A 56,300-nucleotide genomic window follows, 5' to 3' on the forward strand; every position below is an offset into this window, starting at 1 on the left:
TCCGGCTCGATGGTGGTCGACATCGGCGGCGGCACCACCGAGGTGGGCGTGATCTCGCTGGGCGGCATGGTCTACAAGGGCAGCGTGCGTGTGGGTGGCGACCGCTTCGACGAAGCCATCATTGCCTACATCCGCCGCAACTACGGCATGTTGATCGGCGAGCCCACGGCCGAGGCCATCAAGAAGCAGATCGGCTCGGCCTTCCCCGGCTCGGAAGTCAAGGAAATGGAAGTCAAAGGGCGCAACCTCTCCGAGGGCGTGCCGCGCAGCTTCACCATCTCCAGCAACGAAATCCTCGAAGCGCTCACCGACCCGCTGAACAACATCGTGACCGCGGTCAAGATGGCGCTGGAACACACGCCGCCCGAACTGGGCGCCGACATCGCCGAGCGCGGCATGATGCTCACCGGCGGCGGCGCGCTGCTGCGCGATCTGGACCGCCTGCTGGCCGAAGAAACCGGCCTGCCGGTGCTGGTGGCCGAAGAGCCGCTGACCTGCGTGGTGCGCGGTTGCGGCATGGCCCTGGAGCGCATGGAGCGCCTGGGCACCATCTTCACCAGCGAATAAGGCAGGCGCCGCACCCCGGCGCACGTTCACCCACACACCACCAGACCCACCCCGAGCGTCATGCCACTGGGCACCCTGGACCGCACCCCGCCCCCCTTCTTCAAGCAGGGGCCGTCGGCCCTGTCCAAGCTGGTGGTGTTCAGCGCGTTGGCGCTCTTTCTCATGGTGGCCGACCTGCGCTTTGAAGTGGCGCGCCCGGTGCGTGCGTCCATCGCCGCGGCGCTCTACCCGGTGCAGTGGCTGGTGTTGCAGCCGGTGCAGGCCCTGGCGGGCGTGGGCGGGTATTTCACCTCGCTGCACAACGCGCAGCAAAGCGAAGGCGACGCGCTCAAGCGGCTGGCCACCCAGGCCGATCGCACCTTGCAACTGGAACAGATGGCGCTGGAAAACCAACGTCTGCGCGCTCTGCTGGCCATGCGCGAGCGCACCGGCACACAGGCCCTGGGCGCGCAGGTGCTGTACGACGCTGCCGATCCGTACTCGCGCAAGATCGTGATCGACCGGGGCCAGACGCAAGGCGTGCAGGCCGGCTCGCCCGTGATCGACGAGAGCGGCGTGCTCGGCCAGGTCACGCGCGTGTACCCGCTGGTGTCCGAGGTGAGCCTGCTGATCGACCGCGACATGGCCATTCCCGTGCTCAACACCCGCACCGGCGTTCGCAGCGTGGCCTATGGTCAGCCGTCCATCAAGGGCGACGGCATGGAGCTGCGCTACACATTGGCCAGCGCCGACATCGCCCAGGGCGACCTGCTCACCACCAGCGGTGTGGATGGCGTGTACCCGCCCGGCCTTCCCGTGGGGCGTGTGACGCTGGTGGAGCGTCAGGCCGAATCGTCCTTTTCGCGCATCGAAGCCGAACCGCTGGCCCAGGTGCAGGGCGCGCTGCATGTGCTGGTGCTCACGCCGACCGGCACCACGCTGCCGCCCTCCCCGATGTCCGGGCCCGCCCGTGCGGCCAGCCCGACCGACCGCCCGGGTGTCCGGAGCAACGCGCCATGATCATGCGTCCCGGCCAGCAGCTCCTGCTGCCCGCCAACCCGGCCTTCATCTGGTTCAGCCTGATCGCTGCACTGATGTTCAACATGCTCATGAACATGGGGTTGTGGGGCCGCGCGGCCTGGGTGCCCGACCTGCTGGCGGTGGCGCTGGTGTTCTGGAGCGTGCACCAGCCGCTGCGCATTGGCGTGGGCGTGGCGTTTGCCTTCGGGCTGGCCATGGACGTGCATCAGGGCTCTCTGCTGGGCCAGCACGCGCTGGCCTACACGGCGCTCGGTTTTCTGGCCATCTCCATGCACCGCCGCCTGCTCTGGTTCGGCGTGCCCAACCAGGCGGTGCAGGTGCTGCCGTTGTTTGTCGCCGCGCACGTGCTGGAGCTGCTGGCTCGCATGGCCGCGGGCGGCAGTTTCCCGGGCCTGCTGTATTTCCTGGCGCCCGTCATGGAGGCGGCGCTGTGGCCGGTGGTGAGCGTCTTGCTGCTCGCCCCTCAACGGCGCGCCCCCAACCCCGACGACAACCGACCCTTGTAGCCATGACCGAACTGCGAAACGTCGAAGCCGATCTGGCTCAGTTCCGCACCCGCTTGCTGGTGATCGGGTTGGTGGTTGTGTTCGCGTTCGGCCTGATCGCGGCGCGCATGGTGTACCTGCAAGTGGTGCGTCACGACGATCTGCTGGCGCAGGCCGAGAGCAACCGCACCGCGGTGCTGCCGGTGGTGCCCAACCGGGGCCAGATCGTGGACCGCTACGGTCGCGTCCTGGCCACCAACTACTCGGCCTACACGCTGGAGATCACGCCCTCGCGCGTGCTCGACATGGAAACGACCATCGCCCAGCTCGGCGAGTTGGTGGAAATCACCCCGCGCGACCAGCGCCGGTTTCGCAAACTGCTGGAAGAGTCGCACAGCTTCGACTCGCTGCCCATCCGCACCCGCCTGACCGACGAGGAGGTCGCGCGGTTCACCGTGCAGCGCTACCGCTTTCCCGGCGTGGACGTGCGCGCGCGGCTGCTGCGCCAGTACCCCAATGGCGAGATCGCCAGCCACGTCATCGGCTACATCGGACGCATCAACCAGCGCGAGAAGGAAGCGATCGCCGACTGGGACGAGGAAGAACAGGCCAACTACCGCGGCACCGAGTACATCGGCAAGCTCGGCGCAGAACAGAGCTATGAACAGACGCTGCACGGCACCACCGGCTTCGAGCGGGTGGAAACCTCGGCGGGCGGCCGGGCGGTGCGCTCGCTGGCCAACACGCCCGCCACGCCCGGCGACACGGTGGTGCTGTCGATCGACATCCAGCTGCAGAAACTGGTCGAGGACATGTTCGGGGAACGGCGTGGCGCGCTGGTGGCCATCGATCCGCGCAGCGGCGAGGTGCTGGCTTTTGTGAGCAAGCCCACCTTCGACCCCAACCTGTTCGTCGAGGGCATCGACGTGGAGAACTGGCGCGCACTCAACGAGTCGCTGGACAAGCCGCTGTTGAATCGAGCCCTGCGCGGGACCTACCCGCCGGGCTCCACCTACAAGCCCTTCATGGCCCTGGGCGCGTTGGAGACGGGCACGCGCAGCGCGAACTTCGTCATGAACGATCCGGGCTTCTGGATGTTCGGCAGCCACCGCTTCCGCAGCCACGGTGACGGTGGTCTGGGCGCGGTGGACATGAAGCGCAGCATCGTGAAGTCGAGCAACACCTATTACTACTCGCTGGCCAACGAGATGGGTGTCGACGCCATGCACGACTTCATGAAACCGCTGGGTTTCGGGCAGATCACCGGCATCGATCTGCGTGGCGAGGTGCGCGGCGTGCTGCCCAGCCAGGCCTGGAAGCGCAAGACCTACAAGCGCCCGGACCAACAGCGGTGGTATCCCGGGGAAACGATTTCGCTGGGCATCGGCCAGGGCTACAACAGCTTCACCATGCTGCAACTCGCCCACGCCATGGCCACGCTGGCCAACGGCGGCGTGAAGTACGCGCCCCACCTCACCATGGCGACCGAGAACGTGATCACCCGCGAGCGCAGCCCGTTGCCCACGCCACCGGCGGTGAGCCTGGGCTACAAGCCCGAGCACGTGCGCACCGTGCTGGAAGCCATGCATGCCGTGACCACGGAGGGCACGTCCACGCGCGTGTTTGCCGGCGCCGGTTACGCCAGCGGGGGCAAGACAGGCACGGCGCAAGCCGTGACCATCGGCCAGCGCGACCGCTACGACGTGCGCAAGCTGGAAGAATTTCAACGCGACCATGCGCTGTATGTGGCCTTCGCTCCGGTCGACCAGCCGCGCGTGGCAATTGCGGTGGTGGTGGAGAACGCGGGCTTTGGCGCGGCGCACGCTGCGCCCATCGCGCGGCGTGTGTTCGACTACCTGCTGCTGGACCAGTATCCGAACCCGCAAGACCTGGCGGCGGTGAGCGTGGGCCAGGCCAGCGCGCCCATGGGCACCCCGCTCAAGGCCAGCGCACTTCCTTGGCCGCCGATGGCGGCCACCCCCGCGCCGCTTCGCGTCACCCCCTGAAAGGGGGGCAACGCCTGCGGCCTGGCAAAGCCGGTTCCGCGGTGTTCTGGATCAACGGCCCTTCATCCGGCGAGCGTGTCTGCGTCCAGAGATGCCGTGGAACCGGCTTTGCCGGGCCACAGGCATCGTCCCCCCTGCGGGGGGAAGCCGCGCAGGGGCGCAGGGGGGACTACCTTATCCAGGCGTCGTAGGTCGTCTTCAGGATCAACGCCGACACCACCACGATGAACGCGATGCGCACGAAGCCGCTGCCGTGTTTGAGCGCCAGGCGCGTGCCGAGCAAGCTGCCCACCACGTTGGCGGTGGCCATGGCCAGCACGAAGTGCCACCAGACGTGGCCCTTCCAGGCAAACAGCATCAGCGCGGCCAGGTTGGTGGCGGTGTTGACGAGCTTGGCGCTGGCACTGGCGTGCAGGAAGTCGTAGCCCAGCCAGCGCACGAACAGGAACACGAAAAAGCTCCCGGTGCCGGGACCGAAAAAGCCGTCGTAGAAACCGATCGTCAAGCCCAGCACGCAGGCGGCGGCCGCCTCTTGCCGGCCGGTGAAGCGTGGCGCGTGGTGGCGCCCCAGATCCTTGCGTGCCAGCGTGTAGCCCAGCACGAGCACCAACACCAGGGGCAGCGCGCGGCGCAGGAAGTCGGGCGAGATCACGGTCACCGTCCAGGCGCCGGCCATGGACCCCACAAAGCCCACGGCAGCGGCCGGCAGCAGGGCATGCCACGGCATGTTGACGCGCCGGGCGTACTGCCACGTGGCCGCCGCGGTGCCCCACACCGAGGCCCCCTTGTTCACGCCGAACAGCGTGGCCGGGTGGGTGGTGGGAAACATGGCGAACAGCGCTGGCACCAGGATCAGGCCACCGCCACCCACGATCGAATCCACGAAGCCGGCGAACAACGAGGCCAGCGAGACAAGCAGCAATTCCATGCAGTGATTGTCGCTGCGGTGGTGCGGGCTCCCGGCGCACGCGCCGGACACCCGACTGTCACGTCGCCGAGCTACGCTGCAAGCACCACCAACCGGCATCGACCTGAAGGAAGAGGAGTCCGGCATGCGCATTGCCCTGATCGCGGACTCCCATCTGTCGGCCCGTTCGCCGGAATGCGTGGCGAACTGGCGCGTTGCAGCGCGGGCCGTCGAGCGCCTCGCCCCCGACCTGACGGTGCACCTGGGCGACATCACACTGGACGGTCAGACCCACGCCGAAGAACTGGGATTCGCGGCGCGCCTCGTGCAGCAGTGGCCGACGACGATGCGCTGCGTGCCAGGCAACCACGACCTGGGCGACGGCTCGGGGGAAACGCCGTTGGACGACCGTCTGCTGGGCGCCTACGCAGACGCATTCGGCGCGGACCGATGGGCCCTGCGCGCCGGTGACTGGCTGCTGATGGGCATCAATGCGCAACTGCTGGGCAGCGGGTCTGAACAGGAGCGGGCCCAGTGGCACTGGATGGAGGCTCAGGTGAGTGATGCGTCCCGCGAGCACGCGCACACCGCGCTGTTCCTGCACCGCCCGGTGTGGCGGCCACCATCGGACGAACCGGCCCGCCCAGGACGCTACGTGGCCGGCGTGGCGGCCCGGCGCCTGCTGGAGGGTGCACTGCAGTCAACACTGCGGCTGGTGGTCTCGGGCCATACCCATCAATACCTGGATGTCACGGTCCGGGGCGTGCGCCACGTGTGGATGCCGTCGAGCGCCTTCGTGCTGCCCGACACCATGCAGACCCGCGCGGGCGAAAAACTGGTCGGCATCGGCGTGCTCGAGTTGGGCGGTGAGGCAGCGCAATTCGACCTCTGGTGTCCGGACGGCATGGCGCGGCACGACCTCAGCACACTGCCCTTTTTCCAGACCATGACCGACGGACAAAAAAAAACCGACCCTCGCGGGTCGGTTTGAGCAATCGGGCATCTCTGGGGACGCTGAAACACGTTTTTGTGATTGGACTGGGCTTGTCTCCTCGGTCCCCCGCGGTCACCAGCGCAGTGCGCTTGAGCGAGTGCATGCACTTTAGCGGCCCGCACCAGCGGTGTGCATCCGGGGTTTCCCTTGGCCGGGAGAACCCTTGGCACAGTTGATGCACTGGCCCCGGAGTCGTTGGAAACAGGTAACAAAATGCACCATAACCGTGTAGCTGCCCTTCTTCGCCCACCCCGCCACCAGAGAAACATTCTTTCACCGCCTGCGCTGCTCGCCCTGCTGGGGCCGCTGACATCCGCGGCTCAGACGGCGCCCGCTGCCACACAACCAGCGGCCCTCACCGCCCCCGGGCTGGTGGCGGCCAGCACGATCCAGGGCGCGGACACCGCCTGGCTCATGGTGAGCACCGCGCTGGTCCTGCTCATGACGCTGCCAGGCATCGCACTGTTCTACGGCGGCATGGTGCGTCGCTTCAACGTGATCAACACCATGGCCAGCGTGGTGGGCATCGCCGCGGTGGTGAGCCTGCTGTGGTTTGGCGTGGCGTATTCGCTGGCGTTCACGCCCGGGGGTGCCATGGGTGGCTTCATCGGTGGCGTGGAGCGCATGGGCTTCTCGGGCATGGCGTTCCTGGGCTCCACCGGACAGGTGGCGGTGAGCCACATCGCCCAACACCTGCCCGAGTCGGTGTTTGCCATGTTCCAGCTCACCTTTGCCATCATCACCTGCGCGCTGGTGGTGGGTGCGCTGGTGGAGCGCATGCACTTCGGTGCCTTGCTCACCTTCACCGGCCTGTGGCTGCTGCTGGTGTATGCGCCCATCGCCCACTGGGTGTGGGAGCCGGGTGGCTGGCTGGCGCAACTCGGCGCGCTGGACTTTGCTGGCGGATCGGTGGTGCACATCAACGCCGGCGCCGCCGCGCTGGTCTGCGCCTACGCCCTCGGCCCACGCGAGGGCTACGGCCGCGAGCCCTTCATTCCGTTCAACCTGGGCCTCACCATGGCCGGCACCGGCCTCTTGTGGGTGGGCTGGTTCGGCTTCAACGCCGGCTCCGCGCTGGCGGCCGACGGCCGCGCCGGCCTGGCCATGCTGGTCACGCACATCGCCGCGGCCGCGGGTGCGCTCTCGTGGATGGGAGCGGAGTGGCTGGCGCGCAAACGCGCGTCGCTGCTCGGCCTGTGCTCGGGCGTGGTGGCGGGCCTGGTGGCCATCACGCCGGCGGCGGGCTTTGTGTCGCCACGCAGCGCACTCGTCATCGGCCTGGTGGCGGGCGTGGCCTGCTACTGGGGCGCCACCGCGCTCAAGCGCAAGCTGCGCGCAGACGACTCGCTCGACGTGTTCGGCGTGCACGGTGTGGGCGGCCTGGTGGGCGCATTGCTCACCGGCTTGCTGGCCGACCCGGCCATCTCCGGCGTGGAGGCGAGCTTCATGGCGCAGGTGATCGCGTGCGTGGCCGTGCTGGCCTACAGCCTGGTCATGACGGCCGTGGTGCTGTGGATCACCTCACGCTTCACCACGCTGCGCGTGCGCGAGTTCGAGGAACGTGCCGGCCTCGATGTGTCGCTGCACAACGAAAGCTTGAGTTGACCCCCTGCGCGCCATGCGCCGTGATGAAGGAGCAGGCCATGAACACCACTGACGTCTTCGCGGTCGCAGCACACCTGCATGTGCTGCTGCGGCGCAAGACCGGCCGTGTGACCGACACCGAATGGCTGGCCAGCAACGCGGACTACGCGCGCGAGATCGTGCGGTTCACGCGAGAGAAGGCCACATCCGAAGAGCATGCCGATCTGCGGGCCCTGGCCGACAAGCTTGAAGCGGCCATCCCGCTGATCGCGTCCCCTGCGCGCAAGCCCCTGTTGCAAGCGGCCGCCGACACCTTGAAAGCGGGACAGGTCAGCGCGGCCGCGGCTCAACGAGCGGCCACGCCACGGTCAGGCGGCTTCGCCAACTCGGTGCCAGGGCAAAGCAACAGCGGATTCATCGAGTCGGCATTGCTGTCGGCGTTTGGGGCGCCACGCAAGGAAGGTGAAGATCCGGAATCACGCTACGTTGGCGGAATTCGTTAGCTTCCAAATACACCGATCGACGGAGGCAGCCTCAGCCAGAGACACCGAAGGTCCGGCTCCGCCGGCCTGAAGTGTCGTCCCCCTTCGGGGGGAAGCCGCGTCAGCGGCGCAGGGGGGCTTCCTGGACTAGCCAGCGCGCGGCCTTCTCCGCGATCATGAGCGTGGGGCTGTTGGTGTTGCCGCTGGTGATGGTGGGCATCACGCCCGCGTCCACCACGCGAAGCCCCGACACGCCGCGCACGCGCAGGTGGCTGTCCACCACCGCCATGGCATCGTCGGCGCGGCCCATCTTCGTGGTGCCGACCGGGTGGAAGATGGTGCTGGCAATGTCGCCGGCCAGGCGGGCCAGCTCTTCGTCGCTCTGGAACTGCACGCCGGGCTTGTGCTCTTGCGGCTGGTATTTCGCGAGGGCTGGCTGGGCCACGATGCGGCGGGTCACGCGCAGGCTGTCGGCGGCCACCTGGCGGTCTTCGGGGGTGCTCAAGTAGCGCGGCGCGATCGCCGGGGCGGCGTCGGCCTTCGCCGAGGTGATGCGCACATGGCCACGGCTGGTGGGGTTGAGGTTGCACACGCTGGCCGTGAAGGCCGGGAAGCTGTGCAACGGCTCGCCAAAGGCGTCCAGGCTGAGCGGCTGCACGTGGTATTCGATGTTGGGCCAGGGCTGGGCCGGGTCGCTGCGGGTGAAGGCGCCGAGCTGGCTGGGCGCCATGCTCATGGGACCGCTGCGCTTGAGCGCGTACTCCAGCCCGATCTTCGCCTTGCCCCACAGGCTGCTGGCCAGCACGTTGAGCGTGGGAGCACCCTGCACCTTGAACACCGCGCGGATCTGCAGGTGGTCCTGCAGGTTCTCGCCCACGCCGGGCAGCTCGTGCTGCACCGCAATGCCGTGCTGCTGCAGCAAGGCGGCCGGGCCGATGCCGGAGCGCTGCAGGATGGCTGGCGAGCCGATGCTGCCCGCGCTGAGCACCACTTCTATCGAGGCCGACACGCGCACCGTCTGCCCGCCGCGCAACAGCTCCACGCCGGTGCAGCGCAACTGGCCGTCGGGGTCGCGCTGCAGCACCAGTTTGTCGGTGGCGGTTTCGGTCCACACGGTGAGGTTGGGGCGGCCTTGCGCCGGACGCAGGAACGCTTTCGATGCGTTCCAGCGCCAGCCGCTTTTCTGGTTCACCTCGAAGTAGCCCACGCCTTCGTTGTTGCCGGTGTTGAAGTCGGCGCTGGCGGGCACGCCGGCCTGCTGCGCGGCCTGCGCGAACGCGTCGAGCACGTCCCAGCGCAGGCGCTGCTTCTCGATGCGCCACTCACCGCCATGCCCGTGCAACTGCGCATAGGCCGGGTCCTGCGCTGCGTCGAGGCGGTGGTGGTCTTCGTGCGCCATGAAGTCGGGCAGGCAGTTGTCCCAGCGCCAGTCGTCGTCGCCGGTGAGCTGCGCCCACTGGTCGTAGTCGCGGCTCTGGCCACGCATGTAGATCATGCCGTTGATGCTGGAGCAGCCGCCCAGCCCCTTGCCGCGCGGGTAGCGCAAGCGGCGGCCGTTGAGGCCCGGGTCGGCCTCGGTCTGGTAGAGCCAGTCGGTGCGCGGATTGCCGATGCAGTAGAGGTAACCCACGGGGATGTGGATCCAGTGGTAGTCGTCCTTGCGGCCGGCCTCGACCAGCAGCACGCGTTTCGAGGCGTCGGCACTGAGCCGGTTGGCCAGCAGGCAGCCGGCGGTGCCGGCGCCGATGACGATGAGGTCGAAGGTGGTGTTGTTCATGGAGGCGTCTCCTCGCCAAAGTGGTCGTCTCTCAGTCCGTAGTCGCCACGTTCGAATGCCGCGAGCACCGCCTCGGCCTGTGCACGGCGGTGCTCGGGCACCTGAACACGAACGGGGATGGCGCCGGCCAGCAGCGTGTAGGCCTGCACCAGGTGCGCATCGGCCACGGCCGCCGGCACACCCGCGGCTTGCAGCACGCCGCGCAGCAGATACGCCTCGGTCGGGCTGAACACGGTGATCAGCGTCTGCCAGTCACCGAGCGCCGGGTTGTATGGGCTGTTCCCTTCGTCGTTCATGAGGGAAGCTTCCGGCGCTCAATGCCCCTGACCCAGGGCTGCCGTGGATCCGGCTCCGCCGGTCCACAGGCCGCGTCCCTGCGGGGGGAAGCGCCGAAGGCGCGCAGGGGGGGCATCTCTACTTTGCGGTGGGCATCACGAACTCGGCACCTTTGCCGATCGATTCGGGCCAGCGCTGCATGATCGATTTTTGCTTCGTATAGAAGCGCACACCTTCTTCGCCATACGCGTGCATGTCGCCGAACAGGCTCTTCTTCCAGCCGCCGAAGCCGTGCCAGGCCATGGGCACGGGGATGGGCACGTTGATGCCGACCATGCCCACCTGGATGCGCCGCGCGAATTCACGCGCCACGTGGCCGTCGCGGGTGAAGCAGCTCACGCCGTTGCCGAACTCGTGGTCGTTGATGATCTGCACCGCCTTCGCGAAGTCGGGCACGCGCACGCAGCTCAGCACCGGACCGAAGATCTCTTCCTTGTAGATCTTCATGTCGGTCGTCACGTGATCGAACAGCGTGCCGCCCATCCAGAAACCATTGCCACAGCCGTCACCGGTCTGCGCCGCGTCGAAGCCGCGGCCGTCCACCAACATCTGCGCGCCTTCCTTCGCACCGGCCTCGATGTAGCCGGTGATGCGCTGGTGCGCGGCGGCCGTGACGATGGGGCCCATCTCGGCGGCCAGGTTGGTGCCGTTGAGCACCTTCAGCGCCTTCGTGCGTTCGATCAGCTTGGGCATGATCCTGTCGGCCACATCACCCACCAGCACCGCCACGCTGATCGCCATGCAGCGCTCGCCGGCCGAGCCGTAGGCCGCGCCGATCAACGCATCCACCGCCTGGTCCAGATCGGCGTCGGGCATCACCACCATGTGGTTCTTCGCGCCGCCCAGGGCCTGCACGCGTTTGCCGTGGTGGGCACCGGTCTCGTAGATGTAGTTGGCGATCGGCGTGGAGCCCACGAAGCTGATGGCCTTCACGTCGGGGTGCACCAGCAGCGCGTCCACCGCTTCCTTGTCGCCCTGCACCACGTTGAACACGCCGTCGGGCAGGCCGGCCTTCTTCAGCAGATCGGCCATGAAGAGCGAGGCCGAAGGGTCGATCGGGCTGGGCTTCAGGATGAAGGTGTTGCCCGCGGCGATCGCCACCGGGAACATCCACATGGGCACCATCACGGGGAAGTTGAACGGCGTGATGCCGGCCACCACGCCCAGCGGCTGGCGCAGCGTCCAGTTGTCCATGCCGGTGGAGACCTGGTCGGTGAAGTCGCCCTTGAGCAGCTGCGGGATGCCGCAGGCGAATTCGATGATGTCGATGCCGCGCGCCACCTCGCCCTGCGCGTCGGTGAACACCTTGCCGTGCTCGGCGGTGATCAGGTGGGCCAGTTCGTCCTTGTGCTGGTTGACGAGCTCGAGGAACTTGAACATCACGCGCGCCCGCCGGATCGGCGGCGTGTCGGCCCAGGCCGGGAACGCGGCCTGGGCGGCGGCCACGGCCGCGTCCACATCGGCGCGGTTGGCCAGCGCAACCTTGCCGCTCACCGCGCCGGTGGCGGGGTTGAAGACGTCCTGCTTGCGCAACGAAGCGCCGGGCGCGACCGCGCCCTGGATGAAGTGGTCGATCGGGATGGGAGCGTTCAACATGGGGTGACCTGTTCAGCAAGTGGAATCGGGCCAGTTTAGGCCGACCCGTCCTTCACGCATAGTGCGCTGGCTTGAACGGATTGTTCATTATGGTGAACAATAGGCCGATGAATTCCGAAAAAGTGGAAACCCTCTGGGTGCACCTGCACTGGCTCACCGTGCTCGCGCAGCAGGGCAGCTACACCGCCGCCGCGCAACGGCTGGGCGTGAGCAAGGCCGCGATGAGCCAGCGCATCACCGAACTCGAACGCGCCGCCGGCGTGCCGCTGGTGCAGCGCACCACACGCAGCGTGCGCCTCACCGAAGCCGGCCAGCAATTGGTGGATGGCATGCGCGAACCGTTCGAGCGCATCGCGCAAAGCTTCTCCAGCGTGCGCGATCTCGCAGAACTGCCGGCCGGGCGCGTGCGCGTGACCGCACCGGTGGCTTTCGCGCGCCAGCAACTGGTGCCGCGCATCGCGGAGTTCCTGCGCGCCCATCCCCAGGTGCGGCTCGAACTCGAACTCTCGGACCGCCTGAGTTCGCTCGCCACCGAAGGTTTCGACCTGGCCATCCGCCACACCGCCACCCCGCCCGACACGCACGTGGCCTGGGCGTTGTGCGCCACCCGCTCGGTGCTGGTGGCCAGCCGTGCCTACCTGCGCCGCCGTGGCACCCCCACCGCGCCGCACGACCTGGCACAACATGACTGCCTGCACTACCCGCGCGGACAGGACACGCCCGCCTGGCACTTCCAGCCGGCCGACAGCCGCCGCAAGGGCGGCACGCAGCGCACCACCGTGCCCGTGTCCGGGCCCTTCAGCGCCAACAACAGCGAGGCCTTGCGCGACGCTGCCATCGCCGGTCTGGGCATTGCACTGGTGCCCGACTTCAGCGCCCAGTCCGCGCTGCAGGCGGGCAAGCTGGTCGAGGTGCTCGACGGCTGGGAGTCGGTGGGCGGCTTCAGCCCGCAGATCTACGCCATCAGGCCCTATGCCAGCCACGTGCCGCGCGCGGTCACGGTCTTTGTGGCCTGGCTGCGTGGGGCGCTGGCAGAGGGGTTCCCGACCCGCACGTGAAGCCCGGTCTTGCGCCTGAGCAGGCTCAGTCGATGCGGATCTTGTTGCGCGTGATCAGATCGCGGTAGGTGGCGGTGTCCTGCGCGATGCGCGCGCTCAGGCTTCTGGGGCTGGGATCGTCCACCCGCCAGCCTTGCTGGAACAGTGTCTGGCGCATCTCGCGCTCGTTGAGGATCTTGCCCAGCGCGCCGCTCAGCAGCGCCTGGTGGGCCACCGGCATGCTGGCCGGGGCCATCACGGCGTTCCACACCTCGATGTTGACGCCCTGGGCGCCGATGTCTTGCATGGACGGCAGCGTGGGGGCCAGCGGGCTGCGCCGGGCCGAGGTGACGGCCACGGCCTCGAGCTTGCCGGCCTGCACCAGCGGGTTCACCGTGGAGGCCGGCAGCAAGCTCATCTGGATGTGCCCGCCCAGGATCGCGTTGATGATCGGCGGCCCACCGTTGAAGGGCACGTGCAGCGGATTGATGCCCACCGCCTGCTTGAGCAGCTCCATGCCCAGGTGCCCGCCCGACCCCGGCCCGATGGAGCCATAGGACAGCTTGTCGCCGTCGGCGCGCATCTGCTTCAGCATCTCCACGATGGGCCGCTCGGCGCCCGACTTGTTCGTGACCCAGACCAGGGGCGCGGTGCCGATCAATGCGATCGGTGCGAACGCGGTGGCCGGGTCGTAGGGCAGCTTCGTGTACAGGTACTTCGAACTGGTCAGCGGCCCGTTGCCGATGACGCCGATGGTGTGGCCGTCATCGGCCCGCGCCAGCAGATCGGCGCCGATGTTGCCGCTGGCGCCAGGCCGGTTCTCGACCACCACCGGTTGCCCCAGCGCGCGGGACAGGGGCTCGGCGATCAGCCGGGCCTGCATGTCGGGCGATGAACCGCTGGGGTAGCCCACCACCAGGCGGATGGCTCTGGTGGGCCAGGGCGCGGTGGCCTGCGCCGAGGCGCTCAGAGGCGAGACCGCAAGGCCGAGTGCGAGCAGGCCGGCGCGGGCAAGAAAGGTGCGCTTGGGGTGGGTGTTCATGGCGTCTTGTCTCCTGGGTTGAATGCATGGAACAGGTCGCCGCGCGCCGGTTGGCGGCTGGAGAGCGGCGCCTGCAGCGCGCTCTGGCGAACCTGGGTGAGTTGCTCGAAATACGCCGGCCCGTCCAGCGGCCGGAAGTCGGGGCCGAGCGAGCGCAACAGGGCCTCGGTGCCGTGGCGCAGGGCGGACAGGTCCCCATGCTGCAACAACACGACCAGGCTGGCCGCGCCGGACACGCCGCCGCGAGGCTGGTTGGCGAGGGGATGGTCGTCGCTGGGTCGGCACAGCCCCCAGTGGGCGCAGACCAGGTCGGCCCCGTCCACCTGCCGCTGCAGCAGGGCCTGCAGGCGCGCGGCCGCCTCGGGCGTGCCCGCCTCCAGGTGCAGCGTGGCCAGGCGGCTGGCCGACGAGACGCCGACCGTTGCGCCGAGCTCGCACGGCAGGCGCAGGAAGCCGCTGAGCTGGCTGCGCATGCGGGCCGACCACGGCGTCGGATGGTCCACCAGCGCGCGGTATTCGGGTGTGGCCAGGGCGTCGAGCGAGCGCAACCAGTAACAGGTGAAGTAGCGCAAGGGGCCGTCCACCGATCGGTAGCGGATGCCCTGCACGAAGCCGGGCGAGCCGACACGCTCGGGCACGTGTTCGAAGGTGTGCCAGACCTCGTACTCGGGCACCGCGCCCGCATCGGCGACGCCGTTCCACAGCGCGAGAAAGGCCGCTGCCGGCCCGGCGCTCATGGCGCCACGCTTTCTTCGGCCCATTCGGCGTCGGGCTGCACCATGACCTTGGTGGCGGTCCGGTTGCGCGCCAGGGCAAAGCCCTCGCCCGCGCGCGAGAGCGGCACGCGGTGCGTGATCATGTGGCGCAGCAGCGCCTGGTGCCGGCCCATGAAGGCCACGACGTCCGGCCAGGCGCTTTCAGGCGACCGGTACGAGCCGCGCAAGGTCTGGTGCCGGCGCACCAGGGCGGTGAGGTCGATGGCCACCGGGGCCGCGTGGATGCCGGTGATCACCAGCACACCATGGCTCTTCAAAACCTTCAGGGCGGGGGCCACGACGGCCGACGCGCCCGTGGCCTCGATGACGACATCAAAATGCCCGGCGTCCAGGTAGGGGGCCAACCCCTTTTCCAGGCCGATGTCGGCCACGTCGACGAGGTCGTCGAAACCCAGGCGGCGCAGCACGGCCATGCGCGGCGCATCGCCGTGCCCGGCCACCACGACCTGCGCCGCACCCGCCTCGCGGGCGAACAGTGCGATGCCCTGGCCGATGTTGCCCGGGCCCAGCACCAGCACACGGTCGCCGGCCTTCACGCCTCCGGTGCGCACCGCCTCCAGGCTCACCGACAGCGGCTCGGCCAGCGCGGCCACCAGCGGGTCCATGCCCGCAGGCACGGGCACGCAGTTGCGCGCCGGCACCACCACCCAGTCGGCGAAAGCGCCGTGGCGCATGACGCCGATGCCCTGGCGCGTGGTGCAGGCATCGAAGTCCCGGGCCCGGCAGGCGGCGCAGCGGCCGCAGACCACCGAGGGCCGCACGGTGACCAGCTGACCGGGAGCCAGGCCCGTGACGCCCTCGCCCCACGAAGCCACCTCACCGCTGAACTCGTGGCCGATGGTGACCGGCAGGGCGCTGGTCATGAAGTGGTAACTCGGCGTCCATTCGTCGATGTGCAGGTCGGTGCCACACACGCCGGTGGCCTTGACGCGGATGAGCACCTCGCCGGGGCCGGGTGCGGCTGGCTTGCTCTCGTGCAGTTCGAGGCCAGGGCCGGGGGCGGGTTTTCGCAGGGATTTCATGGGCGCCGTTCAAGCTGTGATGGCCCGCAGTCTCGGCTCCCCGGAGCCATACGTCAAATACTCATTTCATATGAAAAGCATACGCATGAAGTATGCTTTCGAGACACCGCCGGAGACACCCCATGGAACTCAGACACCTGCGCTATTTCGTGGCCGTGGCCGATCTCGGCAGCGTGAGCCGCGCGGCGAGCAAGCTGTTCATGGCGCAGCCCCCCTTGTCCGCCCAGATCCGGCAACTGGAGGAGGAAGTCGGCGCCAGCCTGCTGGTGCGCCTGCCGCGCGGCGTGCGCCTCACGCCGGCGGGCGAGTCCTTCCTGGTGGATGCACGGGCGATCCTGGCGCGGGCGCAGCAGGCATCGTCGCGCGCCCGCGAGCTGCAGTCGGGCCAGCGCAGCATCCTGCGCGTGGGCCTCATGCCCTCGGCCACGCAGACCGTGTTGCCGGGTCTGCTGAAACGCCTGCGGCGCGAAGGGCTGGAGGTGAGCGTGGAGGCGCACGAGATGATCCCCTCGGCGCGCCAGTTGCAGGCCCTGCGCAACGCCGAGATCGACCTGGGCTTCATCCGGCCGGGCACGAGCAGCCCGCCGCCCGAAACCGTGGCGGGCATCGACGACCCCTATTGCCTGGCCTTGGCCGCGGACCACCCCCTGGCCAGCGCCGCCGGGTCGTTGGCACTCAAGTCGGCGGCACACGAACCCTTCGTGAGCTTCTCGCGCTACGCCGAGAGCGACTACTTCGACCAGACCGCCGCGCTGTGCGAGGAGGCCGGCTTCGCGCCCGACCTGCGGCACACGGCCGGGCAGTTCGTCAGCGTGCTGGCCATGGTGGGCAGCGGCCTGGGCGTGGCCATCGTGCCGGCGTCCTGCATCCTGATGGCGCCACCGCAGGTGGTGATGCGCCGGCTCAAGGGCACCAGCCGCAAAAGCCGGCTGGTGATGGTGCGCGGCGAGCACCAGATGCAGGACGACTGGGGCAGCCAGGTGGTGCGCGCCGCCGTGCTGGAACTGCAGGCGCTGGAGGCCCGGGTGAAAAAGAAGATGGCCTGAGCCCTGCAAGCGCGGCACAGAGCCCGCTGCGGGGTCAGGTCATCGTTCAGCGTGCCGCACCGCCCGCTGGCGAGGCGGTCTCCACCCGGCCGCGAATCTCCACCTCCACCCGCCGGTTGTCCTGCAGGCAGGAGATCAACGCGGCGCGCGGCAGGCTGTCGGCGCAGCTCTTGATGGGCTCGCGGCTGCCCCGGCCTTCCACGGTGAACAGCGTGGCGTCGATGCCGCGCGCCACGAGGTGGTCGCGAACGGCGGTGGCGCGTTGCAGCGAGAGGCGTTGGTTGTAGTCGGCGTCGCCCAGGCGGTCGGTGTGGCCAACCAGCACGATGCGCTCGATGCCCTTGAGCCCCTTTGCGCGCGCGGCCAGCGTATCGAGCCGCGCACGGCCGGCGGCGCCCACGTCGTTCATGCCCGAACGGTCGAACTGGAACACCGCATCGGTGGCCAGCACCAGGCGTTCGATCACGCGCTCGACCACCACCGGGGCCGGTGCGGCAGCGACCACGCCCGGCGCGCCACAGGCAGCCTGCTCGGCTTCCATGCGCTGCGCCATGGACTCGGCCATGCCGATGTAGGGGTTGGCGTGGCGCCAGCCGCCTTCGGCGTACTCGTGCCCCATCCACACCAGTTGCACGTCCAGGCACGCGGCCTGCGCGGCGACACACGAAGCGCCCGGCCCGGTGCGGCCGCGCTCGGCGCGCGCCCACAGGTCCTCGCGCAGGCGCACAGCGCCGCCTATCAAGGGCGTGCTCACCGCCGGGGTGTCGCCCTTTTCCAGCGCGTCGACCAGCTTCACCGACTCGGCCAGGGCCTCGCCGATGACGGGACCGCGGTCGTTCTCGTGGTAGTTCTGGCGCGCCATGTCGAGCCAGCACTGGGCCTTGGCCCAGGGGTAGCTGTTCACCGGCACGCGGCCGTCCTTCTGCAGAACGGCCAGCCGGTCGCGCACCGACTGCAGCGCGCGGTGATCGGCGCGCTGCGCCTCGTCGGTGTGGCGCGTGGCTTCGGCAAACGGCGGCGTGGCGCCGGGCGCGCGGTCGGTGGCGCGCGGATCGGTCACGGCGCAGCCGCTGAGTGTGGCCAGCGCCACCAGGGAAAGCAGGAAATGTTTGGAGGTCATGGCAGGGCCTTACGGACTAACAACGGTGATCAGGGGCGGGCGGCGGATGCGAGCGGGTTCAGCGCGCGGTTGGTGCCAGGGTCGCTTCCGCGGAACAGGGTCTCGTCGAACTTGAAGCGCAGCCGCAGGTACACGCCCTTGCGGGTGTAGGCCGCGCCGGTCAGCTCGTCGTCGCGGAAGCCGCGCAGGTTGACGCCGAACGACAGCCACAGGTTGGACTTGATGAGGTAACCCGCTTCGACGCCGAAGGAATCCTGGCGCGTATGGCCTTGCGGGCTCCACATCAGGTGGTGTTGCAGGCCCAGGTCCCAGCGCTCGGACAGGTCCCAGGTGATGCGGCCACCGGCCAGGTAGGCCACGTAGTTCGAGCGCACGCCGCCGAGGAAACGCTCGGAGACATGCTTGCCCGCGAGGCGCCCGGTGAGCCACCAGGGACGGCTCGGGTGGTGGTCGGCGTGCAGCGAGACCGCGTGCGACGTGCGGCGGTAGTCGATGCCGGGGTTGTCGTCTTTCTCGGCGCGCAGCTCGTACAGGCCGAGCGCATTGACGCGGTTGAGGTCGGTCTGGCGGTAGGCCGCGCCGATCTGGAACCGGTCCTGCCACTGGTCGTACGCGCCCGCGTGGCGTGCGCTCTGCAGCGACAGCGTGTTGCGCACCAGGAACGACCAGTCGCGGTCGATCTTGGCGGTGGTGCCCAGGGTCGAGAGCCAGGCGTCGTGGTTGCGGTCGCGGCGCCATTCGAGGCGGCCGGTGGCCCGCCAGGTCGGGTCGTACGACAGCGCGATGCCGCCGGTGAGCGCGGTGGCCGAGGTGGCTTCGCCCGCGATGGCCTTCTGGTGTTCGACGCTGGCGCTGTAGCGCACGCCCTCGGCGACGCGGAAGGTCTGGCGCAGGCCGATGGCGTTGACCGCGTCCTCGCCCGAGATCGCGTCGCGCAGGCGGTATTCGTTGAACACCTCACCGTCGCGGATGGTCTCGCTGGAGAGGCCGGCCACCAACGCGGTCTCGCGCCCGTCGACGGCGATGCCGTTGACACCGCCCAGGCCCTTGGCCACTTCGGCGCGGCCGTAGGCGCGGAACTGTTCGCTCAGCCGGTAGTCCGCACCCACGGTGACACGCCGGCCTCGGGCGTTCTCCACGTCTTGCTCGAATTCGCCGAGCACCGTGAGCCGGTCGCTCAACTGGCCCTGTGCGTTGAGCGACAGCGCGTTGAAAGTCCGCGTCTGGCCCGCCGCAGCGGAGAACAGCGGCGCATTGATCTGGAACGGCGTGAAGCCCGAGGTCTGCGGGATGTTGATGCCCGAGGCCGAGGCCGCGTTGGGCACACCACCCTCGTCGCGACCATGGCGCAGCCCCACGCCCACGGTCCATGTCGACGAGAGTTTGTATTGCGCGCCGGCATAGGCCGTTTCGCGCACCGCGTCCACCGTCTTGTCTTCGGAGCGCATGGCGTCCACGCGCAGCGACCAGGCTTCGTTGATCTTCCAGGTGGCCACCGCGCCGGCCTCGGCGCGCCCGCCGTTGTAGGACGACGAGATGTTGGAGAACTCGCGGTCGGTCTCGCCGGCCCACAGGCGGGCGTCGAGCCGCTCGCCCTGGTGCCGCGCTTCCACGCGCGCGCCATCGCCCTGGCCGCGGTCGCCCAGCGCCTCGCGGTCGGAGCGCGCCAGCTCCACCAGCGCCCAGCTCTGCTCGCCCAGGCGCAGCGTGGCGTTGACGCCGCTCAGGGTGTACGGGTCGGACGGATCCCGCGACTCCACGTGGCTGCCGCCGATCTCCAGCGCGGGCGTGATGCGCCAGTTGCCGTCGACACCACCGAGCCAGTATTTCGGGCCTTCCTGCTCCACTTCGTAGGTCACACGCACCGACATCGGGTTGAGGTTGGCATCGACCGAGGGCACGGGCGCGCGGAACACGATGCTGCCCGCGAACGGTTCGAACTCGTAGTCCACGAAACGCACCATCGGTTCGGCGCGCAGGATGATGGAGGGCTGGTTGCGGTCGCGCGTGAGGATCTCGACCTTCTCGGAGCCCGAGATGCCGTCGCTGCTGGAGAGCCGGTACGGGCCGGAGACGCCACGCGAGGGTTGCTCGTCGACCACCTGGGCCACGTTGTCGCGCACCACCCAGGCGTTGGCCTCGAAAGTCTCGCCCTCGTGGTGCAGCTGCAGGCCCGAGACCGAGCGGTTGATGCGGCTGAGTTCGCGCGCGGGCCCGCCGGTGCCGGTGTTGAAGTCGCCGTAGAGCACGAACGAGCGGCCCTGGTCGACCCGCACATACAGGCGCTGGCGCGATTGCGCATCGAAGCCGCGCAACGACGAGTCGCCGTAGATCGGGTAGTACTGGTCGGGCTGGATGTCGCGGAACAGGCGGCCGCGCGATTCCTTTTCGGAGTCGTAGGCCAGCGTGAGCAGCGTGTCGCCCTTGACCACGCCCTTGAGGAAGAACGCGGTGCGCGCACCGAGCGAGCCCTTGCCGTTGTCGAAGCTGTTCGAGTGGCGACGCATCTCGAGTTCGAAGCCGTCGTCCTCGCGCGCCGGGCTGATCTGCGAGGCCTCCAGGCGGCTCAGGTTGAGCGTGCCTTCGACCACGCCGACGGCGATCATCGGGCGCCGCTCGGTGACCATGCCGATGCGACCGTGCACCACGACGTTGCCCGACTGCACCTGCAGGTCGGCGTCGCCGGGCTCGTGGGACGCCACCAGTTCCACGGTGGCCTCGCCGTCGCGCACGCTCACGCGCAGGGTCTGGCGCGGCGGCTCGTCGATGGCCGCGCCGGGCAGGCGCACGCGGCCACGGTTGGTGCTCACCACCACGTCGGTGGGCGTGGTCACTTTCCGGCCGTCGCGGTCGAACAGACGCAGCGTGAGCAGCACGACCGAGCGGCCGTCGGCGCTGACCTGGTCGCGCGCGGCTTCCAGCACCAGGTGCCCGTTGTCGGCCAGGCTGGTGGCGCGCCAGTTGGCGGCCAGCGGCAGCGCGGTGGTGGGTGCGGGCAAGGCGGTGGCACCCGGCCCGCGGGCCGGGTCGCTGCCCGGGGCCATGGGCGTGAAGCGTGGGGCCAGGGCCTCGGTCTGCGCCAGCGCCGCGCCCAGGGGCAGCAGCAGCAAGGCCGACGTCAGGGCCTGCGCGAGCGGGTGGCGGGCACCACGGAAGGAGGTGGTTCGCATGAGGTGACGGGCGTTCATTTCGCACCTCCGATCCGGGCCGGCTGGCCCGAGCGGAAGACGCGTGGGGAGGGTGTCGGTGGGTCCACCATCGGGGTGGTCACCTGGCCGGTGCGGCGGCGTTTCTCCACCTGTTCGAGCACCGGCGGCGAGCAGCTGCCCTCGATGAAGTCGGCGCGGTGCAGCTCGCCGAACTTGAGGTCCAGGAACAGGCTGCCCGCATCGAGCGCGTTGCGGTTGCTGCTGGTCACCAGCTCGCTGCCGACGGGCAAGGTGGTCGGGTCGGCGCGCAGCACCGAGGTGCGCGCGGGCAGGCCGCAGATGCTGTACTTGCCTTCGCTGTCGGACACCAGGTGGGTGCCGTCCTGCAGGTAGAAGCGCACGCCCGGGATGCCGACTTCCTCGGCGTCCTGGATGCGGTTGCCGTTGCAGTCCACGAACACCTTGCCCATCACGCAGGCTTCCTGGAAGAACACGCCACCGGTGATGCGGATGCGGGCCTGCGCGCGGTTGGAGGTGACGGGCTTGCCGCCCACCAGACCGGCGGCCTGGGCGCGGTTGATGCCGTCGCCCTGCTGGGCGCCGACGCCCACGCGCACGCGGTAGGTCACGGTCACCGGCGTGTTGGCCGCGAAGTTGCCAAGCGCGAAGCTGAGCACCGGACCGGGCGAGCCGGCCGGGTCGGCCACCAACGCACCGTCTTGCGCGACCGTGCCGGGGATCAGGCGCAGGCCGGCGGGCAGGCTGTCGGTGATGACGACGTTGCTGGCCGCGCCGTTGGGGCTGAGCACGCGCAGCGTGTACTGCACCGAATCGCCGATCTCGACCACGTCGCGCAGCACCTGCTTCTGCAGGAACAGACCGGCGCCGGTGAACGGCTCGAGCGGGATGTGGTTGTGGATCACATCGGGCATGCCGGGCGCGAGGTTGAAGCGCAGGTAGTAGGTGGTGGGCTGGCCGATGGGTGGTGGGCCGGCCTGGGCCTGCACCAGCAGCGGCGTGGGGCCGGCGGGCGTGAACACGCCGGGGGCCGGCGGGATGGAAGCGATCGGCGTCGGCGCGTAGTTTGGCGCCGAGGCCTCCAGCCGGTACTCACCGGACGGTGCGCCGGGGACCAGCAGGAACTGGTAGAAGCCCAGGGGACCGGTGGTCATCTGCGCGCAGTTGCCCACGGCCACGTAGCTCGCGCCACCCACCAGCATGGTGGCCGGGTTGAAACCGGGCGGGCCGCAGAAGCGCACCTGCGAACCGTCGATCGGCGCGCGCGTGTTGGCGTCGTAGACCACGCCCGAGGGGTCGAGCGGCAAGTCCTGCTGCAGCAGGTTGGCACCGGGCAGCAGCGAGACGGCCAGGTGGTCGCGTTCGCTCGCCACGCGGGAGCTGGTGTCGCCACCGCTGTTCTGCGGCGTGCCATAGACGACGTTGTTCGCCGGGTCGCGGAAATACACCTTGTAGTCACCCGGGACCAGGCCGATCACGCCGTAGGCGCCGTCGGCACCGCTGCGGAACAGGCTGCGCCCGTCGGGCATGGCCACGCAACCCTGTGCGCTGTTGGAGGGCACCAGGCGGCAGGCCACGGCCTGGCCGTCGCTGCCGACGACCTCCACGCCCCAGTCGGGGATGGCGGTGTCATTGGCGTCGCGGCGGCGGTCGCCGTTGTTGTCGCGCCAGACAAAGCCCGAGAGCGCGGCCGGCAGGGACGACAGCGGCACGCCGGTGGGGTCGCGGCCCGCGGTCTGGTAAGGCGTCTGCGGCACGCTGCCGGCCGGGATCACACCGGTCGGCGGCTGGCCCGGCCCGCCGGTGGGTGTGCTGTTGTCCACCGTGTCGGTGCGAATGTTGGCCGGCCCCGCCGAGGCCTGGTTCAGGCGCGCGGTGGTGGCGCCGGCCGTGACGACCACCGGGATGTCGATCGACACCCAGCCGCCGCTGGCGGGCAGGTTCGCCGAGCCGAGCAGCTCACCGCCCGCCGTGCCGGTGAAGCCGGCGTTGGGTGTGAACACGCCACCGTTGCCACCACCATGGGTGATGGCGGGTGCGCCGGCGCGCGTCATGTAGTCGGGCAGCGTGTCCCGCACATCCACGGTGACGGGATACGCGCTGTCGTTCTTGTAGATGACCTGCCAGACCACCTCGGCCCCGGGCGACACGCCCGCGGCAGCGGCCGGCGAGACGATGCGCACCGACTTGAAGCCGTTGAGCGTGGCGGCGCTGAGGGTCTCACCGAAGTTCACCTGGAGCGCCGCGCCCGGCGTGGCGTTGAAGCTGAGCGCGATGGTCTCGACCGCTTCGCCCAGCGGGCCAACCACGCCGGCACTGCCGCCGGTGACCGGGCCTGGCGTGTTGGCCACGCTGCTGTAGCCCAGCGGCTGCGACTGGCGCACCGTGTAGCTGCCCGGCGCGAGGCCTTCGAAGGCATACAGGCCGGCACCGTCGGTGGTGGTGTAGCGCGTGACGCTGTTGCCGAAGGCGTCGGTGCCGAACAGGCCGATGGTGCCGCTGGGCAGGCCGACGTCGGCTCCGTTGTAGGCGCCGTCGAGGTCGCGGTCTTCATACACCCGGCCGCCGACACGGATGTTGGACACCAGCGGGAAGTTGTTCTGCGCCGACTGCTGCGCCGCGCCCAGGGCGATGGCGCTGATGACGGCGGGACTCACACCCGGCGCGGTGGCGGTGCCGGTGGGCGTGCCGCCGATGTTGCCCGCGCTGGTGATGCCGACGGTGGTGCCCGCCGGTGGCGAGGCCAGCACGACGCGGTAGTTCGCGCCGGCCACCAGCGTGGGGGTGCTCAGCGAGCTGAACAGGTATTGGCCTGCCGCGTTGGTGGTGGTGGTGGCCAGCAGCGCGCCGCCGTTGTCGCGCAGCTCCAGCGTGACGCCAGGCACGGGTGAGTCACCCGAGGCGAACACGCCGCCGCTGTTGTCGGGGTCGAAATACACCACGCCCGAGATCTGCTGGGCCGGCGGCGTCTTGGTGAAGTTGTTGTCCACCGACGCGTCGCTGCCGCCGCTGAGCGCGATGCCGCTGATGGTGGGCACCACCTGCGTGCCACCCGCGCTGCCGCCGGTGCTGCCCGGGTAGGCCAGCGGCGTGTTGCTGTTGGCAAAGCCGGCGGGCGGGGCGCAGGTGGTGCAGGTGACGGTGTAGGCCAGGCCCGGGGGCACGTTCGTGAAGCTGTAGCGGCCTTCTGCGTCGGTGGTGACGGTCATGTTCACCGGGTTGCCCCCGACGTCGTTGCCGGTCAGCGTGAGGGTCTGCGCCACGTTGTTCGCACCAGGCGCGCCAGTGCCCACGCCCGCGTCGGCGCCGTTGAACAGGCCATCACCGTTCTGGTCGGTGAAGATGCGCCCGGAGATGCCGCGATCGGTGGCGATCTCGCCGAAGTTGTTGCCCGCCGAGCGCGCGTTGGGCGGCAGCACGATGCCGCTGATGCGGCTGGTGCCGGCGTCGATCACGTAGCTCGTGGGCGCGCCGCCGTAGCTCACCAGGGGCGCGCTGTTGGACGCGGTGCCGGCGGTGCCGGTGGCCGCGCCGGTGGACAGGTTGAGCACCGTGCCTGCGGCGGGTTGGCCGTTGGCCGTGTTGGCCGGCTGAGCGCCTTCGGTCACCACATAGCCGGGACAGGCCGGTGCCGCCAGCGGGCTGCAGCTCGGGCGCAGGCCGGTGAAGGCGTAGTTGCCGCTGGCGTCGGTCACGGCATTGAGCACCACCGTCTGGCCGAGGTCGTCCACGCCGCGCAGCTGCACGGTGACACCGGCGATACCGGGCTCGGTGCCGTTGGCCACGCCGTTGTTGTTGTCGTCGCGGTAGACCTTGCCGGCGATCTGCGAGGGCACCACTTCGCCGAAGTTGTTGCCCACCGAGCTGGCCACGTTGCCACCCGATTCGTTGAGCCGGATGTTGCTGCGGCGCGAGACGAAGTCGACGTTGCTGTTGTTGGGCGTGCCGGTCACGCCGGTGCCGCCGACGATGCTGCTCTCGGTGGTCGATGCCGCGGTCAGGCGCGCCTGGTAGGTACCGCTGTGCAGCGCGGTCGAAGGCGTGAGCGGCCCGCCGATGCTGTCGGCGCCCGAGCGCAGGTAACGCACCGAGTAGTCGGAGCCCTGCGTGGCCGAGTCGCTCAGGCCGCTGAACACATAGAAGCCGCTCGCATCGGTGGTGGTCTTCTGCAGCACCACGCTGTCGAGCGAGCGGATCAGACTGACCGACTGGCCGGCCAGCGGCGCTTCGCCGATGTCGTACATGCCGTTGTTGTTGGCATCGAGGTAGATGCGGCCCGAGATCGAGCCGAGCGGGCTGACCACGAGGTCGGCCGTGGTCGGCGCCGGGTTGTTGCCGGCGTCGGTGCGCAGCGCGGCGGCGAGCAGCTGGTTGGTGTAGGTGCCGACCGCGCTGGCGGTCACGTCCACCGTGACGGTGCAGCCACCGGGCGGAATGCTGGCGCCGTTGGCGTAGCGCACCAGCGACGAGCCAGCCACCGCGGTCACCGCACCGGGGCAGGTGCCGCCGATGTTGGGCGTGGGCGCGACCACCACACCGAGCGGCAGGTTGTCGTCGAGCGCCTGCTGCAGCGTCTGGGCGCCCGGATTGGTGTTGCCGAGCGTGAGTGTCAGGCGCGAGACGCCGCCGGGCGAGATGGTGGGCGGCACGAAGGCCTTGCCCAGCGAGGGTGGCTCCAGCACCCGCACCTGGTCGGTGGCCGGGTCGGGGTTGCGCACACCTTCGTTGCTGGTGAGCGCCCCGGTGGGAATGGTGTTGACGTAGAGACCTGCGACGTTGGAGACGGTGTCGAACTGGAAGCTGCACGAACCGGCCGCCGGCACGGTGGCACCGGACACCTGGGCGCTGGCGGCCGAGGGCACGGCGCTGACGGTGCCGCCCGCGCAGGTGGTGGACGCGTTGGGCACGGGCGCCACGAACAGGCCGGCGGGCAGGTTGTCGCGCAGCGCCACGCCGGTGAGTGCCTGCGCGGCGTTGGGGTTGTTGATCGTCACCGTGAGCCGGTTGGGCGCGCCGGGCGCGACCACGCCGGCGGCGAACGCCTTGGACACCGACGCCTGCTGCAGCACGTACAGCGTGGCGGTGGTGCCGGGCGACGGGTTGGTCACCGAGCCGTCATTGGCCACGACGGTGCCGCCGGGGATGGTGTTGACGTAGGCGCCGGCGATGGCGGACACCACGTCGACGCGCACCACGCACTCACTCGGGCCGGCGGCCAGTTGGGCACCGCTGAAGCCCACGCTGGCACCCGAGGCGTTGACCACCGCACCGACGCAGGTGGTGCTCGTGTTGGCGGGCACCGCCACCTGCAGGCCGGCGGGCAGGTTGTCGACGGCGGAGATGTTGGTGAGGGGCTGCGGCAGCGAGTTGCGCACCCGGATCGTGAGCTGCGCCGATTCGCCGATGCCGACCGTGGTCGGCAGGAAGCTCTTCTCCACGCCCAGGCCGGCGAGCGAAGCCAGGTTGGCGGTGAAGGGGCTGGCGTTGGTGGCGCCCTGCGTGTTGCTCACCGCGCCGGCGGGCAGCGTGTTGTTGAGCGTGCCGACGAAGGACGAGGTGACATCCACCGAGACCGTGCAACTGGCGTTGCCCGGCAGGGTGCCGCCCGCGAGTTCCACCACGCCGGTCTGCGCGACCGCGGTGACGATGCCGCCGGCGCAGGTGGTGCTGGCGTTGGGCACCACGGCCACCACCATGCCGCTGGGCATGTTGTCGGTGACCGCCAGGTTGGTCAGCGCGGTGGCGCTGCCGTTGGCGATGGTGACGGTCAGGCGCGAGACACTGCCGGGGCCGGAAATGACGGTCGGCACGAAGGCCTTGGTCAGGTTGACGCTGGTGGTGGCCTTGTTGAGCGTGGCCGAGGTCGGGTTGGTGCTGGCCACGCCGCCGTCGGCGGTGACGTTGCCCGCGGGCAGCGTGTTGACCGATGGCGTGCCGGTGGAGGCGACCACGTCGAACAGGAAATCGCAGTTGCTGCCGCCGGCCAGCGTGGCGCCGCTGATCGACGCGCTGTTGCCGCCCGCGGGCGCGTTGAGCACCGTGGGACCGGCGCAGGTGGTGCTGGCATTGGGCGTGGACGCGATCAACAGGCCGGTGCCGGCCAGTGGGTCGGTGGCGCTCACACCCGTGAGCTGGCCGTTGCCGGTGTTGCCCAGCGTGATGCGCACGCGGCTGGTGCCGCCGACCTGCACCGGGTTGGTCAGGAAGGTCTTGGCCACGGTGAGGGCCGGCAGGTATTCGAGCGTGGCGGTGGTCGCGTTGAGGTTGCGCACGGTGGTGCCGGGCACGTTGGCCACGGTGCCGGTGGCGCTGACCACGTCGGCCCCGTTGCTGCCGTTGAAGGCGGGAATGCTGTTGCTGTGCACGCCCACGGTGCCACCGACCACGTTGACGCGCACGCTGCACTGGCCGGGCGCGAACGGTGTGGTGCCCGAACGTCCGGGCACGCTGCCGCCGACCAGGCTGAAGCTGGTGTCGCCGGGATTGGCGGTCAGGGTGCCGCCGCAGGTGGTGGTGGCGTTGGCCGGGTTGGCCACGCGGATCGCACCGGGCGTGCCCGGCAGCGTGTCGGTGAAGCCGAGGTTGTTCAGCGCCGAGAAGTTGTTGTTGGTCAGCTCGATCTGCACCACCGACGGCGTGCCCTGGAAGCGCTGGCGCGCGACCACGCCGTCGAAGGTCTTGGTGACCACCAGCGGGTTCACCACCGACAGGCTGACCGAGCCGGCGCTGCCCGAGACGGTGCCGTTGCCGGCGCCGAAGCTGTTGTTGGTGAGGTTGTTGCTGCCCAGGGTCGCGTTGCTCGGCACGCGCGCGGTGAAGCGCACCACGCAGGTGGTGCCGCCCGGTGCCGCGGCGGGAAAGTCGAAGGCGAACGACGGCGCGCTCACCAGCGGGGCCGGCATGGGCGCGGAGAAGCTGCAGCCGCCGCCGATGGTGGGCGTCATGCCGCCCTCGGTGGCGTCCACATACACCATGCCGGTGGGCAGGGTGTCGGTGAAGGCCACACCGGTCTGCGGTGCCAGGCTGAACGAGGTGACCGAGACCGCGAAGGTGGCCACGTCGCCGGGCGCAACGCTGCTCGGCGTGATCGACTTGGACACCGTCAGCGCGTTGTCGCGCACCTCCAGGTTGGCCGATCGGGCGGGCGAGGTGAAGCCTTCGCCGTTGGCCACGGCGCCGGCGGCCAGGGTGTTGGTGTGGATGCCGGTGGTGGTGGACGTGACGTCGAAGCTGATCACGCATTCGCCACCCGCGGGAATCTGCGCCCCGGCGAGCACGAAGCCCTTGTCAAAGCCCCCGTCGGTACCGGCGGTGAGCGTGGCGCCCCCGCCGCAACCACTGAGGTTGGCCGTGCTGATGGCGGTGGCGTTGGTCACCGCGGCGGGCCAGCCCGCGCCCACGATGTCGCTGAGGCCCACCGCCGTCAGCGGGGCCGTGCTGTTGTTGCCGATGCGCACCGTCAGCAGCGAGTTGGAGCCCGCCGTCAGTGGTGAAACCGCAAAGCCCTTGCTCAACACGATCGGGCTGTTGACCGTGATGCCGGTGCTCGCGCCCGGGTAGGTGATGCCGCGCGTGTTGCCGATGTCGCCGGCGGCAATGGTGTTGGTGCCGGCCTGCGAGGCCGTGCCGGGGGGCAGCACGCCGCGCACGGTGAACTGCAGGTTGCACGTACCGGGCGAGCCCGCGGGCACCGCGCCGCCGGTGAGGCTGACGCTGCTCGCGGTGAAGCCCGTGCCGCTGCCGCAGGTGTTGCCGACGATGCCGAGCACCTCCAGGTTGGCGGGCAGGATGTCGGTGAAGCTGGTCAGCGGAATGTTGACCGAGGTGTTCGGGTTGGTGAAGGTGATCGTCGCGGTGCGCGAGAGGCCTTGCGTGAGCGTGGCGCCGCCCAGGTTCTTGCTCACCGCGGGCAGCAGGATGTTGCTGACCAGGATGCTCTGCTGCGCCACCGTCGAGGCGTTGGGCGTCAGGTCGGTCGGGTTGATCACGTTGTTCCACGTGTTGCCGCCGTTGTAGGAGGTGATGTCCACCTCGATGGTGCAGGAGCCGTCCACGCCCGCGGCGTTGCCCGGAATGGTGAAGCCCGAGACGGTGAGCACATCGGCGCCGCCGGCGCCCGTACCCGGCCCGGGCGTGATCACCGCGGCCGGGCAACTGGTGGCCGGGGCCACGTAGCCTGGAAAGGTCGGCTCATACAGCCGCAGCTGGGTGGGAAAGTTGTTGATCAGCTGCGCGCCATTGACCTGGGCCGCGTCGTTGCTGACGGTGATGGTCAGCCGCACCCGCTCGCCCACCACGATGGTGTTGCTGCTCACCGACTGGCTCACCACCAGCGTGGCATGGGCCGACGCGGCCGCCAGCAGCGTGCCCGCCAGGCCGAGTGTCAGCGCGCGCGCCGCACGAATCACAACCGCAGGAGCGCGCGAGCGCCATCCCGCCAGCGTGGCAACGCCACGTGGAAAACATCCAGACATTGAGTTCCCTCTTGATCCCGCAGGCGGCGTTGCCGCACCGCTTCCACACCGCCCGGCGAACACCGGTGCCCCCCATCGGTGGCGTTCCTCAACCGGAACATCTGCCTACATTGGGTGCGTTTGGTTACGGACTGAAATATAGAAGCCAAGCTGGCTGCTTGGTCAATTCGCACGCTTTTAATTGACGGTGATCGTGCAAATTCCACAAATTCGCAACGTTCATTCGGGTTTGTTTGCCATTTAAGTTGTTGTTTTTAATAGATTTTTAACAATCAGCTCTGAACGTGCGATTGAAGGCGCCCATTTCGCCGCCAATGAATTTCTTTCTTTTTTGTCAATAATTGGCGTCGGTCGATTGAGCAATATGTAACGAGCGAAGGCCAGCGTGGCGAGGCGCCCCCGAGCGCGTGCCGGGACTTCCAGCGGGGAGGCGGCAGCTTCAGCCGGGGCGCTGGTCCCGGACCTGCTGTGTCAAGAACCCGTACAAGGTCGAGGCGCCCTTGCCCGGCGGCGCGCCGAGCGCCGTGCAAAGCAGCAGTTGCCGCGCGGCCCAGGCGTCGCTGAGCGGGCGCACCACCACGCGCTCGTTGGCCAGGCGCAGCGCGGTGGCCTGCGGCACCACCGCCACGCCCACGCCCTCGCCCACCAGCTGCATCACCGCATCGAGCCCGCGCACGCGCACGCGGTGGTGCAGGCCTCGGCCGTGTTGCAGGGCCCTGTCGTGCAGCAGGCGGCTGATGCCACTGTCGCTCGGCAGACCGACGAAGGGGCGTTCGAGCAGGTCCACGAAGGGCATTGCGCGCCCCGCGGAGCGTGCGCCCAGCCTCGGCAACACGGCCACGAGGCGGTCCTCGCGGAAGAAGCGCGTGCTCAGGCCTTCGGTGCCCACGTGGTCGGCGACGATGCCGATGTCGGCCTGCTCCTGGCGCATGGACATCAGCGCGTCGCGGCTGCCGAGCTCGCGCAACTCCACGTCGATGTCCGGGTGCACCACCAGGAAGCGGCCGAGCAGCGGCGGCAAGTGCTCGGTCATGGCCGCGGTGTTGCACAACACGCGCACCGTGCTGCGCACGCCGTGCGCGTGGGCCGCCATGTCGGCGTGCAAGGCCTCCATGTCACGCTGCAAGCGTCCGGCGTGCAGCAGCAGCGTGCGGCCGGCGTCGGTGGTGCTCACGCCACGCTTGGAGCGCAGCAGCAGGGTGGCGCCGATGGCGTGTTCGAGCTGCTGCAGCCTCGTGCTGGCTGCGGCGAGCGAGAGGTGGATGTGGCGTGCGCCGGCGGTGATCGACCCTTGTTCCACGATCGCGGCGAACAGGCGCAGGTCGAACGGATCGATGCGGTAGGTGGGTGTGGCGCGCGAGGCTGTCATGGGCTCGATCCTCCTGAATGGGCGAAGGATACCTCTGGCAGTGCGCGATGGACGCCGCCGAGGACGCCCTGCACGATGGGCCCATGGACAACCACCTCTTCTGGCTGATCGGCGCCGTATTCGTCGCGGCAGGCGCCGTCAAGGGCGTCTCGGGCATGGGCCTGCCGACGTTCGCGATCGCGCTGCTCGGCCTGGCCATGCCGCCGGCCACCGCCGCCACGCTGGTGTTGCTTCCTTCGCTGTTGACGAACATCGCGCAATGCATCGGACCCCACGCCCGCACACTGGTCCGGCGCCTGTGGCCGCTCTGGCTGGGCGTGGCCGCGGCCACGGTGGGGAGCCCACTGCCCGACCTCGGCACAGCGGGCAACGAGGCGCGCATCACCCTGGGCACGGTGCTCATGGTCTATGGCGCATGGGGCCTGGCGCGGCCCACGCTGCCAGACCTTGTGCGCCACGCACGGGTGGCCGGCGGCCTCGCCGGCCTGCTGTCGGGCGCGTTGACCGCGGCCACCGGCGTGTTCGTGATGCCGCTGGTGCCCTACCTGCAATCACTGCGGCTGGAGAAAGATGCCTTCATCCAGGCTCTGGGTCTGAGCTTTCTGGTGGCCACGCTGGCGCTGGCGGTGCGCCTGGGACACATGGCGAGCCCGGGTGTTCCGGTGCCTGCCATCGGTCACGCCATCGCGTTGGCGGCGGCCTGCCTCGGCCTGTGGATCGGAGCGCACTGGCGCCAGCGCCTCCCGGCCCTGATGTTCCAGCGCGCGCTCTACAGCGTGTTCCTCGGGCTGGGTGGGCTCATGCTGGCGCGCGCACTCGCCGCGTGAAGACCTCGCATGCCGCCCGAGCACCGCACATGGGAGCTGGCCGAAGCGCTCGAGCGTGCCTACCGGCTGGCGTTGGCGGTGGATGAACGCGCGGCAGACGGTGGCACGGTCTGCACCGAGCCCGCCATGGGCACGCTGACGGCGGAACTGCTGAGCGTGATCGACCAGGCCCGGGCCTCGTTGCTGCGGCCTCGTCATGACCCCTTGCCACAAGACGCTCGCTCGTGATGCTCTCTTTTTTCCGAACCGAATGTCCCTTTATTTCTGCTTTTTCAGAATCGTCAGGGCCTGTACCCTGCGGCGTGTTTTAACGCTTCTTGACGGAGACTCTGATGAAAAAGTGGCTTTCCCTTCTTGCCGTGGTCATGACCCTGGGTCTGGGCGCGGCTCATTTCGATGCCGAAGCGAAACGCCTGGGCGGCGGCAGGTCGTTCGGCATGCAACGCCAGTCGGCTCCTCCGGCCAAGGCGCCCCCGACAGCGGCTGCCGCACCGGCAACAGCCGGCGCTGGCGCCGCCGCAGCCGGCACTGGCCGCAGCTGGATGGGCCCCATCGCCGGTCTCGCCGCCGGTCTGGGCCTCATGGCGCTGGCGTCGCACCTGGGTTTTGGTGAAGGCATGGCCAACATGTTGATGATCGGCCTGTTGATCGCCGCCGCCATCGCCGTGTTCGGCTTCATCATGCGCAAACGCGCCATGGCCCAGCAGGGCGGTGCGGGCGGTCTGGCCTACGCCAGTGCCGGCGCCAACCGCGAGCGCACACCCGACGTCCATGCCTTGCGCGCCCCTGTGAATGCTGGCGGCGGCTCGATGATCGGCAGTTCGTTGGGTGGCGGCGTTGCCAGCGGCATCCCGGCTGACTTCGACGTGCAGGGCTTCGAGCGCAATGCCAAGGTGAACTTCATCCGGCTTCAAGCGGCCAACGACGCCGGCAACCTCGACGACATCCGCGCCTTCACGACGCCCGAGATGTTTGCCGAGCTGCAGATGGATCTGAGCGAGCGGGGAGCGACCAGTCAGCACACCGACGTGGTGCAGATCAACGCGGAGGTGCTCGAGGTGGAAGAAGGCGACAGCCGCTACGTGGTCAGCGTGCGCTTCACCGGTGAGACGCGCGAGAACGGTGCCGAGCTGACCGACAGCTTCGACGAAGTCTGGCACCTGACCAAGCCACGCCAGGGCAGTGGCGGCTGGCTGCTGGCCGGCATCCAGCAAAGCGCCTGATGCCGCTGCGGGTCATCCCCCGCGAGTCGGCTTGGGCGGCACCGCTTGCCGCTGCAGCCGGTCCCAGTCCTTGAGCGCCTGCTGCAGGCGGTTCTTCGAGTCGGGGTGGCCCTTGCTGAAGGTCTTGGTCAGGAACGAGCGCAGGCCTTCATCGGGCGCGGGCGCACCGGTGGCCTTGAGCGCGTCGATGAGCATCATCACGACCTGAAAACTTTTCGAGCGGGCCGCCATGTGCAGCATGCCCTGGCCGGTCGGGGTTCGGTCCTGCACGTTCGCGCCGTGCTCGATCATGTAGCGCACCAGCCCGGCCTTGCCTTCGCTGCAGGCCCAGTGCCACGGCACCAGGCCGCCCTCGGCCGGGGCGCTGAAGTCGGCGCCGGGCGCGAGCAGCTCGGGCGCCAGCGGCCAGCCCGAGGCCTTGATCATTTGCTGGGTCTTCCAATCGGTCATCGGTTCATGTTGTGAGTTGAGGTGGGGTTATCGCACGATTCCACCCGCAGCCCGGCCGATCGCAGACGCTCGGTGATGTCGCTCGGGTCCGGCTGCACCACCAGCCAGCGCACCGGGTGCGCAAACCGGGGCGATGACCGCGCCATCCCGGTGACGGCATCCAGCAACGCCTCCTCGGGCCAGTCCACCGCCACCACGAGCGTGGCCCGGCGCGGCTCGAACCGCGCGAGTGCCGCGCGTGCGGCGGGCTCGTTCAGCGCGTAGCCGCAGTCCCACGGATCGGTGGGCCGGCGTCGGCGCCACCACGCCGCATCGCAAGCCTTCACACGCAAACGCAGCAGCAAACCCGCCCAGGCGCCACCGGCCGCCAGCAGCTGGTGGCTGCCGTCGAGGTGCCGGCTGAAGGCTTCGATCACGTCGCGCCGTGCGCTGTTGGCCGCGGCCGGCCACACCGCCACCGAGAAGTGTTGCTCCACCCGCGGTGCTCGCGTGGGCTGCAGCAGCGGGCTGCTGCCGTCGCCGGCGCCCAGAAAACACCAGGCCTGCAGCGGCGCCCATTGCGCGGTTTGGGTGGCCGTGGGGGCGCGCGCGGCCTGGCTGGGCGGGCCCGGCAGCGCCACGCGCAGGGCCGCGCCGTCAAAGCGCGCCCGCAGCGTGGCCAGCAGACGGCGTGCAGGCGGTCGCATCGAGACCCCCTCAGCCACGCGGCGGCTGCGCCAGGAAGAAGCGCAGCATCTCGGCCGAGGCATCGGGTCCGGCGTTGTCGGTGTAGGAGCCTGCGGCGTCCCCGCCCGACCACGCGTGCCCGGCGCCGTGCACGGTCCACTGCTCCACCCGGACCCGGCCGGCGGCATCGGCATGCACTTCGCGCGTGTAGCGGCGCCCGCCAGCGGCGGTGCCGGTTTCGCTGCGCGCGTTCAGGGGCTGCTCTGCTTGGCGTGCCTGCCGGGTGATGTGCTCGCCGTTGCTGTGCTGCACGGTGTGGTCGCGGTCGCCATGGAACACGATGGTGGGCACGGCGTGCGTGGCGCTGCGCCGGGGGTCATCGGCGGTGCCGGGAAAGTGGGCCTGGCCCATCACGCCGCGGCCCTTCATGGCGGCCATGGCCGAGGGGATGTCGTGCGCGGCCGCAAACGGCAGACCCGAGTGGGCGCCCACGGCGGCAAACACATCCGGCCAGGTCTCGCCGAGGATCACCGCCATCGCCGCGCCGGCCGAGAGCCCGGCCACGAACACGCGCCGGGGATCCACCGGCGGGTCGATGGCGTGATCGCTCATGACCTCGCGCACCATGGCGGCGATGAGGGCGGGCTCACCGCCCTCGCGCACCTGGTCTTGCGGGCGAAACCAGTTCCAGCAGCGCGATGCGTTGGCGCTGGCCGACTGCTCGGGGTAGAGCACCAGAAAACCGTGCTCGTCGGCCAGGCGGTTCATCTGCGTGCCGACGGCAAAGTCGTCGGCCGACTGGGTGCAGCCATGCAGCATCACGACCATCGGCCGTGGGCCGCCGGGTGTGCCCGCTCGCGCGGCGGGCCGGTAGAGCTTGTAGTCACGAACACCGGCGCGGTGGTGGAGCGTGCGGGCCAGAAACTGGCCGAGGCCTGGCGCCGTGGGCTGGGCGGAGATGTCGCGCGCGGTCACCTCGATCACGTCGGCATCGGCTGGCGTGCCCACAGGCCCACCCCCCAGGCCGGCCGAGGCGAGCGCCTTGCGGATGGTGTCCGTCACACCCTTGAGCGGCCCGGAGCGGGTGTCGAGTCCGGCCTGCGCAAGCGCCTTGGCGATGGTGTCGTTGATGTTCATGGCCAGGGTGGGCGGAGTGGTCGTTTTCAATGGGGGTGTTTCGTCAAGGGAAAAGAAGATCAAACGGTGCGTGGCGCCAGCGCACGGCGCACGGCGGGGCTGGCGTGGAAAGCACCCAGCACCGACACGGTTTCGATGGCGGCCAGGGCGAGTTCGGGCGTGACGTCGTCGTCGATGCGCGCGAGCCCGACCACCTGGATGCGCAAGGTCTCACCGGCGGCCACGGTGCGTTCCAGTTCGGCGCGGGTGAGATGCTGCAGGCCCAGCGTCAGTGTTTTGCGAGCCACGGTTTGCTTGAGCGTGTCCGCGTGGGTGGCGAGGAGGTTGCGCACCGCCGTGCGCACCAGGTCGGAGCGGTTCGAATAAAAGCCTTCCTGCACCAGCAGGTCGACCTGGCCCAGGTCGACCACGCCAAGATTGATGGTCATCTTCTCGGAGTCGCCCACGCGAGGGCGGACTTCGGGCAGTCGGGTTGTGATCATTTTGCCATCCATGTGGAATCCATATGGATGGTATTTAAGCACGATTTCGCAGAATGCAAGGGCGTGGCTTCAACACAACCCGCTGGTGCGCTGGCGAACAGCGCCATACTCGGCGCGCCCCCACACTCCTGGCCGTGAACATGACAACACCTGCCACACCCGACCGCATTGAATCCGCCTCCGGCGAGCCACAGGTGCTCTCACCCCTGCCCGTGCCTGCGGTTTCTGCACCCCTCACGCTGCGCCTGATGCTGGCCGCCGTGACGGTGGCCTTCTTCTGGATCCTGCTGCCCTTCTACGGCACCGTCCTGTGGGGCTCGATCATTGCGCTGATGTTTACGCCGCTCTACCGGTGGCTGCTGCCGCGCATGAACCACCGGCGCACCCGCGCAGCGCTGGTCACGATGGGGGCGGCCCTGATCGTGGTGGTGATGCCGGCCGTGCTGGTGCTGGTGTCGCTGGTGCGCGAAGCCGGGCAGATGTTCAAGCGCATCCAGTCGGGCGAGCTGAACCCGGCGCTGATGCTGCGAGGCTTGTTCGACGCACTGCCCGACAGTCTGATTTCGTTTCTCAGGCGCTTCGGCCTGGGCAATTTCGATCAGGTGCAGCGCAAGTTCAACGCTCTGCTCAGCCAGGGCAGTGAATTGATCGCCACGCACACCTTCAACGTGGGTCAGGACGTCTTCACCTTGGTGATCAGCCTGTTCATCACCCTCTACCTCGCGTTCTTCCTCACCCGCGATGGCGCGAGCATCGTGCGCGCCATCCGCATGGCCATTCCGCTTCCGCCCGACCACAAGCAGGAGCTGCTGGATCGTTTCGGCACCGTGTTGCGCGCCACCGTCAAAGGCAACCTGGTGGTGGCTTTGGTGCAGGGAGCGCTCGGTGGCCTGGCGTTCTGGGCGCTCGGCGTCAAGGGTGTGTTGTTGTGGTCCGTGCTGATGGCCGCGCTCTCGCTGCTGCCCGCCGTGGGTGCCGGCCTGGTGTGGCTGCCGGTGGCGCTGTACCTGTTTGCCATGGGCCAGGTGTGGCAGGGAACGGCCCTGGTGGCCTACGGAGTGTTCGTGATCGGGCTGGCCGACAACGTGCTGCGTCCGCTGCTGGTGGGCAAGGACACCGGCATGCCCGACTACCTGGTGCTGATCACCACGCTGGGTGGGATCGCGGTGATGGGCATCAACGGTTTCGTGATCGGCCCGACCATCGCGGCCATGTTCGTGGCGATCTGGCACATCCAGACCACCACACGACCCCTCATCGCGCCGCACCGGCCACCCGTGGTGGAAACGCCGCCGGAGTCAGGCGCGCCGGTCGACCGCCCGGCGCCCTGAAGCCCGGGCGCTCAGCCATGAACAACCAGCGCCTGACAAGCTCGGCTACCGGCAGACGCTGCTGAACTCGGCGGGTCTGCTGATCGCCTTTCTGCTGCTGGGCAGTGGGCTGGTGGCGATCAGCCGCGCGCGCCTCAGACCGCTGCCGCGCTGAGCAGGCGCTGCACCAGCGGGTGTTGCACCTTGCGCGCTGTGCCGATGGCGTAGAAGTGTTCACGCACACCGTCACACGGACCGATCCACTGCAGGCCATACGCTTTCGACAGCTTCTCGCGCAGGCCTTCGGACGCGGGGAACACGCCCATGCCCGACGCACCGAACGTGGCGAGCAGCGCGCTGTCTTCAAACTCCCCCACCACGCGCGGCAGCACACCGTGCCCCTCGAACCACTGGTCGATGCGCAGCCGCACCGAGGCGTGGGCCGTCGGCAGCAACACCGGCACCGCGGCCAGGCTGTGGGGGAAGCCCCGGCGTGCCTGGGCCAGCCAGGCCTTGGGCGCGTACCAACCCAGGGCCGTTGATCCCAGTGCGTGGCTGTAGAGCTTGAGGTTGGGGTTCGCTGGCGCCGGCCGGTCGGAAAGCACCACGTCCAGCCGGTGCAGGGCGAGGTCGGCCAGCAGATCGTCGAATTCGTCTTCGTGGCACAGCAGACGCAGGTTGGGCTCGGCCAGCGCCGGCTCCAGCAGGTCGCGCACAGCGAGCTTGGGCAAGCCATCGGAAATGCCCACCACCAGCCGCACCTCGCTGGCGCGGGTGGCGTCGCGCACGGCGGCGGGCAACTGTTCGCCCAGGTGGAAGATCTGCTCGGCCATCTGCAGCGCAGCCTGCCCCGCTTCGGTGAGCGCCAGGCCCCGACCCGCGGGCTTGAAGAGCGCATGGCCCAGCGACTGCTCGAGCAGACGCACCTGCGCGCTCACGGTCTGCACCGCCAGCCCCAGGCGCTCCGCCGCGTGCGACATGCCGCCTTCCTTGGCCGTGACCCAGAAGTAATACAGGTGCTTGTAGTTGAATTCCGCATTCATGCTTCGGTTTTTCAGGATGGTATTGCAGAGATTTTCTGCTTTTTCAAAAACCTTTGCACGCCTATCCTCGCGGCTTCCTTCCACTCAGGAGCCTTTCATGGAAAACGCCTCACGCACTTCCGCCCTGTCCCGCCGCATGGCCGTGGCCAGCGCCACCGACACCACCCCGGCACAAACCACGCGGGTGCTCAAGAACACCTACGCGCTGCTCTCGCTCACGCTGCTGTTCAGCGCTGGCGTGGCGGCCATGGCGGTGGCCAACAGCTGGCCTGCACCCGGCCTGGTGATCACGCTGGTGGGCTACTTCGGTCTGCTGTTTGCCGTGCACAAGCTGCAGAACAGCGGCTGGGCGCTGCCCGCGGTGTTCGCCCTGACCGGCTTCATGGGCTACACGCTCGGCCCCATCCTCACCCACACGCTGGGCCTGCCCGGCGGCGCTCAGACCATCGTGGCCGCGCTGGGTGCCACCGGCGCCACGTTCCTGGGCTTGTCGGCCTACGTGCTGACCACGCGGCGCGATTTCAGCTTCATGGGCGGCTTCCTGTTCGCCGGCATGGTGGTGGCCCTGGTGATGGCGCTGGCCGCGTTCTTCTTCAGCATGCCCGCTCTGGCGCTGGCCGTCTCGGCCCTGGTGGCCCTGCTGTCGGTCGGCATGATCCTGTTCGAGACCAGCCGCATCGTCAACGGCGGCGAGACCAACTACGTGCTGGCAACGGTGGGCCTGTTCGTCTCGCTGTTCAACCTTTTCACCAGCCTGCTCAGCCTCATGGGCCTGGGCGGCAGCAACGAGTGACATCACACGCCCTCTGACCTTCGAGCGACCGTCTGATGGGCTGGACCACACCGCCGCTGTGGACCACCTGAGGGCGGGGGTGCGGCGCCTAGAATCGGCGCACACCCTACCGGACCCTTCGTTTGACGCCTGCCGCCACCCACGCCCGCCACGCCGACACCTGCCCGCTTTACGTGGATCTGGACGGCACGCTCACGCCCAGCGACACGCTGTACGAGTCGGTGATGCTGTTCATCCGGCGCAACCCACTCAACCTGCTGCGCCTGTTCATGTGGCTGCTGCTGGGCAAGGCCGGCTTCAAGCTCAGACTGGCCAACACCGTGCGCCCCGATCCGGCGCGCCTGCCTTACCACGAGCGCTTCGTGCAGTACTTGCGCGAGGAACGCGCGCGCGGCCGCAGCCTGGTGCTGGCAAGTGCGGCGGACTCGCGCATCGTGCGCGACGTGGCGGCCTACCTCAAACTGTTTGACGACACCCTGGGCACCAATGCCCGTGCCGACGGCGTGAACCTCAGCCGAGGCAACAAGCGCGACGCCATCGCCGCCCACGCGCAAGCGCGCGGCCACAGCACCTGGGCCTATGCCGGCAACAGCGCCGACGACATCGCCGTGTGGAAGGGCAGTGCGCAGGCCGTGGCGGTGAACGCACCCGCCCGCGTGATCAGCGCGCTGCAGCAGGTGCACCCCCAGGCACGCGTGTTCGAACGCGAGCCGCTGCGCCTCAAGACCGTGTTGCGCGCGATCCGCCTCAAACAGTGGTCGAAGAACGCGCTGCTGTTCCTGCCTCTGCTGGCCTCGCACCGGCTCGACCCCCATCTCTGGGCACTGGTGCTGATGGCCTTCGTGGCCTTTGGCCTGTGCGCCTCGGCCACCTACCTGTTCAACGATCTGCTGGACCTGCCCAACGACCGCGCCCACCGCCTCAAGCGCCACCGGCCGCTGGCCGCGGCCACCATCAGCATTCCGCTGGCGGTGGTGCTGGGCTGCGTGATGCTGGTGCTGGCCTTCGTGCTGGCCTGGGCCGTGTCCCCGGGCTTCAGCGCCATGCTGCTGGTCTACACCGTGACCACGCTGGCCTATTCGCTGGTGCTCAAGCGGCTGGCGCTCATCGACGTCCTGGTGCTCTCCGGTCTGTACACGCTGCGCATCGGCGCCGGCGCCGTGGCGGCACAGGTTGAACTGTCCAACTGGCTGGCCGCCATCTCGATCTTCCTGTTCCTGAGTCTGGCCCTGGTCAAACGCTGCGCCGAACTCGAGGAACTCGACGACGAGCGCATCACGCTGGCTCCCGGTCGGGGCTACCAGCCGCGCGACCTGTCCTCGCTGCGCGCCATGGGCATGGCCAGCGGGTTTCTGGCGGTGATGGTGCTGGCCCTGTACATCGACAGCCAGAACAGCGAAGTGCTCTACGCCAACCCCGAATGGCTGTGGGCCGCGGCGCCCGTGCTGCTGCTGTGGATCATGCGCATCTGGCTCAAGACCGGTCGGCGCGAGCTGCACGGCGAAGACCCGCTGCAGTTCGCCTTGAAGGATCCCTTCAGCTGGATGACGCTGCTGGCCATGGGCGGCATCGGCATCGCGGCCACCCTCGGACTCTGAAGCTCCCCATGAAATCCATCGCCATCGGCCTGGCCGTCTTCTGTGTGCTGCTGTCTTCAGCGGCGCAACTCGCCATGAAACGCGGCATGGGCGCGCCCAGCGGCGCCGACGTGGGCACCACCTACCTGCACGCGCTCACCAGCCCCATGGTGTGGCTGGGTCTGGTGCTGTACGGCGCGAGCGCCGTGCTCTGGCTGTGGGTGCTTTCGCGGCTGGACGTGAGCCTGGCCTACCCGCTGGTGAGCCTGGGCTTCGTGGTGACGATGGCGCTCGGTGTGTTGTGGCTGGGCGAGCCGTTTTCGTGGCTGCGCGTGGCGGGCTGCACGCTGATCGTGGTGGGCGTCTCTCTGTTGGCCTTTGACGCCTGATGCAGCCGATGCGCGCCTCCGAATTCTCCGCCCACGCGTCGCGCCAGATCTTCTGGTCCGCGTTCGCCATCACCCTCGTCCTGAAGATCGCCATCGCGGCGGGCTTTCCGTTCACCGGCGACGAGGCCTTCTTCTACCAGTGGGGCGTGTTCCCGGCCTGGGGCTACTCCGACCACCCGCCCATGGTGGGCTGGCTGCTGGCGGTGCTGCGCCAGATCAGCGACCAGCCGCTGGTGCTGCGCAGTTTCACGCTCATCGTCACCAGCGTGATCGCGCTGGGCATCGTCGATGCGCTGCGCCGGTTTCTGCCGGACGAACGCGAGTCCAGCGCGTGGCTGGCCGGTGCGGTGTACCTGGCCATGCCGTGGAGCTGGATGTTCGTGCTGGTGACCACGGACACGCCGCTGATCTTCTTCATGGCACTCTCGGCCTGGGCCTACCTGCGGGCCGACACCAGCACACACCACAGTGCATCCTGGTACGCACTGGCGGGCTTGTTCCTGGGCCTGGCGTTTCTCTCCAAGTACTTCGCCGCACTGCTGGGCTTTGCCTACGCGGCCCACTGTTTCGGCTGGCGACGCGAGCGCTGGTGGGCGCCGTTCCTGATCTTTGCGCTGGCCCTGCCCTCCATCGCGCTCAACGTGGCCTTCAACGCCACGCACGGCTGGACCAACGTGATGTTCAACGTGTTCAACCGCAACGAAGGCTCGGCCTGGTCGTTCAAGACCTTGGGTGTGTACGTGGGCATGGCGGTCTACCTGCTCACGCCCTGGTTGCTGTGGCGCGGTGCCACCTCGCGAGCGGCCCCCGGCACCTCGACCACCACGCGCACGACGCTGGCGGTGCTGTGGCTCTTCCCCATCCTGGTGTTTGCGTTGCTGAGCACGCGCCGCACCATCGGCCTGCACTGGGTGCTCGGCTTCGTGCCGGTGTTTGTGGTGTGGGTCGGGATGCGGCTGGAGGCCCGGCCGTTGCGCAGCGCGCTGAACTGGACGGTGGCCCTCTCCGTGCCGCACCTGCTGGTGGTCGCGGCCATTGCGTGGGCGCCGCTGGCCTGGTGGCAGCCCTTGAAGATTCACGACCGGGCTGTTTTCTTGCGCGAGACGCCCGCGGTGGTGGCCGCGCTGAAGCAAGACCTGCCGGCCGATGCCACGCTGATGGCTCGCACCTACAACCCGGCGGGCATGCTGGCGTTTCACCACGGCGCCTACGTGCCGGTGTTCGGCGTGGGCCGCCACCATGCGCGGCAGGACGACCAGATCATCGATTTCCGCGTGTACGACGGCAAGCCGATCCGGGTGTTTCTCTACGACGAGCCGGTGCTGGCCGAGTTCGCGCCGTACTTCGAGCGCGTGAGCGTGAAGCGCTTCGAGGTGGAGGGCGTTCCGTTCTTCGCGGTGGATGGGGTGGGGTTCCGTTTTCAGGCGTATCGCGATGGGGTGCTCGCGGAGGTGGCTCGGGAGTTTCACGACGTGCCTGCCTGGCTGCCGGTGTTGGGGAGTCCTTTTTGTGAGCGGTATGGGTTTGTTGCCTGTTCTCCTTCTTCTCGTTTGAAGTGATGTTTTTGTCGTCGTCGCGAGCCGGGCCGAGACCCGGCTCGCCACGCAAGAAACAACATCACGACAAAGAAAACGGAACCCGCTGCGCCACAGCACACATCAACTCATACCCAATCGTCCCTGCAGCAGCCGCCACCTCGTCCACCGGCAACACCCCGCCAGCAGAGGACCGCCCCCACAACACCACCTCCGACCCCATGCCGGCAGCATCGAGGCCCGAGAGATCCACCGTCACCATGTCCATGCTCACCCGCCCCACCACCCGCGTGCGCACCCCGTCCACCAGCACCGGCGTGCCATTGGGCGCGTGGCGCGGATAGCCATCCGCATAGCCACACGCGACCACGCCGATGCGCATCGGCTTGTCGGCGGTGAAAGCGGAGCCATAGCCCACGGTGTCGCCGGTCTGCAGCGTCTGCATGCCGATGATCCGGCTCGACAAGGTCATGGCTGGTTGCAGGTTCCAGTCGGTCGATGAACCCAGGGGAAAGTCGGGCGCGCTGCCATACAGCGCGATGCCCTCGCGCACCCAGTCGCCGGCCAATGTCGTCGCGCCCTCGCCACGCAGCGCCGCCGAAGGATGCCGCAGCAAGGCCGCGCTGTTGCACAGCGTGCGTTCGCCCGGCAGGTCGGCGGTGGCGGCTTCAAAAGCGGCCACCTGGTGCGCAATGCCGCGCGGACCGTCGGCGTCGCTGAAGTGGGTCATGAGGGAGATCTCGTCGACCTGTGGCAATGCGTTGAGCCGCGCCCAGGCGCTGCGAAAGCCGTTGGGTGTGAAGCCCAGGCGGTTCATGCCGCTGTTGAGTTTGAGGAACACGCGATGCGGCACCAGCGTCTTGTGCGCGGCCAGCCAGTCGATCTGCTCCGTGCAATGCACCGTGTGCCACAGGTGCAGGCGGGAACACAGCTCCAGGTCGCGCGGCTCGAACACGCCTTCGAGCAGCAGGATGGGGCCACGCCAGTCGAGCGCGCGGATGCGTTCGGCCTCGGCCAGATCCAGCAGGGCAAAACCATCGGCGGAGCGCAGGGCATCGAAGCAGCGCTCGATGCCGTGGCCGTAGGCGTTGGCCTTGACCACGGCCCACACCCGCGCATCGGGGGCGCATTCGCGGGCGCGTCGCAGGTTGTGGCGAAGGGCTTCGGGGTGGACGGTGGCGAGGATGGGGCGGGGCATGGGTGCAGTCGGGCGTGAGGTCCGTCATCGAACGGTGTTGCAAGCGAGGTCAACACCCGTGAATTCGGTGTCGTCCGGGGGTGGCGTGCTATAACCCCGCATCCCCTGGAGACACCTGTCAACTGTCGCATAAAAATGCCGCTGCGACCCGCTCAGCCTCTCTCTGCTGAAGCCACCCGGCGCTCAAAATCATCGCCATGAAGCGCGGCTTCTACACCATCATGACGGCGCAGTTCTTCAGTTCGCTGGCGGACAACGCGCTGTTCGTGGCCGCCATCGAACTGCTGCGCACGCGTGGTGCGCCCGAGTGGCAAAGCGCCGCCCTCGTTCCCCTGTTTGCCCTGTTCTACGTGGTGCTCGCGCCCTTCGTGGGTGCCCTCGCCGACGCCCGACCAAAGGGCCAGGTCATGTTCATCAGCAACGCCATCAAGGTGGTGGGCTGTCTGCTCATGCTCACCGGCGTGCACCCGCTGCTGGCCTACACGCTGGTGGGCCTGGGCGCAGCGGCCTACTCACCGGCCAAGTACGGCATCCTCACCGAGCTGCTGCCACCGTCGCAGCTGGTCAAGGCCAACGGCTGGATCGAGGGCCTGACCATTGCTTCCATCATCCTGGGGGTGCTGCTGGGTGGCCAGCTGGTCAGCCCTTGGGTGTCGGCCCAGTTGCTGGCGATCGACATCCCCGGCTTTCACACCGGCATCCACCACCCCGCGCAAGCCGCGGTGGCTGCGCTGATGCTGGTCTACATGCTGGCGGCGTGGTTCAACACGCGCATCCCGCTCACCGGTGTGACCCCGCGGCCCATGCCCACGAACCCCTGGGCCCTGTTGCCCGATTTCTGGCGCTGCAACAGCCGACTGTGGCGCGACCGCCTGGGCCAGATCTCGCTGGCCACCACCACGCTGTTCTGGGGCGTGTCGGGCAATCTGCGCTACATCGTGCTGGCCTGGGCCGGTGCGGCGCTGGGCTATGGCACCACGCAGGCCTCATCGCTGGTGGGCGTGGTGGCGCTGGGCACCGCGGTGGGTGCGGTGGTGGCCTCGATGCGCATGCGGCTGGATCAGGCCACGCGCGTGATGCCACTGGGCATTGCCATGGGTGTGCTGGTGATCCTCATGAATTTCATCGACAACGTGTGGGTGGCCGCGCCCTTCCTGGTGCTCCTGGGTGGCCTGGGCGGCTTTCTGGTCGTGCCGATGAACGCCCTGCTGCAGCACCGCGGCCACAACCTCATGGGTGCGGGCCGCTCGATCGCGGTGCAGAACTTCAACGAGCAGGCCTGCATCCTCACACTGGGTGCGCTCTACAGCTTCTACACCGGCATGGGGTGGTCGGCCTTCGCGGCCATCACCGCCTTCGGTCTGCTGGTGGCCGGCTTCATGGGCCTGATCGCGCTGTGGCACCGCCACAACCAGCGCACGCACCCGCACGAACTGGAACGGCTCTTGGAGATCGCCCGACGGGACGACCTGCACGGCTAGAACCCGACGTTCGTCGGTGCGAAGCCGTCCAGGCTCACGAGGCGGTGCTGCGCCAGCACCTTGTACAGATCACCCTCGCTCACCGAACGCGAGAGGTAGGCATCGCAGCCGGCGAGACCCGCCTTCATGCGGTCCATGCTGCCAGCGGTGGGCGCGAACATGATCACCACCGGCGCGCCTTTCGGGCCCTTGGTCTGTTTGGCGGAGCGGCAGATCTGGTTGGCGTCGGGTTCTCCCTTGAGCCGGTCGATCACCACCAGCCGGTAAGGGTTGGCCTTGAGCATCACGAGCGACTGCGCCGCTTCGCGCGACCAGTCGATGGTCAGGCCATAGCGCTTGAACCGTTTGAGCAGGATGCGGCCTTCCACGAGACTCTCGGCCACCAGCAGCATGTCGCCGCGCGGCACGTCGGGCACCGCTGCCTTCTCGGGGCTGATCCTGGAACGCGGCGCGCGGGTGGAGCGAGGCGCGGGCGGTGACGGCAGATCGTCCAGGCCTCCGAAGTCGGTCAGGCGCATGGTGCCCTGGCGGTTGGCGGCAATGCGCTGCGCGGCCACCGGTGCTTGCGGTGCCGAGGCAGCCAGAGATCGCAGCTCGTCACGCTCCATGGGACGGGTGGGCGGGAACTCGGTGTCGGACGAGCGGCGCCGGCGCGCGCTCACGGCCGGCGCCATGGGGGGCGGTTGCTCTTCAGGTGGCTGGGTGGCGGAGAAGCTGCGGTCGGCGCCCGCTCGATAGGCCACCGCAGGCCCGTGGTCGGGCGCTGCGAGGCGGCCGCTGGCCAGCCGCATGCTCGCGTGCAACCCTTGCAGCTGGGAACTCTCATAAGGCTGGGTGGCCATGAAGCCAGTGGCGGGTGCGCGCCTTTCTGCGGGAGCCGAAGGGCGCACGCCGACGAGGACGTCCAGCGCATTGAGCACCGCGACCAACTTGACGGGTTTGCGCTGCAAAGGCCAGCCGGTGCCACCGTCGGATTGGCCCACCAGCAGGATCTTGCCGGGCAGTCCGGCATCACGAACCAGGTGCAGGGCCTGGGTGTTGTCGGCATTGACGATCAGGATCTGGGCGTCCATCACTTCGTCCTGCACCATGTAGCTGGGCGGGCGGCGCGCAGCCATGCGGAAGAAGGACTCGAACGTGGCGGACTCGGCTTGCGTGAAGCCCACCAGCGCCACCGAATATGCTGCCACCATCGATTTGCCTCGCCCGCTGAGAGTGTTGGTTGACGCCGTAAGACCTTGATGAGTATGCCTTTTTTGCAACGGAGTACGCTGTCTTGCGTTCAGCTGTCATTTGAAATGCGACACCCGTGGCGCGGCAACGATCACGGATCCAGCCCTGACTTTCACCCCACCTTTGCCCAACGGAGACCTCCATGTCCAGCATTCACGACTTTGAAGCCTTGTCCATCGACGGCAAGCCGGTGTCACTCGCGCAGTTCAGGGGCAAGCCCATGCTGATCGTCAATACCGCCAGCGCCTGCGGCTTCACGCCGCAGTTCGGCGGGCTGGAAAAGCTGCACAAGACCTATGGCGAACGCGGGCTCGTGGTGCTGGGTTTTCCGTGCAACCAGTTCGGCAGCCAGGACCCGGGCAGCAACGACGAGATCGCCAGCTTCTGCCAGCTCAACTTCGGCGTGACCTTTCCCATGATGGAGAAGATCGACGTCAATGGCGCCGAGGCCCACCCGCTGTACCAATGGCTCACGGCCGAGGCGCCCGGACTGCTGGGCAGCAAGGCGATCAAATGGAACTTCACCAAGTTCCTGGTGGGCAAGGACGGCCGCGTGATCAAGCGTTACGCGCCCCAGGACGCGCCGGAGAAGCTGGCGTCGGACATCGAGGCCGCGCTCGCGGGCTGAGTCCGAACAGCGGCCGTAGCCACGCCGAGCGGCGCACCAGCCCGTCGGTGAGCAGCCAGCAGCCCAGCACCGTGCCGAGCAGCAGCACGGCGGGTTCCGCCACCGGGCCCAGCGCCAGCGGCGCCAGCAGCACGGCCAGCGCGATGATCAGCGTCTGGTGCAGCACGTACCAGGGGTAGACCGACTCGTTGGCCCAGGCCAGCCAGGGCCAGGGCCGGTTGAGCCGGTGGTGGGCCCAACCCAGCACCGCCACCAGGCTGGTCCACACGTAGGCGTCGGCCGCGAGCCGCGCCGCCAGGCGCCAGAGCGGGTCAGCCCCCACGGCCGTGAGGCGCAGACCCACGTGCAACGCGAACCAGCCCAGCGCCAGGGCCAGCGCGATCCAGCGCAGGCGGCGCAGCGCCGCCCAGAGCCCCGCGTCCACACCGACCCAGTAACCGTAGACGAACAAGGTGAAGTACACCGCGTGCAGCCAGGCGTCGTGGACCAGGTCGTGGGTGGGCGGAAAGCGCGGCCACAGCGTCAGTGAGTACAGGGCCAGCGGCAGCACGGGCAGCACCAGCAGGGCCAGGCCGCGCAGCTGGGTGAACGCCCGCCGCAGCCGTTGGCCCGCGGCCGAGTCCAGCACCGGCGTGAGCAGCGCGAGCACCACGGTGTATGCCCACAGGTAGATCAGGTACCAGAGGTGGTTCCAGGTGACGCCGAAGTCCCAGCCGTCGAAGGCATCGCGCGGCCACGGGCCACCGGTGGTGTAGCGCGCCAGAAAGGCCGCGAAGCCCGGCACGATGGCACCGTTGTCCAGCGCCTGCACATACGCCTGGTAGGGCACGACCACGGCCATGCCGAACACCAGCGGCAGCAGGAGGCGCAGGCTGCGCTGCCCGATCAGGCGGGCGGGCGTGCCACCCTGGCGCAGGAAGCCGAAGGCCACACCCGAGATCAGGAACACCAGGTCCATGCGCCAGAGGTTGACAGCCCGCATCGGCCACTGCAGCCAGTCGGCGGCGTGCGGGCTCTTCAGGTGCCAGTGCCAGTCGGCGACGTAGTACATGGCCACGTGGTACAGGATGACCAACCCAAAGGCCAGGGCGCGCAGGGCATCGATGTCGTGTCGGCGGTTCATGGGAAACCCCTTCCGATTGAAAGGCGTCGATTCTTGGGGCCGGCGGCGGCCCCGCGGGCCGGTTTGGGATGGTTCGTGGGCCGGCTGTGACGAGTGGTGATCCGCCGGGACGGCCTGAACAGGCCTGCGGGTCTAGACTGCCGGGCATGGCGCTTTCCCCCGACTGGTTCACTCGCTACCTCGCGGTTCGCCGACGGTTCGAGGTCGCCTTCTGGGTGGTCGTGCTCGCGCTGCAGGCCGCCTTCAACAGCGTGGTGACCTGGATGGACCTGGAGCGGGTCGCAGCGCGGCAGCCCGCGCCGTGGCAACCGGTGCTGTGGGAAGCGACCAGCGCGCTCGTGATCGGCGCGCTGATCCCGGCGATCGTGGCGTTCGAGCGCCGTTTCCCGCTGCGCTGGGACACGCTGCGCGGAGCGCTGCCGCTGCACCTGGGCGCCAGCCTGGTGTTCTGCGTGCTCCATGTGCTGGGCATGCTGTGGCTGCGCCAGGCGGGCTACGCCCTGGTGGGCGAACGCTACGACTTCGGCCCCTGGTCGGTGCAGCTGGCCTACGAATACCTCAAGGACGTGCGCAGCTACGCCATGATCGTCGCGGCGCTGATGAGCTACCGCTTCCTGATGCTGCGGCTCACCGGCGAGGCCCGACTGCTCGACGCGCCGGAACAGGCCCCGGGCGCGGATGCGGCCCCGCTGCCCGCGCCGCGCCCCACGCGTTTCCTGGTGCGCAAGCTGCGACGTGAATTCCTGGTGGCGGCGTCCGACATCGAGTGGCTGCAGGCCGAAGGCAACTACGTGGGGCTGCACGTCAACGGCCACGACTACCTGCTGCGCTCGACCTTCAACGAATTCCTGCAGCAGCTGGACCCCGAGCGCTTCGTGCGCGTGCACCGCAGCCACGCGGTGAATCTGGACCACATCGCCGAGATCGAGCCGCTGGACAGCGGGGACGCGCGCCTGACCATGCGCGACGGCTCCGCCGTGCCCTGCAGTCGCCGCTACCGGTTCGCGATCAGCCAGCGGGCGCGCGCTACACCCAGCGCAGCAACAGACCCGCCACCAGCGGCAGCGCCACCGCACTGAACAAAGCCGAGAGGCCCATGGCCAGCCCCGCGAAGGCGCCCATTTCCTCACTCACCTGAAACGCCCGCGCGGTACCGATGCCGTGCGCGGCGGTGCCCAGCGCGAAGCCGCGCACGATCGGGTCGTGGATGCGCAAGGCATCGAACAGGAAGCGCGCGCTGGCCGCGCCCAAGATGCCGGTGGCCGCCACCAGCACGGCAGTGAGCGACGGGATGCCACCGATCTTTTCGGCGATGCCCATGGCCACCGGGCTGGTGACCGACTTGGGCGCCAGCGACGCCAGCGTGGCCTTGGACGCGCCCAGCGCCCAGCCCACGCCGATGGCCGTGACGGTGGCCGCCAGCGTGCCCACCACCAGCGCCCCGGCAATGGGCAGCCACAGGCGTCTGAGCCGGGGGAGCTGTTCGAACAGCGGGATGGACAAGGCCACCGTGGCCGGCCCGAGCAGGAAGTGCACAAACTGCGCGCCTTCGAAGTAGGTGGCGTAGGGTGTGGCCGTTGCCCAGAGCAACGTGGCCAGCACCGCAATGGCGATGGCCACCGGGTTGGCCAGCGGATTGAAGCCGCTGCGCTGGTACAGCAGGAAAGCGCCGTGGTAGACGAGCAGCGTGAGCGTCAGGCCCAGCAACGGTGTGGCCGAGAGATAGACCCAGATGTCGGCGAGCGCACCGGGCAATGGCGAGACCGGGTTCATGGCTTCAAGCGCTTCATCAACCAGGTCATGGTGAGGGCCGCGCTGGCCAGCCCCACCAGGGTGCTCACCACCAACGCCACGCCGATCGCCAGGGCCTCGTTGCCCAGGCGCTGCAGGTGCAGCATGACGCCCACACCGGCCGGCACGAACAGCAATGAGAGGTGCTGCAACAGCGTCTGCGCCGTGGGCTTGATGGCCCCCAGCGCGGAGGGCCGCAACACCAGCGTCAACAACAGCAGGGCCAGGCCCACCACCGGGCCGGGCATCGGCGCACCCGTGGCGAGCACCAGCGCTTCGCCCAGCAACTGAAAAACGAGCAGGGTGGCGAGCGCTGGGATCACGGCGAGGAGCGACTCAAGTGGACAGCGCTTCGTCGAGGACCTCGACCCAGTGGCGCACCGGCGTGGTCGTGCCGCTCTGCAGGTGCGTGATGCAGCCGATGTTGGCGCTGGTGATCACGCTGGGCTGGAGTTCGTCGAGGTGCCCGAGCTTGCGGTCGCGCAGCTCGTAGGCGATCTCCGGGTTGAGCACCGAGTAGGTGCCGGCCGAGCCGCAGCACAGGTGCGCCTCGTTCTTCGCCACCTGCACGGTAAAGCCGAGCGCGGCCAGGTGTTGCTCCACGCCCCCCTTGAGCTTCTGGCCGTGCTGCAAGGTGCAGGGTGGGTGAAAGGCGATCACGCGCGATGCGTCGGGTTGGTGTTTGAGCAAGGGGCGCAGCGTGGGCACGAGCGCGGGCAGCAATTCGCTGAGGTCCTGCGTGAGCTCGCTGATGCGCGCGGCCTTCGTGGCGTAGGCCGGGTCGTCCTTCAGGATGTGGCCGTATTCCTTCACGGTCACGCCGCAGCCCGAGGCGTTCATCACGATGGCCTCGACACCGTTGGCGCCATCGACCAGGGGCCACCACGCATCGATGTTGGCGCGCATCTGGGCCATGCCGCCGTCCTGGTCGTTGAGGTGGAACTTCACCGCGCCGCAGCAGCCCGCGGCCGGCGCCAGCACGCCCTGGATGCCGGCGGCGTCCAGCACCCGCGCGGTGGCGCTGTGGATGCTCGGCATCATGGCCGGCTGCACGCAACCCGCCAGCAGCAGCACGCGGCGCGCGTGGGTGCGGGTGGGCAACTGGCCAGCGGCGCGGGGCGCGGGCACCTTGTTCTGCAACGACGCCGGCAGCAGCGGGCGCACCCACTGGCCGAGCTTCATGGCCGGACCGAACAGCGGGGAAGGCAGGCCTTCCTTGAGCAGCCAGCGCACCGTTTTCTCGGCCGCCGGGCGGGGCACTTTTTCATCCACCAGCTTGCGGCCGATGTCGATCAGGTGCCCGTAGTCCACCCCGCTGGGGCAGGTGGTTTCGCAGTTGCGGCAGGTGAGGCAACGGTCCAGGTGCATCTGCGTCTTGCGCGTGGGTTCGGCGCCTTCGAGCACCTGCTTCATCAGGTAGATGCGCCCGCGCGGGCCGTCCAGCTCGTCACCGAGCAGCTGGTAGGTGGGGCAGGTGGCGGTGCAAAAACCGCAGTGCACGCACTTGCGCAGGATGGCCTCGGCCGCGCGCCCGTCGGCGCGGGCCTGGTACTCGGGGGAGAGCTGGGTTTGCATGTCGGATCAGCCCATCCGGTCTGGATTGAAGATGCCTGCGGGGTCGAAGGCTTCCAGGAGACGCGCCTGAATGCTTTGCAGTGCGGCGCTCTGGCTCTGGAAGCGGGGCACGCCAGGTGCGCCATCGGCACCAGCGCGGAACAGCGTGGCGTGACCGTTCACCGCCGTTGCCGCCGCACGCAGCTCCAAGGCCGCCGCCGCCGGTGCCCACAGCCAGCGCTGCGCACCTTGCCACTCGACGAACTGCGCGTACGGCAACGCGAGCACCGGCGCGGTCTGCGGCACCGAGAGGCGCCACAGGCACAGCTCGGGCGAGGGCGCGGTGAAGAACGGCAGGCGCTGGTCGCGGCAGGCGTCCCAGTCTGGCCCGGCTTGCGTGTTGTCCATGCGGGTGCCGCCGGCCTCGCGCGCCATGCGTTCGCAGGCCGCTTCCACGGCAGCGAGCGCGCCACGCAGGCGCACAAACAAGAGCTCGGGTGCGTCTGGCTGCGTGTCGTCCTTTACCCAACAAGACGCGTTGATCGGCAGCGGCTGGCCGCCCCAGCGGTGCAGTTGCTCCAGGGCTTCGTGCTGGCCAAGTGTGAACACCAGCGTGGCCTCGGCCAGCGCCACGGGCAGCACCTTCAGACTCACCTCGCTGATCACGCCCAAAGTGCCCATCGACCCCGCCATGACGCGACTCACGTCGTAACCCGCCACATTCTTCATGACCTGGCCGCCGAAGGTGAGCAGCTCGCCGCGGCCGTTGATGAAGCGTGTGCCCAGCACATAGTCGCGCACCGAGCCGACGCTGGCCCGCGCCGGGCCAGCCAGGCCCGCAGCCACCATGCCCCCCACGGTGCCACCCGGGCCGAAGCGCGGTGGTTCGAACGGAAAGCACTGGCCCTGGCCGGCCAACAACGCCTCCACCTCGGCCAGGGGAGTGCCCGCTCGCGCGGTGATCACGAGCTCGGTGGGCTCATAGCTGACGATGCCGGACCAGTCGGCGGCGGAGAGCACATCGCCCTCGGTGGGCGTGCCGTAAAACGATTTCGTGTTGCCGCCGACGATGCGCAATGGCCTGCGGGCAGCGGCGGCTTCTTTGATCTGGTCGATCAGATGGCTGGGTTCTTCGATGGTGCTGGCTTGCATCCGATCGATGGTAGTCGCCGATCTCAGGCCAGACTTTGATTTTTTTGCACGGTCCGCTGCAAACGAACCACGATCCGCCGCCGGGCCGCCCCAAGGCGGATCAGCCCCCCCGGGGGGCAGCGGACCACGCGAAGCGGGGAAGCGTGGGGGCCCTTTCTATCGGGTGTATCCCAGGCACATGCCCGCATTCGCCCGGCCCTTGCATTCGCGCTTGAGGCGCTTCTCACGCGCCGCCGGACTTTCTTCGGACGGCGACTTGTGGAAGGTCACCGACGTGGATTTGCGCTGGGCGCCGGTGTCGCTGCCAGGCGTGGCCGCATGAGCAGTCAGGCAAAGGCTGGCGGTTGCAGCCACCAGGATGCGGAGCGAAAACGCTGGAATCATGAGTCCTCCCGAATGTCGCGTTGATGGGCCTGTAACTATAAAGAACTCACCAGGCACAAAAAAACCCGCGTGCCTGGCGGCAACGCGGGTTCAACTTCCACAGGAGATTCTCAACAACTGCGCGGTGGGGGCATTCCTTGAAGAACGGACCGCACCGCGCGGTGAGACCTGCAGGGCTTAACGGTTGTAGGCCGTCTCGCCGTGAGCGGTGATGTCCAGACCTTCGCGCTCGGCTTCTTCCGAGACGCGCAGACCCAACATCATGTCAACGATCTTGTAGCAGATGAAGGCGATCACACCCGACCACACGATGGTGATGAGCACGCCCTCGGCCTGCACCACCATCTGGCTGGCGATGGAGTAGTCGTCACCTTTGATGCCGCCGAGCGAGCCGGCCGAGAACACACCGGTGAGCAGCGCGCCCACGATGCCGCCCACGCCGTGCACACCGAACACGTCCAGCGAGTCGTCGGCACCCAGCATCTTCTTGAGGCCGGACACGCCCCACAGGCACAGGAAGCCAGCGATCAGGCCGATGATGATGCCGCCCATGGGGCCCACCGAACCGCAGGCCGGGGTGATGGCCACCAGACCGGCCACAGCGCCGGACGCAGCGCCCAGCATCGAAGCCTTGCCCTTGGAGAGCGCTTCACCGACACACCAGGCCAGCACCGCGGCGGCGGTGGCCAGCAGGGTGTTGATGAAGGCCAGGCCAGCACCACCGTTGGCTTCCAGGTTGGAGCCGGCGTTGAAGCCGAACCAGCCCACCCACAGCAGCGAGGCACCCACCATGGTCAGCGTCAGGCTGTGAGGCGCCATCGATTCCTTGCCGTAGCCGATGCGCTTGCCCACCATGTAGGCACCGACCAGACCGGCCATGGCAGCGTTGATGTGCACCACGGTGCCGCCAGCGAAGTCCAGCGCGCCCTTGTCGAACAGGTAGCCACCGGCGCCCCAGACCATGTGGGCGATCGGGATGTAGCTGAAGGTGAACCACAGCGCGCAGAACAGCAGCACGGCGCTGAACTTCATGCGCTCGGCGAACGAGCCCACGATGAGCGCACAGGTGATGCCGGCGAACGTGGCCTGGAAGGCCACGAAGATCAGTTCGGGAATCATCACGCCGGGGGTGAAGGTGGCGGCCAAGGTGTCCATCTTGATGCCCATCAGGAACACCTTGTCGAGGTTGGCGACGATCAGGCCCTCGCCACCGAACGCCAGGCTGTAGCCGTACACGGCCCACAGCACGATGATCAGCGAGAACACCACCATCACCTGCATCAGCACCGACAACATGTTCTTGCTGCGGACCAGGCCGCCGTAGAACAGCGCCAGACCCGGCACGACCATGAGCACCACGAGGATGGTGGAGACCATCATCCAGGCCACGTCGCCCTTGTCCATGGTTTCCTTGACCGCTTCTTCAGCGGGCGCAGCGGCTTCTGCCGGGGCGGCAGCAGCCGGTGCTTCAACAGCCGCGGGGGCGGCGGGAGCGTCTGCAGCCGGCGCGGTGACGGCTGCAGGCGCTTCGGTCGTGGTCTGCGCGGTGGCGCTCAGGCCTGCAAAGGCCAGGCCGGCGCCCAGCAGCAGGGTTGCAATCAGTTTTTTCATGTCTGTGATCTTTCTTGTTCAGTGGCGATGATCAGAGCGCTTCTTTGCCGGTCTCGCCGGTGCGGATGCGAACCACCTGTTCGAGCGAGGTGACGAAAATCTTGCCGTCGCCGATCTTGCCGGTGCGCGCGGCACCTTCGATGGCTTCGATCACCCGGTCGACCAGGTCGTCAGACACGGCTGCTTCGATCTTGACCTTGGGCAGGAAGTCGACCACGTACTCCGCGCCGCGGTACAGCTCGGTGTGGCCCTTCTGGCGGCCGAAGCCTTTGACTTCGGTCACGGTGATGCCTTGGACGCCCATGCCGGAGAGTGCTTCACGCACTTCGTCCAGTTTGAACGGCTTGATGATGGCTGAAACCATTTTCATGCTGCTATTCCTCTTCTTGAACAGGAGGGTGATGAGACCGGATGGCCGACACCGGGAGGTGAAACGAGTTCGGTATGCCCGGGAGCAAACCAATCACGGTGAGCTGACTGCCGCATGGAAAACCACGCTTCGAATCAATCGCTTACAGGACCTAGCAGGGAATATGCCAACTTTGCGACGCCCTACCCGGTGGGGTTTGTTGGTCCAGTGACCACTACAGTGGCCGGCGCGGGGGTGAACAGGTGCCCAAAGTCATCCAACGGCGCCATCCACCACCCGAGCGGGTCCGCACCTTCCGGGTGCGCACCAAACAAGTGCCTGCACAAAAAGCCGTCTGGCCCCGTGGCTGACGAAAAACACGCACCGAAACAGGGAGTGAATTGCGATGAGTCTGTCTTTGGTGCGCAGCCGCGCCCTGCTCGGCCTGGACGCTCGGCCGGTGCAGGTCGAAGTCCACCTCGCCAACGGCCTGCCCAGCTTCACGCTGGTGGGCCTGGCCGACACCGAGGTGAAGGAAGCCCGCGAACGCGTGCGCTCGGCCATCGCCAACGCCGGGCTGGAGTTCCCGTCCAACAAGCGCATCACGGTGAACCTGGCGCCGGCCGACCTGCCCAAGGACTCCGGCCGGTTCGACCTGCCGATCGCGCTGGGCATTCTGGCGGCCAGTGGCCAGATCAGCGCAGCGCGCCTGGCAGACTGGGAGTTTGCTGGCGAGTTGTCGCTCGGCGGCGAACTGCGGCCGGTGCGCGGCGCGCTCGCGATGAGCTTGGCCCTGCACCGCGACGCCGGGCCAGAAGCCACCGCCGCGCGCCTCGTGCTGCCGCCGGGCAGCGCCGAAGAAGCCGCGCTGGTGCCGCAGGCCCGGGTCTACCGAGCTCGCCATCTGCTCGATGTGATTGCCCGCTTCGCGCCCGAGAACGCAGCCGCGGCCGAACCGCCCGATGACGGCGGCTGGGCGCGCCTGAGTGCCCAGGCCATCGCCCACGCCCCATTGGCCACCGATCTGGCCGACGTCAAAGGCCAGGCGGCGGCCCGGCGCGCGCTGGAGATCGCCGCGGCCGGTGGGCACAGCCTGCTGATGCTGGGGCCGCCCGGCTCGGGCAAATCCATGCTGGCCCACCGCTTCGCCGGTTTGCTGCCACCCATGGGCACGCTCGAGGCACTGGAATCCGCGGCCGTGGCTTCCCTGGCCGGGCGGTTCGAACTGGAGCGCTGGGGCCAGCGCCCCACCTGCGCGCCGCACCACAGCGCCAGCGCCGTGGCGCTGGTGGGCGGCGGCTCGCCGCCCCGGCCGGGCGAAATTTCGCTCGCGCACCACGGCGTGCTGTTCCTCGACGAGCTGCCCGAGTTCCCCCGCGCCGCGCTCGAAGCCCTGCGCGAGCCGCTGGAGAGCGGCCACATCCGCATCTCGCGCGCGGCCATGCAGACCGAATTCCCGGCGCGCTTCCAGCTGGTGGCGGCCATGAACCCCTGCCCTTGCGGTTTTCTGGGCCACCCCACCCAGGCCTGCCGCTGCACGCCCGACCAGGTGTCGCG

48 protein-coding genes (1 of these 48 running past the window's edge) are annotated in these 56,300 nt (G+C 68.7%); 21 read left to right on the forward strand and 27 right to left on the reverse strand.

All coding sequences use genetic code 11. The annotated features are described in order from the left end of the window. The 4 genes from V6M63_RS22905 to mrdA form a co-directional block, all read left to right on the forward strand. The coding region (locus tag V6M63_RS22905; RefSeq protein WP_332745673.1) for a rod shape-determining protein at positions 1 to 567 on the forward strand (567 nt) is incomplete at its 5' end. 60 nt (positions 568 to 627) lie between these two features. After that, complete coding sequence (mreC, locus tag V6M63_RS22910; RefSeq protein WP_332745674.1) at positions 628 to 1,566, forward strand: rod shape-determining protein MreC; 939 nt, start codon at positions 628 to 630, stop codon at positions 1,564 to 1,566. Continuing rightward, entirely contained in the window at positions 1,563 to 2,093 is a 531-nt protein-coding gene (gene mreD, locus V6M63_RS22915) for a rod shape-determining protein MreD (protein WP_332745676.1), read from the forward strand. The genes mreC and mreD overlap by 4 nt, the downstream gene beginning before the upstream one ends. Before the next feature lie 2 nt (positions 2,094 to 2,095). Further along, complete coding sequence (mrdA, locus tag V6M63_RS22920) at positions 2,096 to 4,078, forward strand: penicillin-binding protein 2 (RefSeq protein WP_332745678.1); 1,983 nt, start codon at positions 2,096 to 2,098, stop codon at positions 4,076 to 4,078. A 169-nt stretch (positions 4,079 to 4,247) separates the two neighbouring features. Here the strand turns inward: mrdA and V6M63_RS22925 are convergent, their stop codons facing one another. Further along, positions 4,248 to 5,006, reverse strand: coding sequence for a sulfite exporter TauE/SafE family protein (locus V6M63_RS22925; RefSeq protein WP_332745680.1), 759 nt, complete (start codon positions 5,004 to 5,006; stop codon positions 4,248 to 4,250). Between the two features lie 124 nt (positions 5,007 to 5,130). On the opposite strand from V6M63_RS22925, the gene V6M63_RS22930 reads away from it, so the two are divergent. Next, on the forward strand, positions 5,131 to 5,976 hold the full coding sequence (locus V6M63_RS22930; protein ID WP_332745682.1) for a metallophosphoesterase family protein: 846 nt from the start codon (positions 5,131 to 5,133) through the stop codon (positions 5,974 to 5,976). A gap of 323 nt (positions 5,977 to 6,299) precedes the next feature. On the opposite strand, the gene V6M63_RS22935 is transcribed toward V6M63_RS22930, so the two are convergent. Continuing rightward, entirely contained in the window at positions 6,300 to 6,422 is a 123-nt protein-coding gene (locus V6M63_RS22935) for a hypothetical protein (protein ID WP_332745766.1), read from the reverse strand. Here V6M63_RS22935 and V6M63_RS22940 point away from each other — a divergent pair. Together V6M63_RS22940 and V6M63_RS22945 are read left to right on the forward strand one after the other, a co-directional pair. Next, entirely contained in the window at positions 6,394 to 7,584 is a 1,191-nt protein-coding gene (locus tag V6M63_RS22940; protein WP_332745764.1) for an ammonium transporter, read from the forward strand. The two genes, V6M63_RS22935 and V6M63_RS22940, sit on opposite strands and share 29 nt — an antisense overlap. A 38-nt stretch (positions 7,585 to 7,622) precedes the next feature. Next, the gene (locus V6M63_RS22945) at positions 7,623 to 8,066 is read left to right on the forward strand and encodes a hypothetical protein (RefSeq protein WP_332745683.1); all 444 of its coding nucleotides are present in this window, start codon (positions 7,623 to 7,625) and stop codon (positions 8,064 to 8,066) included. 100 nt (positions 8,067 to 8,166) lie between these two features. Here V6M63_RS22945 and V6M63_RS22950 read toward each other — a convergent pair whose 3' ends face one another. The 3 genes from V6M63_RS22950 to V6M63_RS22960 all read right to left on the reverse strand — a co-directional run bounded on the left by V6M63_RS22950 (position 8,167) and on the right by V6M63_RS22960 (position 11,754). Next, positions 8,167 to 9,822 carry a GMC family oxidoreductase gene (locus V6M63_RS22950; protein ID WP_332745686.1) on the reverse strand — a complete coding sequence of 552 codons (1,656 nt, stop codon included), beginning with the start codon at positions 9,820 to 9,822 and terminating at the stop codon, positions 8,167 to 8,169. After that, on the reverse strand, positions 9,819 to 10,118 hold the full coding sequence (locus V6M63_RS22955; RefSeq protein WP_332745688.1) for a putative signal transducing protein: 300 nt from the start codon (positions 10,116 to 10,118) through the stop codon (positions 9,819 to 9,821). The genes V6M63_RS22950 and V6M63_RS22955 overlap by 4 nt, the downstream gene beginning before the upstream one ends. A 118-nt stretch (positions 10,119 to 10,236) precedes the next feature. After that, positions 10,237 to 11,754, reverse strand: a complete 1,518-nt coding sequence (locus V6M63_RS22960; protein ID WP_332745690.1) for a CoA-acylating methylmalonate-semialdehyde dehydrogenase — start codon at positions 11,752 to 11,754, stop codon at positions 10,237 to 10,239. 107 nt (positions 11,755 to 11,861) lie between these two features. On the opposite strand from V6M63_RS22960, the gene V6M63_RS22965 reads away from it, so the two are divergent. After that, entirely contained in the window at positions 11,862 to 12,812 is a 951-nt protein-coding gene (locus V6M63_RS22965) for a LysR family transcriptional regulator (protein WP_332745692.1), read from the forward strand. Between the two features lie 25 nt (positions 12,813 to 12,837). Here V6M63_RS22965 and V6M63_RS22970 read toward each other — a convergent pair whose 3' ends face one another. Genes V6M63_RS22970 through V6M63_RS22980 form a run of 3 tightly spaced genes read right to left on the reverse strand, consistent with a single transcriptional unit; the run spans position 12,838 to position 15,631 of the window. Next, positions 12,838 to 13,833, reverse strand: a complete 996-nt coding sequence (locus V6M63_RS22970) for a Bug family tripartite tricarboxylate transporter substrate binding protein (RefSeq protein WP_332745694.1) — start codon at positions 13,831 to 13,833, stop codon at positions 12,838 to 12,840. Next, the gene (locus V6M63_RS22975) at positions 13,830 to 14,570 is read right to left on the reverse strand and encodes a hypothetical protein (RefSeq protein ID WP_332745696.1); all 741 of its coding nucleotides are present in this window, start codon (positions 14,568 to 14,570) and stop codon (positions 13,830 to 13,832) included. Before V6M63_RS22975 ends, V6M63_RS22970 begins: the two co-directional genes overlap by 4 nt. Then, positions 14,567 to 15,631, reverse strand: coding sequence for a zinc-dependent alcohol dehydrogenase (locus V6M63_RS22980; protein WP_332745698.1), 1,065 nt, complete (start codon positions 15,629 to 15,631; stop codon positions 14,567 to 14,569). Before V6M63_RS22980 ends, V6M63_RS22975 begins: the two co-directional genes overlap by 4 nt. Positions 15,632 to 15,753: 122 nt before the next feature. Here V6M63_RS22980 and V6M63_RS22985 point away from each other — a divergent pair, with 122 nt between their 5' ends. Beyond that, positions 15,754 to 16,677 (forward strand): LysR substrate-binding domain-containing protein, encoded by a 924-nt coding sequence (locus V6M63_RS22985; protein ID WP_332745700.1) that lies wholly within the window; start codon positions 15,754 to 15,756, stop codon positions 16,675 to 16,677. A 46-nt stretch (positions 16,678 to 16,723) separates the two neighbouring features. Here the strand turns inward: V6M63_RS22985 and V6M63_RS22990 are convergent, their stop codons facing one another. The 4 genes from V6M63_RS22990 to V6M63_RS23005 form a co-directional block, all read right to left on the reverse strand. Then, positions 16,724 to 17,797, reverse strand: coding sequence for an OmpA family protein (locus V6M63_RS22990; RefSeq protein ID WP_332745701.1), 1,074 nt, complete (start codon positions 17,795 to 17,797; stop codon positions 16,724 to 16,726). A gap of 29 nt (positions 17,798 to 17,826) precedes the next feature. Next, positions 17,827 to 20,985, reverse strand: a complete 3,159-nt coding sequence (locus tag V6M63_RS22995; protein WP_332745702.1) for a hypothetical protein — start codon at positions 20,983 to 20,985, stop codon at positions 17,827 to 17,829. Continuing rightward, a complete protein-coding gene (locus tag V6M63_RS23000) occupies positions 20,982 to 29,438 on the reverse strand; it encodes a DUF7933 domain-containing protein (protein ID WP_332745704.1) in 8,457 nt (2,818 codons plus the stop codon). The genes V6M63_RS22995 and V6M63_RS23000 overlap by 4 nt, the downstream gene beginning before the upstream one ends. Positions 29,439 to 29,877: 439 nt before the next feature. Further along, positions 29,878 to 30,807 (reverse strand): LysR family transcriptional regulator, encoded by a 930-nt coding sequence (locus V6M63_RS23005; protein WP_332745705.1) that lies wholly within the window; start codon positions 30,805 to 30,807, stop codon positions 29,878 to 29,880. Positions 30,808 to 30,824: 17 nt separating this feature from the next. On the opposite strand from V6M63_RS23005, the gene V6M63_RS23010 reads away from it, so the two are divergent. The 3 genes from V6M63_RS23010 to V6M63_RS23020 all read left to right on the forward strand — a co-directional run bounded on the left by V6M63_RS23010 (position 30,825) and on the right by V6M63_RS23020 (position 32,857). Then, entirely contained in the window at positions 30,825 to 31,634 is an 810-nt protein-coding gene (locus tag V6M63_RS23010) for a sulfite exporter TauE/SafE family protein (protein ID WP_332745707.1), read from the forward strand. Positions 31,635 to 31,643: 9 nt separating this feature from the next. Further along, positions 31,644 to 31,862 carry a hypothetical protein gene (locus V6M63_RS23015; RefSeq protein ID WP_332745709.1) on the forward strand — a complete coding sequence of 73 codons (219 nt, stop codon included), beginning with the start codon at positions 31,644 to 31,646 and terminating at the stop codon, positions 31,860 to 31,862. A 104-nt stretch (positions 31,863 to 31,966) separates the two neighbouring features. Beyond that, positions 31,967 to 32,857 (forward strand): Tim44 domain-containing protein, encoded by an 891-nt coding sequence (locus V6M63_RS23020; protein WP_332745710.1) that lies wholly within the window; start codon positions 31,967 to 31,969, stop codon positions 32,855 to 32,857. A 12-nt stretch (positions 32,858 to 32,869) separates the two neighbouring features. Here the strand turns inward: V6M63_RS23020 and V6M63_RS23025 are convergent, their stop codons facing one another. Genes V6M63_RS23025 through V6M63_RS23040 form a run of 4 tightly spaced genes read right to left on the reverse strand, consistent with a single transcriptional unit; the run spans position 32,870 to position 35,592 of the window. Beyond that, positions 32,870 to 33,307, reverse strand: a complete 438-nt coding sequence (locus tag V6M63_RS23025; RefSeq protein WP_332745712.1) for an ankyrin repeat domain-containing protein — start codon at positions 33,305 to 33,307, stop codon at positions 32,870 to 32,872. After that, positions 33,304 to 33,993 (reverse strand): hypothetical protein, encoded by a 690-nt coding sequence (locus tag V6M63_RS23030; protein ID WP_332745714.1) that lies wholly within the window; start codon positions 33,991 to 33,993, stop codon positions 33,304 to 33,306. Before V6M63_RS23030 ends, V6M63_RS23025 begins: the two co-directional genes overlap by 4 nt. A 10-nt stretch (positions 33,994 to 34,003) precedes the next feature. Continuing rightward, a complete protein-coding gene (locus tag V6M63_RS23035) occupies positions 34,004 to 35,110 on the reverse strand; it encodes an extracellular catalytic domain type 1 short-chain-length polyhydroxyalkanoate depolymerase (protein ID WP_332745716.1) in 1,107 nt (368 codons plus the stop codon). Between the two features lie 59 nt (positions 35,111 to 35,169). Continuing rightward, positions 35,170 to 35,592, reverse strand: coding sequence for a CopG family transcriptional regulator (locus V6M63_RS23040; protein WP_332745718.1), 423 nt, complete (start codon positions 35,590 to 35,592; stop codon positions 35,170 to 35,172). A 140-nt stretch (positions 35,593 to 35,732) separates the two neighbouring features. On the opposite strand from V6M63_RS23040, the gene V6M63_RS23045 reads away from it, so the two are divergent. After that, entirely contained in the window at positions 35,733 to 36,923 is a 1,191-nt protein-coding gene (locus V6M63_RS23045) for an AI-2E family transporter (protein WP_332745719.1), read from the forward strand. 134 nt (positions 36,924 to 37,057) lie between these two features. On the opposite strand, the gene V6M63_RS23050 is transcribed toward V6M63_RS23045, so the two are convergent. Next, positions 37,058 to 37,945 (reverse strand): LysR family transcriptional regulator, encoded by an 888-nt coding sequence (locus V6M63_RS23050; protein ID WP_332745721.1) that lies wholly within the window; start codon positions 37,943 to 37,945, stop codon positions 37,058 to 37,060. A gap of 97 nt (positions 37,946 to 38,042) precedes the next feature. Between V6M63_RS23050 and V6M63_RS23055 the strand changes: the two genes are divergently transcribed. From V6M63_RS23055 to V6M63_RS23070, 4 genes are all read left to right on the forward strand, one after another. Beyond that, positions 38,043 to 38,738: a Bax inhibitor-1/YccA family protein gene (locus tag V6M63_RS23055; RefSeq protein ID WP_332745723.1), complete on the forward strand. Its 696-nt coding sequence runs from the start codon at positions 38,043 to 38,045 to the stop codon at positions 38,736 to 38,738. Positions 38,739 to 38,860: 122 nt separating this feature from the next. Further along, a complete protein-coding gene (locus V6M63_RS23060) occupies positions 38,861 to 40,336 on the forward strand; it encodes a UbiA family prenyltransferase (RefSeq protein ID WP_332745725.1) in 1,476 nt (491 codons plus the stop codon). Between the two features lie 8 nt (positions 40,337 to 40,344). Next, the gene (locus tag V6M63_RS23065; protein WP_332745727.1) at positions 40,345 to 40,704 is read left to right on the forward strand and encodes an SMR family transporter; all 360 of its coding nucleotides are present in this window, start codon (positions 40,345 to 40,347) and stop codon (positions 40,702 to 40,704) included. Positions 40,705 to 40,712: 8 nt separating this feature from the next. Further along, positions 40,713 to 42,263, forward strand: a complete 1,551-nt coding sequence (locus V6M63_RS23070; protein WP_332745728.1) for a glycosyltransferase family 39 protein — start codon at positions 40,713 to 40,715, stop codon at positions 42,261 to 42,263. A 58-nt stretch (positions 42,264 to 42,321) separates the two neighbouring features. Here the strand turns inward: V6M63_RS23070 and alr are convergent, their stop codons facing one another. Next, positions 42,322 to 43,437, reverse strand: coding sequence for an alanine racemase (alr, locus tag V6M63_RS23075; protein WP_332745729.1), 1,116 nt, complete (start codon positions 43,435 to 43,437; stop codon positions 42,322 to 42,324). A gap of 197 nt (positions 43,438 to 43,634) precedes the next feature. Between alr and lplT the strand changes: the two genes are divergently transcribed. Beyond that, positions 43,635 to 44,918, forward strand: coding sequence for a lysophospholipid transporter LplT (lplT, locus tag V6M63_RS23080; RefSeq protein WP_332745730.1), 1,284 nt, complete (start codon positions 43,635 to 43,637; stop codon positions 44,916 to 44,918). On the opposite strand, the gene V6M63_RS23085 is transcribed toward lplT, so the two are convergent. Next, positions 44,915 to 46,111, reverse strand: coding sequence for a hypothetical protein (locus V6M63_RS23085; RefSeq protein ID WP_332745731.1), 1,197 nt, complete (start codon positions 46,109 to 46,111; stop codon positions 44,915 to 44,917). The two genes, lplT and V6M63_RS23085, sit on opposite strands and share 4 nt — an antisense overlap. A 182-nt stretch (positions 46,112 to 46,293) precedes the next feature. Between V6M63_RS23085 and V6M63_RS23090 the strand changes: the two genes are divergently transcribed. Further along, entirely contained in the window at positions 46,294 to 46,779 is a 486-nt protein-coding gene (locus tag V6M63_RS23090; RefSeq protein ID WP_332745732.1) for a glutathione peroxidase, read from the forward strand. Here the strand turns inward: V6M63_RS23090 and V6M63_RS23095 are convergent. Next, complete coding sequence (locus V6M63_RS23095; RefSeq protein WP_332745733.1) at positions 46,709 to 47,902, reverse strand: acyltransferase family protein; 1,194 nt, start codon at positions 47,900 to 47,902, stop codon at positions 46,709 to 46,711. The genes V6M63_RS23090 and V6M63_RS23095 overlap by 71 nt on opposite strands. Before the next feature lie 146 nt (positions 47,903 to 48,048). Between V6M63_RS23095 and V6M63_RS23100 the strand changes: the two genes are divergently transcribed. After that, positions 48,049 to 48,981: a LytTR family DNA-binding domain-containing protein gene (locus V6M63_RS23100; protein ID WP_332745735.1), complete on the forward strand. Its 933-nt coding sequence runs from the start codon at positions 48,049 to 48,051 to the stop codon at positions 48,979 to 48,981. On the opposite strand, the gene V6M63_RS23105 is transcribed toward V6M63_RS23100, so the two are convergent. From V6M63_RS23105 to glnK, 7 genes are all read right to left on the reverse strand, one after another. After that, the gene (locus tag V6M63_RS23105) at positions 48,929 to 49,675 is read right to left on the reverse strand and encodes an LrgB family protein (protein ID WP_332745737.1); all 747 of its coding nucleotides are present in this window, start codon (positions 49,673 to 49,675) and stop codon (positions 48,929 to 48,931) included. The two genes, V6M63_RS23100 and V6M63_RS23105, sit on opposite strands and share 53 nt — an antisense overlap. After that, complete coding sequence (locus V6M63_RS23110; protein WP_332745739.1) at positions 49,672 to 50,016, reverse strand: CidA/LrgA family protein; 345 nt, start codon at positions 50,014 to 50,016, stop codon at positions 49,672 to 49,674. The genes V6M63_RS23105 and V6M63_RS23110 overlap by 4 nt, the downstream gene beginning before the upstream one ends. 13 nt (positions 50,017 to 50,029) lie before the next feature. Next, positions 50,030 to 51,268 carry a glycolate oxidase subunit GlcF gene (glcF, locus tag V6M63_RS23115; RefSeq protein WP_332745742.1) on the reverse strand — a complete coding sequence of 413 codons (1,239 nt, stop codon included), beginning with the start codon at positions 51,266 to 51,268 and terminating at the stop codon, positions 50,030 to 50,032. A gap of 6 nt (positions 51,269 to 51,274) precedes the next feature. Beyond that, the gene (glcE, locus tag V6M63_RS23120) at positions 51,275 to 52,399 is read right to left on the reverse strand and encodes a glycolate oxidase subunit GlcE (protein ID WP_332745744.1); all 1,125 of its coding nucleotides are present in this window, start codon (positions 52,397 to 52,399) and stop codon (positions 51,275 to 51,277) included. A gap of 156 nt (positions 52,400 to 52,555) precedes the next feature. Next, positions 52,556 to 52,783 (reverse strand): hypothetical protein, encoded by a 228-nt coding sequence (locus tag V6M63_RS23125; RefSeq protein WP_332745745.1) that lies wholly within the window; start codon positions 52,781 to 52,783, stop codon positions 52,556 to 52,558. Positions 52,784 to 52,960: 177 nt separating this feature from the next. Next, a complete protein-coding gene (locus tag V6M63_RS23130; protein WP_332745746.1) occupies positions 52,961 to 54,394 on the reverse strand; it encodes an ammonium transporter in 1,434 nt (477 codons plus the stop codon). A 31-nt stretch (positions 54,395 to 54,425) separates the two neighbouring features. Further along, on the reverse strand, positions 54,426 to 54,764 hold the full coding sequence (glnK, locus tag V6M63_RS23135; RefSeq protein ID WP_056264790.1) for a P-II family nitrogen regulator: 339 nt from the start codon (positions 54,762 to 54,764) through the stop codon (positions 54,426 to 54,428). A gap of 385 nt (positions 54,765 to 55,149) precedes the next feature. Between glnK and V6M63_RS23140 the strand changes: the two genes are divergently transcribed. Next, positions 55,150 to 56,300, forward strand: partial view of a YifB family Mg chelatase-like AAA ATPase gene (locus tag V6M63_RS23140; protein ID WP_332745750.1) — the 5' portion only. It continues 403 nt past the right edge of the window; the window shows 1,151 of its 1,554 coding nt (coding positions 1–1,151); the start codon lies at positions 55,150 to 55,152; its stop codon lies off the right edge, out of view.

The sequence above is a fragment of the Hydrogenophaga sp. genome (assembly GCF_036675665.1).
In the GTDB taxonomy this organism is placed as follows: Bacteria; Pseudomonadota; Gammaproteobacteria; order Burkholderiales; family Burkholderiaceae_C; genus Hydrogenophaga.

Bases quoted from the DNA above. Each gene is read 5' to 3' on its own strand.
- mreC (WP_332745674.1), top strand. From the start codon at position 628: ATGCCACTGGGCACCCTGGACCGCACCCCGCCCCCCTTCTTCAAGCAG.
- mreD (WP_332745676.1), top strand. From the start codon at position 1,563: ATGATCATGCGTCCCGGCCAGCAGCTCCTGCTGCCCGCCAACCCGGCC.
- mrdA (WP_332745678.1), top strand. From the start codon at position 2,096: ATGACCGAACTGCGAAACGTCGAAGCCGATCTGGCTCAGTTCCGCACC.
- V6M63_RS22925 (WP_332745680.1), bottom strand. From the start codon at position 5,006: ATGGAATTGCTGCTTGTCTCGCTGGCCTCGTTGTTCGCCGGCTTCGTG.
- V6M63_RS22930 (WP_332745682.1), top strand. From the start codon at position 5,131: ATGCGCATTGCCCTGATCGCGGACTCCCATCTGTCGGCCCGTTCGCCG.
- V6M63_RS22940 (WP_332745764.1), top strand. From the start codon at position 6,394: ATGGTGAGCACCGCGCTGGTCCTGCTCATGACGCTGCCAGGCATCGCA.
- V6M63_RS22935 (WP_332745766.1), bottom strand. From the start codon at position 6,422: ATGAGCAGGACCAGCGCGGTGCTCACCATGAGCCAGGCGGTGTCCGCG.
- V6M63_RS22945 (WP_332745683.1), top strand. From the start codon at position 7,623: ATGAACACCACTGACGTCTTCGCGGTCGCAGCACACCTGCATGTGCTG.
- V6M63_RS22950 (WP_332745686.1), bottom strand. From the start codon at position 9,822: ATGAACAACACCACCTTCGACCTCATCGTCATCGGCGCCGGCACCGCC.
- V6M63_RS22955 (WP_332745688.1), bottom strand. From the start codon at position 10,118: ATGAACGACGAAGGGAACAGCCCATACAACCCGGCGCTCGGTGACTGG.
- V6M63_RS22960 (WP_332745690.1), bottom strand. From the start codon at position 11,754: ATGTTGAACGCTCCCATCCCGATCGACCACTTCATCCAGGGCGCGGTC.
- V6M63_RS22965 (WP_332745692.1), top strand. From the start codon at position 11,862: ATGAATTCCGAAAAAGTGGAAACCCTCTGGGTGCACCTGCACTGGCTC.
- V6M63_RS22970 (WP_332745694.1), bottom strand. From the start codon at position 13,833: ATGAACACCCACCCCAAGCGCACCTTTCTTGCCCGCGCCGGCCTGCTC.
- V6M63_RS22975 (WP_332745696.1), bottom strand. From the start codon at position 14,570: ATGAGCGCCGGGCCGGCAGCGGCCTTTCTCGCGCTGTGGAACGGCGTC.
- V6M63_RS22980 (WP_332745698.1), bottom strand. From the start codon at position 15,631: ATGAAATCCCTGCGAAAACCCGCCCCCGGCCCTGGCCTCGAACTGCAC.
- V6M63_RS22985 (WP_332745700.1), top strand. From the start codon at position 15,754: ATGGAACTCAGACACCTGCGCTATTTCGTGGCCGTGGCCGATCTCGGC.
- V6M63_RS22990 (WP_332745701.1), bottom strand. From the start codon at position 17,797: ATGACCTCCAAACATTTCCTGCTTTCCCTGGTGGCGCTGGCCACACTC.
- V6M63_RS22995 (WP_332745702.1), bottom strand. From the start codon at position 20,985: ATGAACGCCCGTCACCTCATGCGAACCACCTCCTTCCGTGGTGCCCGC.
- V6M63_RS23000 (WP_332745704.1), bottom strand. From the start codon at position 29,438: ATGTCTGGATGTTTTCCACGTGGCGTTGCCACGCTGGCGGGATGGCGC.
- V6M63_RS23005 (WP_332745705.1), bottom strand. From the start codon at position 30,807: ATGACAGCCTCGCGCGCCACACCCACCTACCGCATCGATCCGTTCGAC.
- V6M63_RS23010 (WP_332745707.1), top strand. From the start codon at position 30,825: ATGGGCGAAGGATACCTCTGGCAGTGCGCGATGGACGCCGCCGAGGAC.
- V6M63_RS23015 (WP_332745709.1), top strand. From the start codon at position 31,644: ATGCCGCCCGAGCACCGCACATGGGAGCTGGCCGAAGCGCTCGAGCGT.
- V6M63_RS23020 (WP_332745710.1), top strand. From the start codon at position 31,967: ATGAAAAAGTGGCTTTCCCTTCTTGCCGTGGTCATGACCCTGGGTCTG.
- V6M63_RS23025 (WP_332745712.1), bottom strand. From the start codon at position 33,307: ATGACCGATTGGAAGACCCAGCAAATGATCAAGGCCTCGGGCTGGCCG.
- V6M63_RS23030 (WP_332745714.1), bottom strand. From the start codon at position 33,993: ATGCGACCGCCTGCACGCCGTCTGCTGGCCACGCTGCGGGCGCGCTTT.
- V6M63_RS23035 (WP_332745716.1), bottom strand. From the start codon at position 35,110: ATGAACATCAACGACACCATCGCCAAGGCGCTTGCGCAGGCCGGACTC.
- V6M63_RS23040 (WP_332745718.1), bottom strand. From the start codon at position 35,592: ATGATCACAACCCGACTGCCCGAAGTCCGCCCTCGCGTGGGCGACTCC.
- V6M63_RS23045 (WP_332745719.1), top strand. From the start codon at position 35,733: ATGACAACACCTGCCACACCCGACCGCATTGAATCCGCCTCCGGCGAG.
- V6M63_RS23050 (WP_332745721.1), bottom strand. From the start codon at position 37,945: ATGAATGCGGAATTCAACTACAAGCACCTGTATTACTTCTGGGTCACG.
- V6M63_RS23055 (WP_332745723.1), top strand. From the start codon at position 38,043: ATGGAAAACGCCTCACGCACTTCCGCCCTGTCCCGCCGCATGGCCGTG.
- V6M63_RS23065 (WP_332745727.1), top strand. From the start codon at position 40,345: ATGAAATCCATCGCCATCGGCCTGGCCGTCTTCTGTGTGCTGCTGTCT.
- V6M63_RS23070 (WP_332745728.1), top strand. From the start codon at position 40,713: ATGCGCGCCTCCGAATTCTCCGCCCACGCGTCGCGCCAGATCTTCTGG.
- alr (WP_332745729.1), bottom strand. From the start codon at position 43,437: ATGCCCCGCCCCATCCTCGCCACCGTCCACCCCGAAGCCCTTCGCCAC.
- lplT (WP_332745730.1), top strand. From the start codon at position 43,635: ATGAAGCGCGGCTTCTACACCATCATGACGGCGCAGTTCTTCAGTTCG.
- V6M63_RS23085 (WP_332745731.1), bottom strand. From the start codon at position 46,111: ATGGTGGCAGCATATTCGGTGGCGCTGGTGGGCTTCACGCAAGCCGAG.
- V6M63_RS23090 (WP_332745732.1), top strand. From the start codon at position 46,294: ATGTCCAGCATTCACGACTTTGAAGCCTTGTCCATCGACGGCAAGCCG.
- V6M63_RS23095 (WP_332745733.1), bottom strand. From the start codon at position 47,902: ATGAACCGCCGACACGACATCGATGCCCTGCGCGCCCTGGCCTTTGGG.
- V6M63_RS23100 (WP_332745735.1), top strand. From the start codon at position 48,049: ATGGCGCTTTCCCCCGACTGGTTCACTCGCTACCTCGCGGTTCGCCGA.
- V6M63_RS23105 (WP_332745737.1), bottom strand. From the start codon at position 49,675: ATGAACCCGGTCTCGCCATTGCCCGGTGCGCTCGCCGACATCTGGGTC.
- glcF (WP_332745742.1), bottom strand. From the start codon at position 51,268: ATGCAAACCCAGCTCTCCCCCGAGTACCAGGCCCGCGCCGACGGGCGC.
- glcE (WP_332745744.1), bottom strand. From the start codon at position 52,399: ATGCAAGCCAGCACCATCGAAGAACCCAGCCATCTGATCGACCAGATC.
- V6M63_RS23125 (WP_332745745.1), bottom strand. From the start codon at position 52,783: ATGATTCCAGCGTTTTCGCTCCGCATCCTGGTGGCTGCAACCGCCAGC.
- V6M63_RS23130 (WP_332745746.1), bottom strand. From the start codon at position 54,394: ATGAAAAAACTGATTGCAACCCTGCTGCTGGGCGCCGGCCTGGCCTTT.
- glnK (WP_056264790.1), bottom strand. From the start codon at position 54,764: ATGAAAATGGTTTCAGCCATCATCAAGCCGTTCAAACTGGACGAAGTG.